Raw genomic sequence first — 55,490 nt, forward strand, 5'->3', positions numbered from 1 at the left:
GACCCGGAGCCCGGGTCCGCGCCGTCGGCGTCAGCGCTTGCCCTCGTAGCCCGCGGTGGGGTCGGGGGAGATGCCGAAGGTGTTGAAGGCCAGTGCCAGCGTGGTGTAGCAGCCGACGGTGAAGACGAAGTCCATGCGCTGCCGGTCGTCGAAGCGCTCGCCGAGCGCGTCCCAGGTCTGCGCGGAGAGCACCGACTTGTCGTCCAGCTCGTCCACGGCCTCGAGCAGCAGCCGGTCGAAGGGGTCGGGAGCGTCGGCGGTGCGCCGGGCCGCCTCCACCTCGGCGTCGGTCAACCCGACCTCCTTGCCCATGGCGACGTGGTGCAGCCACTCGTAGGTGCACTCGCGCCGGTGCGCCACCCGGAGGATGATCAACTCGCGCTCGCGCGGCTCGATCGTGGAGTTGAAGAGCAGGTGCACATTGAAGCCGAGGAAGGCGCGGGTCAGCTGCGGGTGCCGGACCAGGACCGAGAGCGCGTTGCCCGCGCCCTCGGGGTTGCGGCGCTCCCTGGGCAGCATGCGGGAGAGGGCCTTGTCGACCTCCTCGTCCCACTGGTCGCCCGGAAGGGGGGTCAGAGCCATGACGGCCTCCTGTCGGATTCGAGGATCGGCAACGGATTGTGCCGATTCCGCATATGGGTTCTCCCAAAGTGAGAATATACTTTCCACAAAAGAGAGCGACGCGCAGAACGGATCATCATGGCTGCTCACACCTCTGATTCCGCCACCGGCAGGCGGGCCCACTCGCGCAAGCACCTGCTGCGGTACCGCCTCGCAGTGGTCGCGCCCACCGCCGCCGACGTGGTGCGGCACGCGGGCGGCTGGCTGTGCGACCGCACCATGGCGGGGTGGGAGGTGACCGTCGTGCTGGCCGACACCTCCGACGCGCGGCCGCTGGAGATCCTCGGCGCCACCGTGCTCGATCTGGAGACCTCGCTGGGCAGCACCGTGCACGACACCTGGCCGCACGCGGTCGCGGTGGCGCCGGAGCTCTTCGACGCCGACCCGCGGGTGCGCCGCGGCGTGCTGGACTGCCTGGACAACGGGCTGATCGAGGTCGCGGTGTGGGGCGAGGAGCTGCCCGCGGAGCTGGACGCCCGGCTCGGTACCGTGCATCACAAGCTCAGCGTCGCCGCGCGCGCCTTCAAGGGCTGCGCGCTGGCGGCGGCGGGGCTGCGCGGCGCCGACATCGAGTACTCCGAGGTCTTCCGGAGCGGGGAGCTGCTGCTCACCGGCGCATGGGGCGGCACCGACCTGGTCCCGGTGGGCTGAGCGTCAGGCCGCGGGGGCGGCGCCGGTCACCGTGGTGCGCGGGGCGCCCCGCCAGCCGCACGGCAGCCCGCAGCTCGGGCTGACCACGACCTCGACGCGGCCGCTCGCCATCTCGCGCTCGACGGCCGAGGCCTGCGCGGGGTAGCCGCACTCCGGGCACTTCTCGAAGAAGTCGAGCACGTCGCGCACGCGCATGTGCAGCGGCCGGTCCAGCGGGGCGGGCCGCGCCGTTCGCGGGCGCAGTGCCCTGATGTCCGCGCTGCGCGGGGCGCCGCGGCGATCGGCGAGGCTCGGCAGCCTGTCGCTGCCGATCGAGGGGAGGTTCATGCTGCGAGAATATCATTCTCGCTTTCGGTAATTCAGGTTTTCGTCAGGGATGGCCGAGCTCGGCGACGAGCGGCGGCAGGTCCCGGGTGGTGCGGATGCCGGGCGGCGCGGCGCGCAGGTACGCGACGGCGTTCACCGCGCGGTTCGCGGCGTACCGCGGGGAGATCGCGGCCAGCCGCTCCGGCTCCACCGGGTAGCGCAGCGAGAGCTCGACCGGGGTCTCGCCCTCGACGGCGACGTGCCAGCCGGTCTCCCGCACCGTCCAGGCGGGCTCCAGCTCGGCGGTGCAGTACCAGGTCGAGCGGTATTCGAGCAGGTCGCGGCCGTTCGCGACGCCGGTGACGGTGATCCGCTGGGCCGCGACGGTCCCGGCAGGGAGCACCGTGCCCGCCAGCGCGACGTCCCGCGCGGCGACCGCGTGCTCGCCGCGCACCGCGACGCGGTCCAGCGGCAGCCGCAGCGACTCGGCGAGCAGCCGCAGCGAGGGCGCGTGCAGCCGCCGCGCGTGCGCCAGCCGCTCCGGCTCGAACTCGCGCGCCGCGCCGCCGAACCCCATGGCCTCCAGCATCAGCCGGTCGGCGCCGTGCGTGGCCAGCTGCACGCTCTCCTCGATGCCGATCCGCCGCACCCGGCGCTGCAGCGAGCTGAGCGCCACCGGCAGCGTCTCGGTGACGAACCCGGGCGCGACGCCGGTGCTCAGCACCGAGGCCCCGCCGAACCAGCAGGCCGCCTCGATCCGCGCGCAGACCTCGGGGTCCATGCTCTCCGGGTGCCTGAGCTCGCCGTGCGTGGTGACCACGTCGATCCCGGCCACCAGCAGCGCGCACACCTCGTCCGGGTCGAAGAGCCGCGGCATGTAGAGCACGCAGTCCGGGGCGAGCGCGAGCGCCTCCGCGACGTCGGTGGTGGCGGTGACGCCGGTGCGGCCATCGACGCCGCAGAGCTCGGCCGCGTCCAGCCCCGCCTTGGCCGGGTCGTGCACCAGCACGCCGCAGAGGACGAGGTGCGGGTGCTCGAGCACGGCGCGCAGCGCGTGCCCGCCGACATTGCCGGTGGCCCACTGCACCACCCGGTGCGTAGCGGTCGGGATCGGCAGGAGCGGTTCGGCGGTCATGCGGGGTCCGTTCGGTCGGCGGGGCGCGGGAGCGGCTACGGCCGGAAGCGGAGCAGCCCCTCCTGGGCGAAGGAGGCGACCAGCGAGCCGTCGCCGGTGAAGACGTCGCCGCGGCCGTAGCAGCGGCCGTGCGCGACCAGCGGGCTGTGGTGCCGCAGCAGCAGCCAGTCGTCGGCGCGCAGCGCGCGGTGGAACCAGAGCGAGTGCGTGATCGGCGCCGAGGTGAAGTCGGTGCCGTTGCCCGCCTGGCTCACCCCGCCGAGCGGGCGCAGCGCGGTGCCGATCGGGAAGAGGTCGGTGGCGTAGGCGGTGAGCGCCGGGTGCAGCTCGGGCGGGGCCGCCGGGGTGCGCATCCAGATGTCGAAGTCCGGCTGGGCGGCGCCGGGGTCGTCGAGGTCGGCGGTGGCCCTGGTCTCCCACGGCAGCAGCGGCATGGCGATCCGGTGGCCGGGTCCGGGCAGGGCGGGGAGCTCGGGGGCGGTCTGGTGCGCGGGGCCGTCCTCGGGCAGGTGCAGCGAGACCATGGCGGTGGCGACCACGTCCCGCTTCTGCCGCGCGGTCACGGTGAGCGCCGCGAACGAGCGCCCCTCCTGCTGGCGCTGCACGATGTAGTAGACCGGGGCGTCGCCCTTGCCCTCGTGCGCGAAGAGGGTGTGCAGCGACTTCACCGCCTTGGCCGGGCAGGCGAGCTGCGCGGCGCGCACGATCTGCGCGAGCACCTGGCCGCCGTAGAGCCAGCCGTGGTCCAGCGGGAGGCTCGGCCCCTCGTAGACGGTCAGGGTCTCGCGGCGCCTGCCGCGGTCACCGGGTGGCGTGGTCGGCCGCTGACGCAGGTCGAGGCACTCGAGCAGTTCTCCCCACAGGTCAGGCATACCTAACATTGTAAACGAACTACCAGCGCAGGAGAATGTAATTCTCGCGATCAGACCGGGTCGAAGGCGGCGATGCGCCAGGCGTCGGCGACCTTGTCAAGGGTCACCCGCACGCTGCTGGCGGCCAGCGCCGGGTCCGGCTTCTCCGCGCTGGTGGTGCTCTGGTTGATGAAGACCAGCACCACCGCCTGGTCCTGGCGCAGCTCGGCGACGGCGGCGCGGACCACGGTCGCGCTGGTGCGCACCGACTTCTCGCGGGCCGCGGGGGCGACCACCTGCTCGGTGAACTGGCTGTAGTAGTCCAGGAAGTCGCCGGTGAGGTGCTGTTCGGCGGCGGCGAAGTCACGGTCGAGGGTGTCCGGGGCGTACGAGAGCAGCGCGACGGTGCCCTCGGTCGCGGCCGCGACGGCCCGCTCCTGCGCGGCGTGGTCGGTGCCCGCGTCGGGGCGGTTCGCGGCGTACAGCGTGGCGGCGGTGGCGATCGAGGCGAGCACCAGGATCGCGAGCAGGATCGAGCCGGTGTGGGCGCGCAGGCGGGCGATCACGGGACGAACTCCACCTTGGACATGCGCACGGCGTCGCCCTCGCGCTGCACCGTGACGCTGAGCCGCCAGGCGCGCGGCTCCTGCTGCGCGCCGCCGGAGTTGGTGACCTTCGAGGTGGCGGCGACCAGGACGACGGCGGAGTCGGCGGTCATGGACTCCACCGCGACCGCGTTCACCGTGCCCTCGGTGGCGACCTGGGACTGTTCGATCACCGAGGTGAAGTCGGCGGAGCGGCCCTGGAAGTCGTCGCGGAACGGGCCGGTCGAGTTGTCCAGTACGCGCTGCACGTCCGCCGCCGCGTGCGTGAAGTCCAGGGTCGTCAGCGCGATCACCCCCTGCTTCGCCGCCGCCGCGAACTCCGCCGCCCTGCGCTCCTGCGCCGCCGCCTCGCGGTGCTGCACCCCGAGGAACCCCGACGTCGCCAGCGCCGCGGCGATGACCAGCACCGCCGCCGCCCGCAGCGCCGTCCGGCGCGGATTCGCCGCCAGCGCCGCCCGCACCCGCCCGAGGCGGGAAACCTCATCGGCCTCCGCGTCGTCTTCCGCCTCGACTCCGGCGGTGGTGCTCACATCGTCCGCGATAGCGGCCGGCTCGTCGGCCGCCGGACCGCCTGCCGCGGCGCTCGCTTCGCTGACGCTGCGCGCAGGCTCGTCGGCATCGCTTCCGGGCTCGGCGGCGCCGTCGGTATCGGGCGCCGCCCGCTTCCCCGCCTCGCGGCGCAACTGCGCGGCCCTGGCGCGCGCCCGCGCCGCCTCGGCCCGCGCCTCGGCGGCGACCGCCTCCGCCTCCGCCGCCTCGGCGGCGAGCAGCAGATCGTCCGCGACCACCGCGCCGGGTCCGGTAACCGGACTCATGGCGCACCTCCGTTCGTCTCGGAATCGGACGAGAATGACGTTATCACGAGAGTGAAGACCTATTTCCGCGATTCCGGATCGGACGAAGTGATTATGTTATTCTCGCCAATGAGAACGGCTGTATCACGAGGTGGAAAGGGTGCGGGATGAGCGTTTCGCTGCTGCTGGACATGGCGGCATCGAGCAACCCGGACCGCCCGGCCCTGGTATGCGACGAGGTGCGCTGGAGCGTCACCGATCTGCACACCGCGGTACAGGGCGGATCCGGCGTGATCGCGGGCTCCGGCGCGCGCAGCGTCGGCTACGTCGGCACCGGCGGCCACCTGCTCCCGCTGCTGATCTTCGCCGCGGCGGGCGCCGCGGTGCCCTTCACCCCGCTGAACTACCGCCTCGGCCCCGACGGCCTCGGCGCGCTCATCGCGCGCCTCGACACCCCGCTGCTGATCGCCGACGACGAGTACCACGACATCGTCACCCGGGTCGCGGGCCACGGGGTCACCGTGCTCCGCTCCGCCGAGTTCCTGGAGCGTGCGGCCACCGCGGAGCCGGTCGCCGAGTTCGCCGACCCCGAGCAGGTCGCGGTGGTGCTCTTCACCTCGGGCACCACCTCGACCCCCAAGGCGGTCGAGCTCTCGCACCACAACCTGGTCAGCTACATCACCGGCACCGTCGAGTTCGGCTCCGCCGCCCCGGACGACGCCGCCCTGGTCTGCGTCCCGCCGTACCACATCGCGGGCGTCGGCGCCGCGCTCTCCAACCTGTACGCGGGCCGGAAGGTGGTATACCTGCGCAACTTCGACGCCACCCGCTGGATCGACCTGGCCGCGAGCGAGCGCGTCACCTCGGCCACCGTGGTCCCGACCATGCTGGCCAGGATCGTCGCCGAGCTGGAGCGCACCGGCGCAGGCCTGCCCGCGCTGCGCACCCTCGCCTACGGCGGCTCCAAGGTCGCGCTGCCGCTGCTGCGCACCGCCCTCGAGCGGCTGCCCGAGGTCGGCTTCGTCAATGCCTACGGCCTCACCGAGACCAGCTCCACCATCGCCGTGCTCGGCCCGGACGAGCACCGCGCCGCGCTCGCCTCCGACGACCCGGCGGTCATCCGCAGGCTCGGCTCGGTCGGCACCCCGGTCCCGGGGATCGAACTGCAGGTCAGGGACGAGAGCGGAGCCGTGCTCCCGCCCGGCGAGACCGGCGAGCTGTACGTGCGCGGGCCGCAGGTCTCCGGGAAGTACACCGGCATCGGCTCGGTGCTCGACGCCGAGGGCTGGTTCCCGACCAGGGACGTCGCGACCCTGGACGCCGACGGCTACCTGTTCCTCGGCGGCCGCTCGGACGACACCATCATCCGCGGCGGCGAGAACATCGCGCCCGCCGAGATCGAGGACGTGCTGGTCGAGCACGCGCAGGTGCGCGAGGTCGCGGTGATCGGCGTCGAGGACGCGCAGTGGGGGCAGATCATCGTCGCCGTCGTCGTCCCCGCGGCGGGCGCCGCGCCGGACCCCGAGGAGCTGCGCGCCTTCGTCCGGGCGGGGCTGCGCGGCTCGCGCACCCCGGACCGGGTGGTCTTCCGCGATTCCCTGCCCGCCACCCCCACCGGCAAGGTGCTGCGCCGCGACCTGGTCACCGAGTACGGGCCGGAGCAGGCGGCGGACGCCGTCACCACGTAGAGAGGACGACAATGGTCAAGAACGGAACCCGACTGCGCAGCCAGGTCTGCGACACCGAGGTCATCGTGGTGCGCGCCGCGGAGAGCCTGGACGACCTGCGCGCGGGCGGCGCCCCCATGGTCCCGCTCGGCAGCGACGCCGCCCCCGGCGGCACCATCGAGCCCGCGTTCGCCGACGGCAACCTCATGGGCAAGCGCTACGTCGACGAATCCGGCGCGGAGGTCCTCGTCACCAAGGCCGGAGCGGGCACGCTCAGCGTGGGCGCCACTCCGCTGGCGCTCAAAGAGGCGAAGCCGCTCCCCGCGAGCGACTGAGGGAAGGAAGGTCCACCCGTGACCGAAGCGAAGATGCTCGTGTTCTCCAATGCCGTGGAAGGCCAGGACGACGCGTTCAACGAGTGGTACGACACCACCCACCTGGCCGACGTGGTGAAGGTGCCGGGAATCAGCGCGGGCCAGCGCTTCGACCTGCTGCCCGGCGCGCTGCCTGGCCGGGCCGCCGCCGCGCCCGCGCACCGCTACCTCGCGGTCTACGACCTCACCGCCGAGCCCGCCGAGGTGGTCGCGGAGTTCACCAGGCGGGCCGGGTCCGGGGAGATTCCGCTCAGCCCCACGCTGGACGTCGCGAGCCTCAGCGTCACGGTCTGGAAGCCGCGCGGGGACGCCGTCACCGGCTGACCCCCCGGAATGTGGAGGAGCCGCCCGCACTCCGGTGCAGGCGGCTCCTCCACTTCGTTCGGCAGGCGCCGAGGCTGGTGGCCCGCCCGCGCTGCCGTCTCGCCCCGCGTCAGGGGCGCGGGCGGAAGAGGGCCTCCTGGGCGTAGGAGGCGACCAGCTCACCGGACTCGGTGATCACGTCGCCGCGGCCGAAGATCCGCCCGCCCGCCAGAATCGGCGAGTGCTGGCGCAGCACCTGCCAGGCGTCGCTGCGCACCGGCCGGTGGAACCACAGCGTGTGCGAGGTGACCGCGGAGACGAACTGCACCCCGTTGCCGACGTGGCTGATTCCCTCCTCGGGGCGCAGCGCGGTGCCGATCAGGGTGAGGTCGGTGGCGTACGCGGTGAGCGGGGCGCCGAGCTCCGGATCGATCTCGGGGGTGCGCAGCCAGAGTTCGTAGGCGGGCGGGCCCGCCTCGGTGCCGTCCAGGTCGTCGACGGCCCTGGTCTCCCAGGGGATCAGCCCGAACTCCCTGCGGTGCTCCGGGCCGGGCAGCCCGCCGACCCCGGGCAGGCTCTGCCGCTCCGCCCCCTCCTCGGGGGCGTGCAGCGAGGCCACCGCGCTCGCCACCACCTGCTCGCCCTGCCGCGCGGTGAGCGTCGCGGTGGCGAAGGAGCGGCCCTCGTGCTGCGGCTGCACCTCGTACCGGATCGGGGTGTCCGACTTCCCCTCCCGCGGGAAGACCGTGTGCAGCGACTTCACCGTCTTCCCCGGGAAGGCCAGCCGGGCCGCCACCAGCAGCTGGCCCAGGATCTGGCCGCCGAAGACGCGGTGGTACTCCAGCGTCTGGTTCGGGCCTTCGTAGGCGGCGGTGTCGACCTGCTTCAGGTCGAGGGTGGCCAGCAGGTCGTTCCACATGTCGGGCATTCCCCGATTGTAAGGCAGATTATCTCTCTAAGAGAGTGGCATTCTCACTCCGGCGTGACGATGCCGTGCGCGCAGAAGTTCCAGACTTCCTCGGCGGTGATCGGCCGCGCCTCGCCCTCGGTGCTGCCCGGCTGCGAGATGAACATGACGGTGTGCAGCGTCATGGCCGCCATCCGGCGCGGGGGCAGGTCGGCGCGGAGCCGCGCCGACTCGCTCGCCTCGGTCATGAGCTCGGTGAACATGCCGAAGAGCACGGCGTGCGCGCTGCGCACCTCGGCCGGGTGCGAGCTGAGCAGCTGCGGCGCGAACTCGGTGAAGAGCGGGCGGCGCGCATCCGGATCGGGACGGCAGAGCTGGAAGAGCAGTTCCACCGCGATGCGCAGCTTCGCCAGCGGGTCGGCGTGCGTCGCGGTGGCGGCGCGGATCTGCTCGGCGGTCTTGGCCAGCGCGTCCTCGTAGAGCGCGAGCAGCAGCTCGTGCTTGCCGTCGAACTGCAGGTAGAAGCTGCGCAGCGACTGCCGGGAGCGGTCGACCACCTCCTGCACCGTGAAATCGGTGCTGCCCTTCTCGGTGATGATCGCCTGCGCGGCGTCGAGGAAGCGCTGCACCCGCTGGCCCGCCCGCTGCGTCGCGGTGCGCAGCGAGCGCTCGACCGCGCGCTGCTTCCAGGCGGGCTGCTCCTCGCTGCTCACGGGCACGCCGCGGGAGTGTGATGTGACGGAAGCGGCATGGTCCAGCTCCGTTCAGCTCTGGCCGATGTGGAGAATTCACACTACCGTATTTGAAGAATATTATTCTCATGTGATTTCGACGGAAGAGAGGCCGACCGCGTGTTGCTCGAGTTCGACTCCGATCAGCGGTTCTGGCAGCAGACCGTGCGCGAGGCCGTCGCGAAGCACTGCCCGCCCGCGCTGGTCCGCGAGGTGGTGGATCGCGGCGCCGACCCGGCCGCGCTGTGGAAGCGCTACGTCGAGCAGGGCTGGACCGGGCTGGCCGATCCCGCCGACGCCGTGGAGCTGACCATCCTGCTGGAGGAGCTCGGCCGCGCCACCGACCCCACCCCCTACCTGGCGACCATGTCGCAGTACGCGCCCCTGGCGGGCGCCGCCGAACCCGCGGTGCCCGGCGCCGCGCTCTTCGACGGGATCGCCGCGCACCGCGACGGCGGCGGCTGGCGGCTGGACGGCACCGCGCAGGTCCTCGACGGCGACCGCGCCGAGCGGTTCGCCGTCGCCACCGGCGCCGGGGTCTTCGTGCTGCCCGCGAGCGCCGCGACCGCGCGGCGCATCCCGGTCTTCGATCCGGTGCTGCACGTCGCGCAGGTCACGCTGGACGGCGTGCGGGTCACCGAAGCCGACCGGGTGGCAGCGGATTCCGCCCGCGCGAGGGCCGCCGCGCTGACCGGGCTCGCGGCGACCGGCGTCGGCGCCTGCGCCAGGGTGCTGGAGTCGGTGGTCGCGCACGTGCGCGAGCGCACGCAGTTCGGCGCCCCGATCGGCTCCTTCCAGGCGGTGCAGCACAAGGCCGCCGACATGCACGTCGCCGTGGTGCGGGCCCGCGCGCTGACCTACTGGGCCGCGCTCACCGCGTCGGCCGCCGACCCGCGCGCCCCGCTCGCCGCCGTCATGGCCAAGGCCGCCGCGGGCGAATGCCAGGCCGTGGTCTTCCGCCACGGCCTGCAGCTGTTCGGGGCCATGGGCTTCACCTGGGAGAACGACGTGCAGTTCGCGCTCAAGCGGGCCAAGGCCGTCGATCTGTTGCTCGGCGGGGCCGACGAGCACCGCGCCACGATCGCGAAGGAGTACCGTGCAGCTGTCGTTTGACGCCGACGTCGAGGAGTTCCGCGCCGAGTTCGTCCGGTTCCTGGACGAACACCTGCCCGCCGACGCCGCCGCGGGCGAGCGCCCCGGCTCCACCGGCGACATCCCCGAGTGGGCGCGGGGTTGGCAGCGGGTGCTCTTCGAGCACGGCTGGCTGGTGCCGGGCAACCCGCCCGGCTACGGCGGGCGCGGCGCCGGAATCCTGCAGCAGTACGTGCACCGGGAGGAGCTGGCGCGGCGCGGGATCTACGAGAACTTCAACCCGCAGGGGTCGGGGATCATCGCCGCCTCGCTGCTCACCTTCGGCACCGAGGAGCAGAAGCGGCGCTGGGCGGTCCCGATCCTGCGCGGTGACCTGACCGCCGCGCTCGGCATGAGCGAGCCCGGCGCGGGCTCCGACCTCGCCGGGCTGTGCACCCGCGCGGTCCGCGACGGCGAGGTCTACGTCGTGGACGGCCAGAAGGTCTGGACCTCCGGCGCGCACGACGCCGACGTCCTGCTCACCTTCGTCCGCACCGACCCCGCCGCGCCCAAGCACCGTGGCATCTCGGCCCTGATCATCCCGACCGACCTGCCCGGGGTCGAGCGCAGGCCGTTCGCCTCGGTCTGCGACCCCGGCGACCTGGACTTCAACGAGGTCTTCTTCGCCGGCGTTCGAGTGCCCGCCGAGAACCTGCTCGGCCCGGAGAACCAGGGGTGGCGGGTGGCGAACGGGTCGCTCGGGCACGAGCGCAACCTGCTCTGGACCAGCTTCGCCGTCCGGCTGGACGGGCTGCTCGCCGACTTCCACCCCACCGGGCCGGTCCAGGAGGACCGCTACGCCACCCTCGCCCTCGACGCTCTCGCGCTGCGCCTGCTCGGCTCCGGCGCGCTCGCGAAAGCCGCTGCCGGGCAGGACGACCCGGCCGAGATGTCGGTGCTCAAGCTGCTCGGCTCGGAGGCGGTGCAGCGCGCCTCCGAGCACGCGCTCGCCGCCGCGGGCGGTTCCGCGCTGCCGCACCCGGATGTGACGGCTCGGCACAGTCCGTTCAATGTGGACGAGAGCGCGCCGGGGTGGTTCGAGCGGTTCGTGCGCAGTTTCGCGGGGACCATCGCCGGGGGGACATCGGAGATTCAGCGGACGATCATCGCGGAGCGGATTCTGGGGTTGCCGCGGGGGTGAGGTTTGTCAGGAGTCGGCGGTGGGCCGGGGGATGCGCAGGTGCGGGTCGGGGAGTTCGAGCGGTGAGCTGTCCATCGGAAGCCCCGGCATTGCCGACGGGGGCGGCGGCGCCGCCGGGCTGGCGGGATCGAGAAGATCGGCTGCGGTGAGCCAGCCGCGCGCCTGGCGCACCACTCGATCGTGATTCAGCGGCTGGTCGGGCGCCGGCGGCGCGACGGCACTGCCGCCGAACTCCGGCGCGGCCCGTAGGGCCGAGCCGAGGTGGCGTAGGCAGCGGCCCCGGCCGCGGTCGTCGGCGAGCGCGCGGTACCCGGTGTACGCGGTGCGCCACGCGAGCAGGGCGGCGATCTGTTCACCGCGCATCCAGTGCAGGATGCCGAGAATCTCGGTGGCGTGTGCGCGGCCGCCGGGATCGCGGCCGTTCTCGGTGCGGGCGAAGGCGAGATCAAGGCGGTCACCCGCCGCGTCGAGATTGCCGCGGCGGAGCTCGACCACCGCGAGGTTGACCAGGACGCAGACCTCGGCGTGCAGATCCGCCCGCGGTAGCCTGCGCCAGACCTGCTCGAGCTTGCGAGCGGTCGCGTCCGGACCGTCCTCGGCGGTGTCGAAACGCTCTAGGGTGTGGCCGTGCCGACGGCGCGCGGCGACGGCATTGGACCAGGCCAGCGGGCGGAGCCGCACTTTCGGCGCGCCCGCCGGATTCGCACGCAGCTGCAGCAGGGCCCTGTGTAGCGGGAACTCCGACGGGGTCGAGAGCGCGGTGACCAGCGCGCGGAGGTCGGCGCTCCGGTGATCGTAGCCGTAGTACACGTCGAGCGCGTCGATGATGCGGATCAGCTCGGGGAGCACCGCTTTGGGCAATTTCTTGTGCGAAGCCACGTGGTGGCAGCCGGTGATCAGTCCGCGGAGGTCGCCCTGCACGCTGTCGAACCAGGCGCGGGCCGTCATAGCGTACTCGGGGTGTTCGAGCGCGGCGGCCCGTGCGCGTGCCCGCTCGGCGTGCTCGTGGACCAGCGTGTAAAGAGCCGTCGCCCATGCCGGTTTCGTCAATACCTCGGCGTGCGCCGATACCGGCTCCCACACCGTGGGGGAGTAGTAGGCGCCAGCCACTGCGAGGATCCTGTCCCGCAGCAGCTGTTCGACGAGGTCGGTAGGGGATCGGTAGGTCGGTGCGGACGAATCGCTCTCGCGGAGCGAGTGCGCGGCGTCGGTGAGCGCCGCGGCCACAGCGAGCAACAAAGCGCTGTCGTACCGGCGCGCCGGAAGGTGCTGCAGCACCGCCATCTCGGTGCGGTTCCGCGGTGAATCGACCGGCTGCAGTGAACTGTCTGCTTCGGATGCGATTCCGTCCACCGGAACCTGCGGCTTGTCGAGCGCGTCGAGCAGGGCGCGGGTCCGCTCGAGCCGCTCCCCGTCTCGCCGCTGCGAATACCACCGGTATCCGGCGAAGAGCACCCCGCCGACGACGAGCAGGATCCAGAACGCCCGCAGCGTGCTCGCCAGCGTCTCGACCACCTCGGACTCGCCGAAGGAGTCGACAACCAGTGTCCGGCCGAACTCCAGTGTGAGCGCCGTCGCGACCACCGGTGTGGTTCCGACCGCGACCCGCCATAGCGTCGAGCGTTGCTCCCCGCCCCGGCGTGCGGCGAGATCGGTATCCGAGGACGAGTCGGCGGGTTCCGTGCTCATCGCACCGCACCTCCGGTCAACCCGGGCACCAGCCAACGCCGCCAGGTGAGTACAAGCACCAGCACCGGCACCACCGCCGAGAGCAGCGAACCGGCGGCCAACCGGGCGGAGTTCTCCTCGAACTGCCGCGCCTCACCCCAGAGCAGCAGCGACCAGGGGCTACCGCCCGCGCCGCCGAGCAGGAAACCGATGGTGAAGTCGTTCCACACCTGCACCGACTGCAGCACCGCGACGGCGACGAGCGCGGGCCCGGCGGTCTCCAGCAGCCTGCGCACGGCGGTGCCCGGGGTGGAGAGGCCCTGCAGGGCGGCGGCGCCGTCCGGGGCGGCGAGCAGCGCGGCGCGCAGGACCAGGACGGCGATCGGTATTCCGGCGGCGGCGTGCACCAGGATCAGCGGGGTCTTGGTGCCCGCCAGCCCGCCGTGCTCGACGGCCCAGACGATCGGGCCGAGGTAGGTCTGCACCGGCAGCACCGCGAGCACGACCAGCCCCGCCACCACGCTCTTCGTCCCCGCCCGCTTCCATCCGGCACCGGGCGGCTCGGTCGCGGAGGGCTCGGCCGCGGCGAGCCGGAGCGCGGCGGGGATGGCGGCGGTCACCACCAGCAGCGTGCTGGCCAGCGCCACCCACCCCGTGCTGCCGAGCGAGCCGAGCAGGGCGCTGTCCCGGAGCAGCCCGGTCACCGCGTCGAGCTGGAAACCGTAGGGACCCCAGAATGTCGCGGCGACCAGGACCAGGATCGGCAAGGCGACGACCAGGAAGACGGCGGTGGCGACGAGCGTCCGCTTCCAGCCCGGGCGCTCCCTGGTCCGGTCGATCCGGGGTGCGATGGGCCGCCCGCCGCCGGTCTCGTTCTGGAAGAACCAGGCCGCCACGCCGACCAGCGCGGCGAGCGGTACGGCGTACACCGCCTCCGGACCGAAGCCGGTGTCCGGGTCGCTCGCCAGCCGCCACCAGAACACGGTGGCGCCCTCGTTCCACTCCTGCAGCGGCCACGGGACGCCGATGAGCACGGCGTCGAACATGCGCGCCGCGGCGACGCCGATGCCGGTGGCTAGGACGAGGATCACCGGACGCAGCTGCTCCAATCTGCGCTTATGCCGTCTCCACCCCTTGCGAGCCTTGATGTGGGCGCCCTTGGCGGGGGTGATGTCGGTAGCCCGGATGCCGTCGTGCAGCAGCGCGGTGGCGAAACCGAACCAGGTCCAGACGAAGGCGACCGGGGGCAGCAGGCAGAACCACCAGAAGACGGCGGGCTGCGAGTCGAAACCGAACAGGTCGGCCAGCCGCTGGAAGATCAGTCGGAACGCGACCCCGGAGACCAGCGCGGCCACCGCACACGGCGCCACCAGCGGCAGCCACATGTCCCAGTGATTCTGCAGCGACACGGCGAGGGCAAGCGCGACCGCGACCATCACCGTGGCGAGCAGCACCATGCACCCGGTGAAGAGGTAGGCCCGCGCGCCCGCCGGGCTCAACCCGCGCCCGACCCGGTAACAGGCCAGAGCGACCACCGCGACGGCCGCCACCGCCAGGCCGACCCGCTGCACCGGCTTCGCTCCGTGTTTCCTGCCGACGACGACCGCACCCACCACCGCCGCGACGGCCACCGCGCACCACAGCGGGACCGCGGGCGTTGTCGCCACCGCGAAACCGACGGTGACCGCCGCCGGGACGATCAATATCGCGGTGACCAGCACCGCCGCGGGCGCCGCCCAGAGCAGCGTCAGCAGGCGCCTGCGCGGCATGCCCGGCACCGGCGCCCCCCGCATGGGCCTGGTGGTCAGCGCGAGCCGGACGCCGTGCGCATCGATGTAGGCATTCGTGCGCACCGCTACCGCCGTTCGCGTTCGTCGAGCGCCGCGACCGCCCGATCGACCGCGGGCTGCACCGGGTTCGCCCCGTCCCCGACCTCGGCGAGAAAGTCGGTCAGCACCGGCCACAGCCCGTGCCGCCCGCCCATCGTGCCGATCCGCTCGGACAGCTCGACCACGGGCTCCGCGGTCAGCTCCTCGGCCACCGGGCCCAGGATCCGGGAGTAGTTCGCCTCGGTTTTCCGGTGTGGCCCGAGGAACCCGCCCGCCCCTTCGATCCACGGCTTCGCCGCTTCGGGTGCGGCGAGAGCGGCGATCACCTTGTTCGCCGCCTTGTCCGCCGCGTCGCTCCCCCCCGCCGTCAGCACCGCCACATCGCCGCCGACGATGTGCGGCCGGGTCCCGCCGGCGACGGGCGGGAACCAGGTGGTGCCGACGACCTCCTCGGCGCGTTTCGCGTGCCGCAGGCAGCGCCGCACGATCGGCTCGGCGAAGTCCGGCATCGCGACCATGAGCGCGGTGCGGTGGTCGAAGACCTCGCGGACGGCGTCCGGGAACTGCCTGGTCATGGTGTAGCCGATCCCGCGCGCCGCGCGGACGCCCCACAGCGCGCCGAGGTTCTCGAGTGCGGCCCGCACCCCGCAGCGGTCCCAGCGCCGCGGCGGCACGCTCTCCGCCAGTTCGGCGTAGTCGTCGGGGGACTCGGCGAGCAGCATGTTCTCGAAACTGTCGGTGAGCGTCCACCCGTCGGCCCCGGCGGGCGCGAGGAACCGCACCGGCCCGCCGGAGAGCTCACCGGCCGCGGCGACCCAGTCCGGCACGGTCCACCCGGCCGGGTCGCCGAGGTCGTAGTTCGCCATCGCCTCCCGGTCGAACCACACCAGCGACTTCGCCGTGAGCTTGAACGGCGCTCCGTAGGGCTTCCCGTCGTGGAAGAGCAGCCGTTCCCAGTACTTCGCGTACGGCGGCTCCCCGCCGCACCACACCGAATCGGGCACCGGCCGCAGCCTGCCGCGCGCCGCGAGCGCCTGCACCTGCCCGATCTGCGGCATCATCACGATGTCCGGGGCCTCCCGCCCCGCCGAGCCGAACGCCGTATCGATGTCGTCACCGAGCGGCACCACCTCCACGGCGGGCACGTTCTCCAGCCCGGCGAGCACCGTGCGGAAGGCTGCCAGCTCACCCCCGCTCCACGCCACCGCGATCCGCACCGCCCCCGAGCCTCCGAACGGGCCCGCCCCGCACCCCGCCACCAGCGGCAGCAACGCCGCCGCCCGCAGCAGCTCCCTGCGTGCAACCATGATCCCCCGATGTCGTTGTCCGACAGTCGGTCCCGATTATGCCGCGCGCCATCCCGGTGCGGGACGAAATCCGATTCCGGGCTCGATCAGTCGGGCTTGACGACGAGCTGAGCCAGAACCTGCTCGGGATCCTTCAGGTACACATAGTCCTCGCGGCTACCGAACATCGCCAGCAGGGCGGCGAGACGGTCGCGTTCCTCCTCGGTGACCGGTATTCGCCGCTTCACCAGGCCGGCGCAGAGATTGTCGACCAGCTCGCCCCACTCGCCGACCTCGCCGAACCGCTGATACTGGGCGACGGCCTCGGGTGGCAGCCGGTTCGCGAGTTGCTCCAGCAGTGCGCGGGAGTCCGCGTTCAGCTTGTTCAGGCGGTCGATCTGGGCTTGTGTCCGTTGCGGTCGCTCGCGCGTTCTGCGCTGCCGCCCGCTCGAATCCACCATCGTTCCCTCTCTGCTACTTGATTGGATCACCGTTCTCGTCGTTCCGGTACACACCCGGGCCGCTGACCGGATATCCGGTGCGGATACTACCGTCGGGGTTGACGATGACTTCGATGAGAACTCCGTCGCGTACACCCGATACCCTGTACCGTCCGTTGTCCTGAAGCACCGGGGTCTGGTCAGGATTCTTCGCTACATCCTGGATTCTGTCGATGATGTGGTCGTCGGTCCACGGGTCGCTGTCGGGGAATTCCGTCTTGTTCGGTGCCCCGGTTCCCGGTGCGTGACCGCCACCGGCTTCGTCACCGTCGCCGTCCAGGATATGGATTCGCCGACCTTCGGTGATCGACACGTTTCCGGGCGCGGTGCCGGGAGCGTCCTTCCAGGCATCACCCATCTCCTGGGCGGCGTCGTCTACGAGGACCTTCATCAGGATGATGGCCCCGAGTTTCCCGCCCTCGGTGACCATGTCGGTCATGTCCGGCATGGTGTTGAAATGCTTCAGGGTGACCGCGGCGCCTGCGGTAGCAGCGGTGAGTCCGATGACCTTGATGAGGTTGCTGGTTTGAAAGGCCGTGCGAATCGCGTTGACGCAATTCAGCACGATTCCGCCGATAGCTCCCGCGCCGGCCAGGAGTGAACCGCCGAAGCTGATAGCAGCGAACACCAGCGCACCGGCCACGGTTATCCCGGCCGCTGCGACGGCGACATTGATCTCCGATTCGAAGCTCGTCCGAGCATTCCTGGTGCTCGTGTGGTATTCCCCTACCAGACCGGCGAGTGTCGACGCACCGATGGCTATCTGGCCCGCACTCCCGCGTAGAGCATCCAACCGCTCGAGAATGCGGGGGAGATTTGTCTTGTCCTGGATACGGTCGAAAAGCTCCGTGATCCGCGATATTTCGGCCTCGGCCCCCCTGACGGACTCGTTCTCGGCGAACTGCTTCCACTTGTCAGCGGCGGTTTGCAGGGTGTTGACGTTGCCGTTGGGAAGCTTGCCGAACTCTTGGCCTATCTTCCCGACCAGTTGGTCGTAGAACTCCCCGAGTCCATCATCGTGCTTGTCGACTCCGCTTCCGTTGTTGCCGACCGATGAGGGGATCGTCACCCTGTAGAAGGCCACCGGCTGGACAGCGGGCCGGTAGGGTGCCGGGTTCGTTCCAGCTCGCTTGCCATAGTTGTAGCCGGTGGCGAACAGCACGAAACCGAAGTTCGTCAGCGCATCGGCCAAGTTGGTGCAGGACTGCATGGTTTCCTGTGCCACTTGGTCATATTTCTCGCCCCACTGCCGGCAGCCGTCCGAATCGCCCGCCATGCCCGCGCAGCCGCTCTTCATCTCGTGCAGCGGCTTGTCGGCTGCGCGGAGTGCATCGGCCAGAGCGTGGCACCTTCTGGCGGCGTCGTAGTAGACCTGCCAGTCCACGATCAACACCGCGATCAGCCCCCGTCGAGCATTCTTCGGTTGAGATCCACGGCATAGGTCAGGTCTTCGTGCGCTCGCCTCGCCGCGTCACTCATGGTGCGGACACCTTCCACGAATTCTCGTGCGCTTGTCGCCCATTCACGGTGCACATCGGCGTACGCCCGCCCAGCAGTGCTGTCCCAACTGGTGCCGGTCAACGCGGCGACACGAGTGTCGATTTCGTCCAGGTTCGCACCGATGAAGCCCGCGAGTGCGGACAGCCGGGCAATGATGGCGTCGATCTGCTCGAGGTCCGCCGTGAATTCCGAACTCACGCTGCGGCCCCGAAGGCCGAGCCGTCGATCCCCCCGTATCGCATAGCCCGGATCCTAGCCCATCGGCTGTGTGCGGTTCGGCGCTATTCGGTGGCGGTGAGGGCGGCGCGGGGGCACTGGGCGACCGCCTCCCGCACCCCGGCGGCGAGCGGGTCGGGCACCTCCTCGTGCAGGACGTGCAGGTTGTCCTCGTCGTCGAGGTCGAAGACCTCGGGGGCGATGCCTGCGCAGACGCCGTTGCTCTCGCAGAGGGTCCAGTTGACGGCCACCTTCACGGGGTCACCTCCGGGTTGTCGACGGTCAGGATGGCGTGCACGGGGCAGTCGAGGAGGGCGCGCAGGACGCCGTCGTGCTCGGCGGGGGGCACCGAGCCGTCGCCTTCGAGGGCGGCGTAGCCCCAGTCGTCCAGGGAGAAGTGCTTCGGGGCGTGGCGGGCGCAGATGCCGAAGCCGTCGCAGAGGGTGCGGTCGAGGCGGATCTTCACGGGATGACCTCCGGGTCCACCTCGAAGGGGCGTTCGGCGCGGTACGGGCCGTCCGAGCAGGTCGGGCAGGTGCCGGACAGGTGCGCGGCGACGTCGGGGGCGAAGCGGGCGAGCAGGGTGGCGGCGGCGTTGGTGGCGCCGTCGAGGGTGCCGCAGGCGCCGCGGCCGCGGAGCACCACCGACCAGCGCCGCAGCCGGGCCACGTCCTCCTCGCCTGCGCGGCCGTCGCGCAGCGCGCCCGCGGCGGCGGCCATGGCGGCGGTGCCGTTCCAGCAGGAGCCGCACTGGCCCGCGTTCTGCCGGTCGAAGTACTCCAGCACGGCCGCGGCGACGGCGACCGGGCACTCGGTGGTGATGAGCGCGAAGGCGCCGCAGCCCATCCCACCGCCGAGCGCGCGCAGGGCGTGGTGCTCCAGGGTGGCGTCGAGGATGCCGCGGTCCACCATGCCCGCGAAGTAGCCGCCGGTGAGCGCGCCGCGCACGGCGTCCGGCGAGACCCCGTGCAGCGCCAGCAGTTCGGTGAAAGGGAGGCCGTGCGGGAGTTCGTAGAGCGCGGCGGGCCGGCCGCCGCCGGTGACGGTGGCGAGGAAGGTGCCGGGGGAGGGCTCGGTGCCGACCGCGCGGAACGCCTCGCCGCCGTGCGCGTGCACGAACGGCAGGTGCGCAAGGGTCTCCACGTTGCTGACCACGGTGGGCAGCCCGGCGACGCCGCGTTCGAAGGGCCGCGGCGGCTTGTCGCTGGGCAGTGCGGGGCCGCCGTCGACCGCCCGCACCGCCGCGGTCTCCTCTCCGGCCACGTAGGTGGGGTCGACCAGCACCAGCTCGATCGGGGGCGCCTCGATCCCGGCGGCGTCGGTTTCGGTGAGCGCGGCGTCGACGCTGCGCGCCGCGGCCCGGTCGGAGAGGTAGACCACCGCGCGCCCGGCCCCGACGACCCCGGCGGCCAGCCGCACCCCGTCCAGCACCAGGTGCGGCCGGTGCCGCAGCAGCCACTTGTCCTTGACCGAGGCCGGCTCGCCCTCCTCGCCGTTGGCGAGCACGACGGCACCCCCGCCGCTCCGCTTCCGCACTCCGGCCAGCTTCACCGCGAGCGGGAACCCCGCCCCGCCGCGGCCGAGCAGCCCGCTGCGCCGCACCTGCTCCAGCAGCGCCTCCGGGTCACCGGCCTGCCGGTACCCGCCTGCCGCCAGGTACCCCGCCAGGTCCGCGCCGCCCGCGCGCAGCAGCCGCGGCTCCAGCCCCGGCGCCGGGCCGCCGACCCGGAACGAGGACCGTTCGAAAATGTCCTGCATGACAACCTCTTCCGGAGGAGAAACGGCCGCTAGGCTGGCCGGTATGAGAACCGCGGTGGTGCGTATCGACGTCGACCCGACCGGCGAGCTGTCGCCCGCCCGGCTCACCGACGGGCTCACCGCGCTGCGCGCGCACCTGACCGGGATCCCGGCCGACGTGCTCGGCTCGGCGGGCAGCCGGGAGCTCCAGGTGCACATCGAGACCGGTGACACCGAGGCGGCCGTGCGGGCCGCGGTGCGCGCCTGCGCGCGGGCGTTCGGCACCGAGCCGGTGCCCGGCGTTGTCACCTACGTCAGCCGCGGCACCGACGACGATGCGCACGGCGTGCTCGCCGGGTTCGGGCTGCGCGGCGAGATCCGCCGCGAGCCGGACGCCGACGGCTTCGACGTGGTGCACGTGCTGCTGGACCGCGCCGACCTGGAGCGGGTGCCGGAGAGCCGGATCCACACCGCCATGGAGGCGTCGCTCAACTGCGAGGTGTTCATCCATACCCGGTGAGCTCAGCCGTCGAGGAAGGACAGGATGGCGGGCGCGGCCAGCACCCAGGTGTCGAACAGGTTGTACCGGTCCACCCGCTTGCGGGCGCGGTCCTCGACGGCGCGCTCCCAGGCGTCCTCCGGCCACGGCGGGTCGATCAGCCGCGAGCCCGCGATCAGGCAGCTCACCTCCAGCGAGGTGCGCTTGGGGTGGTCCAGGTCGTGCGCGCCGCCCCGGATGATGAGCGTGGGCACGATGATCCGGTCGAAGAGCTCGTCGTCGACGCCGGGCACGGTCTGCCCCGGTTTCGAGACGTAGGCGTTCAGCCAGCGCAGCGAGAGCTTGACGAACTCGTCCCGGTCAAGCGCGAGCAGCCGCTGCTCGTTCCCCGGGTTGGCGGCGATCAGCTCGCGCCACTCGCGCATGCGCGGCAACCCCTCGACGCCGAGGCCACGCACCACCTGCAGGCTGGGCAGCACGTAGTGGGCGCCCAGGTTGAAGGTGCCGTAGATGCCGCCGACGATGTTCCACAGCACGAGCTTCGCGACCAGCTCGGGGTACAGGATCGCGGTGAGCATGGAGTCGCGGGCGCCGCCCGACCCGCCCGCCAGCACCACCGGGCCGGTGTCCAGCGCGGTGAGCAGCCCGTGCAGCGTCTCGGCGCGCATGTGCGATTCGCTCTGCCCGTAGAACTGGACGTCGGAGGCGCCGCAGTTGGGGCGGTCCCAGAGCAGGACCCGGTACCCGCCCGCCACCAGCGCCTCGGCCAGCGGGCGCAGCCCGGGGATGTCCATCCCGAACCGCCCACCGGGCGTCAGCACGATCAGTTCGCCGGACTCGCCCAGGATTTCGTAGACGACAGCGCCGCCGTTCACCACGACCGATGGCATCGGATGCCCCTTCTGTGCCGCCCCGCGGGCGCGCTGCCGGTCGCCCGCCGCGGCGACACAGCGATACTCACGCCGTCACGATGACGTCGGCGCCGTCCACCCGCACCGGGTAGGTGCGGATGCTCCACTCCGGCTTCACCGCGGTGGTCCCGGTCGCCAGCTCGAACCCCCACTGGTGCCAGGGGCAGTAGATGTACTCCTTGTCCCGCACCATGACCGCGTCGCCGGGCACCGATTCGTCCACCACGGTCCGGCCGCGGGCCCGGCCCGCGCAGAGCGGCCCGCCCTCGTGCGGGCAGTAGTTGGCGATGGCGTAGAAGGTGCCGCCCACGTTGTAGACGCCGACCCCGTGCCTGCCGATCGGCACCACCTTGGACTCGCCCGGCGGGATCTCGTCCACGGTGGCGACGACGTGCTCCCGCCCCTGCGCCAGCCGCGGGCGCTCGGACTCCGCCACCTCAGAACACCCGCCTCTGCCCCGCGATCGCGGGCACGAACTCCGGCAGGTGGTAGGTCTCGATGCCGTTGCGGAACATGACCCGCTCGCGCGCGTGCTCCGGCAGGTGCTTGACCAGCCAGCGCGGGTCGTCGAAGGTCCAGTGCGGGTAGTCCGAGGAGTAGAGCAGGATGCGGTCCGCCTCCATCCACTCGAACGCCCTGGTCAGCTCGGTCTTGTCCTCCGGGTAGTCCAGCGGCTGCGTGGTGAACCGGATGTGCTCCTTGACGTACTCCGACGGCTTGCGCTTGATGTCCACGAACGACTTGCGCGCCGCGTAGATGGCGTCCATCCGCCACATGAGCGGCAGGATCCAGGTGAAGGCGTGCTCCACGAAGACGATCCGCAGCGCCGGGAAGCGGTCGAAGACGCCGTCGAAGATCAGGCTCATGATCTGGTTCGCCGCAAGCAGCGAGTAGGTGACCATGAAGTCGTGGTTGTAGCTGGGGAAGCCGACCGGCGGCATGGGCATGGTCTCGTACGCCCCGCGGCCCAGGTGGCAGCTCACCACCAGGTCGTGTCGCACGGCGGCCGCCCAGATCGGGTCGTAGCGCGGGTCGCCCCAGGACGGCCGCGGCTCGGCCTTGATCAGGATCTGCGACATGAACGGGTGCCCGGCCCAGTGTTCGATCTCGCGCACCGCGCCGTCCACATTGTCGATGGCGGCGCAGATCGAGCCGCGCCAGCGCTGGTGCCGGTTGTTGACCGGGTCCAGCCAGTGGTTGGCGAGCCAGTGGTTGATGCCGGTGGCCAGCGCCTGGGTCGCCTCCGGCAGCCGGGTCGCCTTGACGGTCGGCTCCAGGATGCAGATGTCCGAGCCCGCCTCGATGATGAGCTGCTGCAGCGCGAGTTCCGGGTCGCTGCCCGGAAATTCGCCGTCCTTCGGGAAGGTGTCCACCCGCATGGCGTAGGAGTGCGCGTAGTCGGGGGCGTCGTAGATGATGGTCTCGCCGACCCGGTGGCTCAGGAAGTGCTTGCTGCGGAACGGCTCCGGGATGTACTCGACCAGCTCCCGGCGCCGCGGCACCGGGTGCACGTCGGAGTCGACCACCCGCACGGCGACCTGATCGGCCACGGCCGCCGGTTGCTGCTGATGCGCCAGTGTCATGGACTACTCCTTCTCACGCGGGGGCCATGATGTCGATGCCGTACAGCTCGGATGCGTTGCGCCAGAGCAGCTTCGCGCGCTGTTCCGAGCTCAGCCCGGTGGGCAGGGCGAGCGCGTCGCCCGCGTGCCAGTGCGGGTAGCTGGAGCCGAACATGAGCATGTCGTCCTTGCCGGTGAAGTCCAGCCACTCGGCGGCGAACTCGGTCTCGCCGGGGCCGTCCAGGCTGCCCTGCACGAAGTAGACGTGGCCGGGCAGGTAGTCGCTCGGCATCTTCGGCGCCCACGGGGTCTGCTCCAGGTGCGGCCTGCCGAAGGTGTCCATCCGCCAGGTGAACGGGGTGAGCAGGTCGGCGCCGCCGTCCGCCCAGACGAACTTCAGCTCCGGGAAGCGCTCGAAGACGCCCTCCGCGATCATGTTCATCAGGTGGTAGACGTAGTTCAGCGCCATGAAGCCGAGGTACTGCTCGTAGGTTCTGGTATGCCCGGACGGGGTCGGCGGGAAGGCGATGCTCTCGCCGGTCTCGATGTGCGCGGCCACCGGGAGCCCGGCCGCCGCTGCGGCCTCCCAGATCGGCCAGAACTGCGGCTTGCCGTAGAGCGCCATGGACTGCAGCGGGATGCCGAGCTGCACCACCCGGGGGTGCGAGCTCCAGCGCTCGATCTCGCGCAGCGCGCCGGGCACGTCGTCCGGGTTCACCCGGATGGTGCCGCGGAACCGGTCGGCGTGCGGGCCGTCCAGCCAGCGGGTCACCAGCATCTCGTTGTGCGCGGCCAGCACCGCGGTGGTGAGGTGCCGGTCCGGCAGGATGCCGCGGGTCATCGGATGGAGAACCGCCACGTCGACCCCGCGCTCGTCGAAGAGCTGCGCGGCCACCAGCTCCGGGTCCGAGCCCGGGTACTGCTTGGCCGGGCCGCGGGTGCCCTGCGCGTACTCACCTCCCGGGGCGCCGTACCAGTCCATCTCGGCATCGGGGATGCCGCGGCTGCGGTACGGCTCGCGCAGGAAGCCGCGCAGGTCGGCGTTCGAGGCGAAGAAGACGTGCACGCTCGCGTCCACGACGGGGGTGCGGGTGCCGTCGGGCAGTTCTCTCATCCGATCGCTCTCTCGCCTCAGTCGATCACCGCGACGTCCGGGCGCTCCGTCACCGGGGCGGCCAGCTGCTGCTCGTCGCAGATCCGCTGCAGTGTGTCCAGGGTCTCGTCCAGGCCGGGGCCGAGCCGCTTGCCCGGCGTGAAGGTTGCGGGCAGCTTGCGCATGCCCTGGATCACGCCGATCGTCTCGTAGTGCACCGTGCCCGCCGGGTCGCAGACGTAGTCCGGCATCCGGTCCAGCACGGCGGTGAGCATGGCCTTGAAGACCGTGCGGGCCACGTTGGAGCCGATGCAGCGGTGGATGCCGAGCCCGAAGCTGAAGTGCCGGTTGCCCTTCCGGTCCAGCACCACCTCGGTCGGGTCCGGGAAGACCGACGGGTCCCGGTTGGCCATGGCCCAGGAGAGCCAGAGCCGGTCGCCCTCGCGGAAGTCGGTGTCCTGCAGCTCGACGTCGGCGGCGATGGTGCGGCCGTCGCCCGGCGCCGGGGTGAAGTAGCGCAGGAACTCCTCGGTGGCCGGGTCCAGCAGCTCCTCGCGCTCCCGGCTGAGCAGCTCGCGCTGCTCGGGGTTCTCCGCGAGCCATTCCAGGGAGTGCGCGGTGAGCGCGGTGGTGGTGTCGAAGCCGCCGCCGATGATCAGCCCGAGCATGCCGAGCAGCTCCAGGTCGGGGGCGGGCTCGCCGTCGATCCGGAGCCTGCACAGGCCGTCCACCAGCCCGGGGCGCGGGTTCTCCTTGATCTCGACCAGGCTGGTGAGCAGGTCGATCCCCATGGCCCGGTGCATCTCGGCCACCTTCGCCGCCTCCGGCGAGTTCTCCGGGGTGTAGACGGCGGCGTGCACCGGCTCGCTGTAGAGCGACCAGCGCTTCAGCGGGATGCCGAGCATGGCCAGGGTGAGCACGGCCGGGACGATGTTCGCCAGGTCGTCCACGAAGTCGATGCGGCCGGACTCGATGTGCTCGTCGAGGGCGGCCCGCACGATCTCGTCGATCACCGGCTCCCAGCGCCGCACCGCGGCGGGGGAGAGGTAGGGGTTGAGCACCGAGCGGTAGATCCGGTGCTCGGGGTCGTCCATCTCCAGGATGCCGCCGCGCACCACCGAGGCGCGCCTGGCTTTGGGGATCGAGATGCCCTGGTACCCCTTGCGCTCCCCGTGCAGGTCGTGGTCGTTGGAGACGTGCGGGCAGCGGGCCAGCTCGAAGACCGCGTCCGCGCTCGCCGCGACCCAGTGGCCGTCGTGCGTGTCGGACCAGGCGACCGGGCACTTGCCCTGCATCTCCTCGGTGATCTCCTGGAACCGGTGCCGGTACTCGGGGGTGTGCCGGTCGAACTGGTACCTGACCCGTTTGCGGTCCTCGCCTGCGAGGCTCTCGTCGATGGTCACGATGGAATCCTCTTCAGCTCAGATGTGGTAGTCGTACCACTTCAGGTAGCCGCCGCCGTCGACCCGCAGCTGCAACCCGGTGACGTACCTGGACTCCTCGGAGGCCAGGTAGACGACGGCGTTGCTGATGTCCTCGGGCTCGACGTAGCGGATGGGCATGGCCTGCTGGACGGCGAAGACCGGCTCCGCGTCGGCGCGGGTCGGGTGCTCCAGGTCCGGCCGGAACGAGCGGTACATGGGCTCGCTCTGCAGCATCGGGGTGTTGCAGTTCGTCGGGTGCACCACATTGGCGCGGATGCCGCGCGGCGCCAGCTGCCTGCCCAGCTCGTAGACGTAGGCGGTGAGCGCGCGCTTGGAGTGCACGTAGGCCATGCCGCCCGGGTCCTTGCCCGGCTGGTCGACCTTGGAGATGTCGATCAGCGAGGCGGTGGAGCCGGTCGCGATGACGGATCCGCCCTCGCGCAGGTGCGGCAGCGAGACCTGGATGGCGTTGATGGTGCCGATCAGGTTGGTGTTGATCACGTCGGTCCAGGCCTGCAGCTGCGGCTCGCCCTTCATGCCCGCGATGCCGGCCTGCGCGACCACGATGTCCAGCTTGCCCAGCTCGCGCACGCCGTCGTCGACGGCCTTCTGCAGCTCGGACGCGATGCGCACGTCCGCCTTCGCGGTGACCACCCGGCGACCGGTCTTGGCGACCAGGTTCGCGGTCTCCTCCAGGTCCTCGGGGGTCGCCAGTGCGTACCCGACCGTCGCGATGTCCTCGCAGAGGTCGACCGCGATGATGTCGGCGCCCTCCTCGGCGAGGCGAACCGCGTGGCTGCGCCCCTGACCGCGCGCCGCGCCGGTGATGAACGCGACCTTGCCTTCGACACGTCCCACAGCTGTCCCTTTCCCGTGACCTCTCGGACGAGAATTTACCTCGCCATCGAGGAGAACGCTACTCTCCTCGCGCGAAATCTCGCAAGGTTTCCGGACTTTTCGGGCAGGTCGAGGCGCTGATCGGCGCGAATGCGTCCAGCGTGGCGAATGTGTTATTACCCTCAGAAGAGAATGACGTTTTCACCGATTTCGGAGGCGATCCCGCGATGCGAACCATTCCCGACGAGCTCAGGGCCGGGTACGAGGCGGCGGGCTGGTGGCGCCCGGAGACGCTGGGGGAGCAGCTCACCCGCGATCTGGCCGGGCTGCGCGCGCTGCCGTTCCGGGTGCACTCCGAGGTACGGCCGTTCTCGGGCAGCTTCGGCGCGGTGGAGGGGGTGGCGCGGCGGTTGGCGGCCGGGTTGCGGGCGCGCGGGGTCGGGCCCGGCGACACCGTGGTGTTCCAGCTGCCCAACTGGATGGAGGCGGCGGCGACCTTCTGGGCCGCGGCCTTCCTCGGTGCGGTGACCGTCCCGGTGGTGCACTTCTACGGCGCGCGCGAGCTCACGCACATCCTCGGGGTGACGCAGCCGAAGGTTTTCATCACGGCGGCGAGCTTCGGGCGGCTGGTCTTCGATCCGGCGGTGAGCGCAAAGGTGCCGGTCGTCGGGATCGTCGGCGGAGCTGCCGCTCCGGGCGGAGCTGCCGCGGCGGGCGGGGGTGCCGCGCCGGATGGGGCTGTCACGCCGGGTGAGAGCAGTTCGGCGGCGGTCGATTTCGACGCACTGCTCGCCGACGAGCCGCTCGAGGGCGCGCTCCCCGCCGACCCCGCGGGACCCGCGCTCATCGCCTTCACCTCGGGCACCACCAGCGCACCGAAGGGCGTGATCCACAGCCACCAGACGCTGGGCTGCGAGGCGCGGCAGCTGGCCGAGCAGAACCGGCTGGACCGCGGCGCCCAGCTCACCGCGACCCCGGTCGGCCATTTCATCGGCATGCTCGCGGCCTTCCTCATCCCGGTGCTGCACGGCAAGCCGGTGCACCTCACCGATGTCTGGGACCCGGGGCGGGCGCTGGCGCTCATGCGCTCGGACGGCCTCTCGGTCGGGGGCGGGCCGCCGTACTTCGTCACCAGCCTGATGGAGCACCCGGACTTCTCCCCGGAGCACATGGCGCACATGCGCTACGTCGGGCTCGGCGGCTCCACCGTGCCGCCCTCGGTCACCCGCGGCCTGGCCGACCTGGGGCTGATCCCCTTCCGCGCGTACGGCAGCACCGAGCACCCCTCGATCACCACCTCGCGCTACCACGCGCCGGAGTACGAGCGGCTCTACACCGACGGCAGGCCAATGCCCGGCGTGGAGATCCGGCTCGCCGACGACGGCGAGATCCTCAGCCGCGGCCCCGATCTCTGCCTCGGCTACACCGACCCCGAACTCACCGCCGCCGCCTTCGACGCCGACGGCTGGTACCGCACCGGCGATATCGGGGTGCTGCACCCGGACGGGCACCTCACCGTCACCGACCGCAAATCCGACGTCATCATCCGCGGCGGCGAGAACGTCAGCGCGGTGGAGGTCGAAGAGGTGCTGGCCGGGCTGCCCGCGGTGGCCGAGGCGGCGGTGGTCGCGGTGCCGGACACCCGCTTCGGCGAGGTGGTCGGGGCGGTGCTGCGGCTGCGGCCGGGGCATGGGCTGCCGACCGTCGACGAGGTCGCCGCGCACTTCGCGGCGGCGGGCGTGGCCAGGCAGAAGTGGCCGGAGCGGGTGTACGCGGCGGACGAGTTCCCGCGCACCGCGAGCGGCAAGGTGCAGAAACACCTCATTCGGCGGGGCATTGCCACATCACGATGAGGAGAATACTATTCTCCTCAGTTGCGAACGGAGATTTCATGACGACCCCCGCTCAGCCCGGAACCCCCGCATGGGACACCGAGGTCGACGTCGTGGTGCTCGGGAGCGGCGCGGCGGGCCTCACCGCCGCGCTCTCCGCCGCCGTGGCGGGCGCCTCGGTGGCGGTGTACGAGAAGGCCGAGACCGTCGGCGGCACCAGCGCGGTCTCCGGCGGCATCGCCTGGATCCCGGCGCACGACCGGGCGCCGGACGGGCCGCTCACGGTCGCCGACGCCATGGCGTACCTGGACGCGCAGTCGTTCGGGTCGATGGACGTCCCGCTGGTCGAGACCTTCGTGCGGACCGGCGGCGCGGCCGTCGCGTTCGTGGAGGAGCACAGCGCGGTGCGGTTCGAGATCGCCGACGGCTTCCCGGACTACAAGCCGGAGCTGCCCGGCGGGCGCCCCGGCGGCGGCCGCTCGCTCAGCCCGATCGCCTTCGACCTGAACCGCCTCGGCGCCTGGCGGGAGCGGATCACCACCTTCCCGGCGGACTGGAGCAATGTCGGCTTCGACGCCGAGACCAGGGCCCGGCTGAACGCCGGTGTCACCGACGCCAATGCCGACCTGGTGGTGGCGGGCGCCGCGCTGATCGGCGGGCTGCTCAGCGGGGTGCTCGCGGCGGGCGTCGTCCCACGGACCAGGGCGCGCGCGGTCGAGCTGGTGACGGCGGAAGGGGCCGTCACCGGGGTCAGGATCGCCACCGCAGCGGGGATCTCCACGGTGCGCGCCCGACGCGGGGTCATCCTCGCGACCGGCGGCTTCGAGTGGGACCCCGAGCTGGTCCGCGCCTACCTGCGCGGCCCCATGCGCGGCCCGGTCTCGCCGCCGAACAACACCGGCGACGGGCTGCGGCTGGCCATGGCGCTCGGCGCCGAGCTGGGCACCATGAGCGAGGCGTGGTGGGTGCCGGTGGTGCAGATTCCCGGCGACACCATCGAGGGGAAGCCGCGCAGCCGCAGCGTCCGGCTGGAGCGCACCCGGCCGCGCAGCATCATCGTCAACCGGGCCGGGCGGCGCTTCGTGAACGAGGCGGGCGAGTACAACGCCATGGTCGGCGCCTTCCACTACCTGGATCCGCGCGGCGGCTACGTCAACGACCCCGGCCACATCGTCTTCGACGCCGAGCACCTGCGGAAGTACGGCTTCCTCGGGGTGCCGCCGGGCGGCGCGGTGCCGGAGTGGTTCAACGAGTCGGCCGACCTGCCCGAGCTGGCGAAGCGGATCGGCGCCGACCCGGACGGCCTCGTCGCCACCGTCGAGCAGTGGAACGCGAACGTGGCGAACGGCTCCGACCCGGACTTCGGTCGCGGGGACAGCGCCTACGACGGGTACTGGGGTGACCCCGACGCCGAGCCCGCCTGGGCCAGGACGCTGGGGCCGCTCGACACCGCACCGTTCTACGCGGTCCCGGTGACCGCAGGGGCCATGGGCACCAAGGGCGGCCCGCGCACCGACGAGGACGGCCGGGTCAAACACGTGAGCGGCGCCGTGATCCCCGGCCTCTTCGCGGTCGGCAATGCCATGGCGGGCGCGACCGGGCGGGCCTACGGCGGGGCGGGCGGGACCATCGGCCCCGGCCTGGTCTTCGGCTACCGGGCCGGGCACGCCGCCGCCACCGGCACCTCCGTCGAATCCTGAAACCAGAAGGGAAGCACGCGTTGTCGGAGTACGAGAGCATCTGGAGCGACCTCCAGGGGGTCGCGTTCGAACAGGGCTACCTGGACGCCGGGGGCGTGCGGACCCGCTACCTGCGCGCGGGCGGCGCGGGGAAGCCGACGCTGATCCTGCTGCACGGGTCGGGCGGGCACGCCGAGGCCTACGTGCGCAACCTCGCCGCGCACGCCGAGCACTTCGACACCTGGTCGATCGACATGCTCGGGCACGGCTACACCGGCAGGCCGGGCCACCCGCTGGAGATCCCGCACTACGTGGCGCACCTCGCCGCCTTCCTGGACGCCATCGGCGTGGCGACCGCCTCGATCAGCGGCGAGTCGCTGGGCGGCTGGGTCGCGGCCCGGTTCGCCATCGACCACCCGGAGCGGGTGCACCGGCTGGTGCTCAACACCGCGGGCGGCTCGCAGGCCGACCCGGTGGTCATGCAGCGCATCATCACGCTCTCCATGGCCGCGGCCGCCGACCCCACCTGGGAGACGGTGCAGGCCAGGATCAAGTGGCTGATGGCGGACAAGTCCAAGGGCTACGACGACATCGTGGCCAGCAGGCAGCGCATCTACCGGCAGCCCGGCTTCGTCGACGCCATGCGCGACATCATGGCGCTGCAGGACCCGGAGATCCGGCAGCGCAACCTGCTCGGCCCGGACGAGTACGGCCGCATCACCGCGCCCACCCTGGTGCTCTGGACCAGCGACGACCCCACCGCCGACGTCACCGAGGGCAAGCGCATCGCCGCGATGATCCCCGGCGCGCGGTTCGAAGTCATGGGGGAGTGCGGGCACTGGCCGCAGTACGAGGACGCCGCGACCTTCGACGCGCTGCACCTCGGCTTTCTGCGGGAGCGCTGACGTGGCAACCGATTACGACGTGCTGCTGGTCGGCGCAGGCCCGGTCGGGCTCACGCTGGCCAATGTGCTGGGCGGGCACGGCGTGCGCACCCGGGTGGTGGAGGAGCGGCCGACGCTCATCGACTACCCGCGCGGGGTCGGGCTGGACGACGAGTCGCTGCGCACCTTCCAGTCCGTCGGGCTGGTGGAACAGGTGCTGCCGCACACCAATCCGAACCAGATCATGCGGTTCGTCGACGGCAGGCGCAGGCTGCTGGCCGAGATCGCGCCCACCGACACCTCGTTCGGCTGGCCCAAGCGGAACGGCTTCGTGCAGCCGCTGGTCGACGCCGAGCTGTTGGCGGGGCTTTCCCGATTCCCGTCGGTCGAGGTCTCGTGGGACACCGCCATGACCGGGTGCGTGGACATCGGGGAGCACGTGGAGGTCGCGCTCGGGGACGGCAGCGTGGTCACCGCGAGGTACGTGGTCGGCTGCGACGGCGGGCGGAGCGTCACCCGCAAGCAGATGGGGGTGAGCTTCGAGGGCACCACCTCGCCGACCCGCTGGCTCGTGGTCGACCTGGCCTCGGATCCGCTGGGACACCCCAATATCGAGGTCGGCGCCGACCCGGCCCGGCCCAATGTCTCGGTCTCCATCGCGCACGGCATCCGGCGCTTCGAGTTCATGATCCACGACGACGAGCCGGACGAGCTCGCCGAGGACCCGGCCTTCTTCCACCGGATGGTGGCGCCCTTCGTGCCCTACCCGGAGCGGCTGGAGGTGCTGCGGCGCCGGGTCTACACGCACCACTCCCGGATCGCGGGCAGCTTCCGAGCCGGGCGGCTGCTGCTGGCGGGCGATGCCGCGCACCTCATGCCGGTGTGGCAGGGCCAGGGGTACAACAGCGGCATCAGGGACGCCGCCAACCTGGGGTGGAAGCTCGCCGCGGTGGCGACCGGCAGGGCGGGCGACGCGCTGCTGGACAGCTACGACACCGAGCGGCGCAAGCACGCGCGCGCCATGATCGACCTCTCCACCCTGGTCGGGAAGGTGATCTCGCCGACCAACAAGCGGGTCACCGGTGCCCGCGACGTGCTGGTGCGGGCCGCCGCCCGCATCCCGTCGGTGAAGTCGTACGTGCTCGGCATGCGGTTCAAGCCGATGCCGCGGTACGACACCGGGGCGGTGGTGCACACCTGGTCGCGCTCGCCGAAATCCGCCGTGGGGACGCTCTTCGTGCAGCCGCGGGTCGACACCCGCGAGCGCGCCGACGTCCTGCTCGACGACGTGCTCGGGCCGTGGTTCGCGGTGCTGTGCTGGAACAACCGGCCGCGGGAGGTGCTCGGCGAGCGCGAGTTCGCGCGCTGGAAGGCGCTCGGCGCGGTCTTCGTCGCGGTTAGACCCGCCTGCCAGCTGCACTGGCCGGACCACGACGACCCGGACGTGCTGATCGTCGGCGACCGCACCGGCGGGCTCAAGCGCTGGTTCGACGGGCACCTGGACTCGGTGCTCTTCCTGCGCCCGGACCGCTGCGTCGCGGGGGCCTCGCCCGCGCAGTACGCGCCGGAGGTCGGCGCTGCGCTGGCCGATGCGCTCGATCTCGTGCCGGAGGGGGGTCGCGATGCCGCTGGGCGTGTGCTGCGTCTCGCATAGCCCGCTGCTCGAGCTGCCCGGCCCGGGGCGGGAGCTGCTCGACGACGTCGAGGGGGCGCTGGACCGGGCCGCCGGGTTCGTCCGGGAGTTCGATCCCGAACTGGTGCTGACCTTCTCGCCGGACCACTACAACGGGTTCTTCTACCGGACCATGCCCGCGTTCTGCGTCGGGACCGCGGCGAGCGGGGTCGGCGACTACGGCAGCCACGCCGGGCCGCTGGACGTACCTGCCGAGCTGGCGACGTCGCTGGCCGAGGCGGTGCTCGCCGACGGGGTCGATGTCGCGGTGTCGGTGGCCATGGAGGTGGACCACGGCACCGTGCAGCCGCTGCGCAGGCTGCTCGGCTCGGCCACCGCGCTGCCGGTCATCCCGATCTTCGTGAACGCGGTCGGGGTGCCGCTCGGGCCGCTGCACCGGGCCGCCGCGCTGGGGGCGGCGGCCGGGCGCTTCGTCGCCGGGCTCGGGAAGCGGGTGCTGATCGTCGGCTCCGGCGGGCTCTCGCACGACCCGCCGGTGCCCGCGCTCGCCACCGCCACCGGGCCGGTGCGCGAGCGGATCGTGCACGGGGCGCCGATGTCGCCCGAGGCGCGGGCCGCCCGCCAGGAGCGGGTCATCGCCGCCGCCCGCGAATTCGCCGCGGGCGAGGGGCCCTCCGCCCCGCTCGCGCCCGAGTGGGACGCGAGCTTCCTGGACGTGCTCGACCGCGGCGCGCTGGACGCCTTCGCGGGCTGGGACAACGCCGAGATCACCCGCACGGCGGGCAACTCGGCCCACGAGGTCCGCACCTGGGTGGCCGCCTTCGCCGCCCTCGCCACCCAGGGCCCCTACCGGGTGGCCGACCGCTACTACCGCGCCGCCCCCGAACTCATCGCGGGTTTCGCCGTCCGCACCGCGCTGCCCGAAGGGAGGTCGGCATGACCGAACCAGTGGAGACCGTCGATGTTCTCGTCGTGGGATCCGGCGGTGGCGGGCTCACCGCCGCACTCGCCGCCGAAGCCGCCGGGCTCACCGTCCTCGTGGTCGAGAAGGCCGCGTACTACGGCGGCTCCACCGCGCTCTCCGGCGGCGGCATCTGGGTCCCGAACGCCCCGGCCCAGCACCGCGACGGCTTCGAACTCGACCCGGACAGCGTGGTCCAGTACCTGCGCACCATCACCGAGGGGCTGGTCACCGACGAGCGGCTGCGCGCCTACGTGCACCGGGCCCCGGAGATGATGGCCTTCCTGGAGAACCGCAGCCGCTGGCTGGAGTTCGTCTGGAAACCCGGCTACGCCGACTACTACCCGGAGCTGCACGGCGGCTCCGACCAGGGCAGCACCATCAACGTGCCCCCCATCGACCTGCGCGAACTCGGCCCGGACGAGGAGTTGCTGCTCAAGCCGCTCGCGCTGGCACCGAAGGGCATCTGGCTCGGCCCCAAGGACCTGCGCCTCTTCTACCAGGTCCGGCAGAACTGGCGCGGCAAGGCGGTGCTGGTCAAACTGCTCTGGCGGAAGTTCCGCGCGCACGTCTTCGGCGACCGGATCGCTGCCATCGGGCAGTCCCTGGTGGCGCGGCTCCGGCTGGCGCTGCGCGAGCGCGACATCCCGCTCTGGCTGAACGCCCCCATGACCGAGCTGACCACCGGGCCGGACGGCGAGGTCACCGGCGCGGTGGTCGAGCGGGACGGCGTCCAGGTGCGGATCCGCGCCGCCCGCGGCGTCATCCTCGCCACCGGCGGCTTCGACCACGACATGGAGTGGCGCAGGCGCGAGGAGCCGGTCATCGAGGAGGACTGGAGCTTCGGGAACCCGCTCGCCACCGGGGACGGGATCCGCGCGGGCGAGAAGGTCGGCGCGGCCACCGAGCTCATGGACGAGTCCTGGTGGTTCCCGTCCATCCAGTGGCCGGACGGGCGGATGCAGTTCCTGCTCAACGAGCGGATGATGCCCGCGCAGTTCATCGTGAACGGCGACGGCAGGCGGTACATCAACGAGGCCGCGCCGTACATGGACTTCGGCCACGCCATGCTGGCCGGGCAGCGGACCGGCGTCGACCACATCCCGAGCTGGCTGATCACCGACCACCGCTCGTGGAACCGCTACGTCGTCGCCGGGCACCTGCCGCTGCCGAGGATCCCGTTCGCCCCGGTGCCGACCGGCCGGAAGATCCCGCAGGCGTGGCTGGACTCCGGCGTCGTGGTCGCCGCGGACTCGTTCGAGGAGTTGGCCGCGAAGATCGGCGTACCGCCGGAGCAGCTGCGCGCCACCGCGGAGCGCTTCAACGAGCTCGCGGAGTCGGGCCACGACGACGACTTCGACCGCGGCGACAGCGTCTACGACAACTACTACGGCGACCCCACGCTCCCCAACCCCAACCTGGCGCCGCTCCGCGAACCCCCGTACTACGCCTTCCGCATGGTCCTCGGCGACCTCGGCACCTCCGGCGGGCTGCGCACCGACGAGCACGCCCGCGTGCTGCGCCCCGACGGAACCGTCGTCCCCGGCCTCTACGCCACCGGCAACACCGCGGCCCCCGTCATGGGCCGCTCCTACGCGGGGGCGGGCGCCACCATCGGCCCCGCCATGACCTTCGGCTACATCGCCGCCGAACACCTCGCAGGCGGTGGCCGATGACGCTCGCCGAACTCTGGCGCTACGACGGCAGGCGCGCCGTCGTCACCGGCTGCGCCTCGGGAATCGGCGCCGAGGTCGCACGGCAGGTGCGCGAACTGGGCGGCACCGTGATCGGGCTGGACCGCGCCGACCCGGTCGGCGAGCTGCACCGGTTCCACCGGGTCGACATGGCGGACCCCGCGTCGATCGATGCGGCGGTCGCGCGGCTCGGCCCGGTGGACACCCTGTTCAACGTCGCGGGCGTCTCCTCCGGCATCGGCGACCCACTGCGGGTCGTCACCATCAACTTCCTCGGCCTGCGCCACCTCACCGAGGCCATGCTCCCGCGGCTGGCACCGGGCGCGACCATCGCGAGCGTCTCCTCCCTGGCCGCCGCGAACTGGCTCGACCACCGCGACCAGACCACCGGCCTGCTCGACACCGACGGCTTCGACGCCGGAAGAGCCTGGTGCGCCGCCAATCCGGCGGCACTGGCGGACGGCGGCTACCGCCTCTCGAAGGAGGCGATCATCCACTACACCGCCCGCGCCGCCGCCCCGCTCGGCGCGCGCGGCATCCGCGTCAACTGCACCGGGCCCGGCGTCACCGAGACCCCGATCCTGGACCAGCTGCGCACCGCCTACGGCGACCAGTACCTCGACACCATCCCCAAACCGCTCGACGGCCGCGTCTCCGACCCGGGCGAACAGGCGGCGGTGCTGGTGTTCCTCAACAGCGCGGCGGCGAGCTACGTGACCGGCCAGGTGATCTGGGTGGACGGCGGCAATGTGGCAGGGCGTCTGGCATGAAAACCTCGGAAGGACAACGACAGTGGCAAGCTTGACCGATTTCCGCAAACTCGGCGACGAGGTCCGCAACTGGGGCCGGTGGGGCGCCGCCGACGAACTCGGCACGCTCAACTTCATCACCCCGGACAAGGTGGCGCAGGCCGCGGGCCTGGTGCGGCACGGGAAGGTGTTCCCGCTCGGCGTCGACTTCGGCTCCTCCGGCCCGCAGGGCGCCTTCAAGTTCCGGCACAACCCGGTGCACGTCATGACCGTGGACGGCGGTGACGTCACCGCGCTCACCGAGTACGGCCCCAAGTGGCTGCGCAACAGCGTCGGCGCCGAGGTGGCGGGCTTCTTCGCGGACAACCCGTTCCGCTTCAACGACGACATGATCGTCATGCCGCTGCAGGCCGCCACCCAGTGGGACGCGCTCTCGCACGTCTACTACGACGACACGCTCTACAACGGCTTCCCGGCCGCCTCGGTGACCAGCTTCGGCGCCTACCACTGCGGCATCGACAAGGTGGACGGCAAGGGCATCACCAGCCGCGGCGTCCTGCTCGACCTGGTGGCACACCGCGGCGCGGAGACCTTCCTCGCCCCCGGCGAGCCGATCACCCCGGACGAGCTGGACGAGGTCGCGAAGCGGCAGGGCGTCGAGATCGGCAGCGGCGACATCGTGCTGGTGCGCACCGGCTGGTGGGCCAGGTTCGAAGAGGTCGGCGACGGCGCCGAGCCCTACTCCGGGCTGGACTGGCGCTGCGCCAAGTGGCTGCACGAGCGCGAGGTCGCCGCGGTCGCCGCGGACAACCTCATGGTCGAGGACCCGGTCTCCGGCGTCGACGGCACCTTCCTGCCCATGCACATGCTGTGCCTGCGCGACATGGGGCTGATGCTCGGCGAGTACTGGGACCTGACCGCGCTCGCCGCGGACTGCGCCGCCGACGGCGTCTACGAGTTCCAACTGGTCGCGCCGCCGCTGCGGGTGGTCGGCGCGGTCGGCTCCCCGCTGAATCCCATCGCCATCAAGTAGATGAAGGAGGTAGCGGCCATGACCGCGAGCACCACCCCGGTGACCACCGAGCCGCACCGCGCGGGCGGCCGCCCCTTCGTGGTCGGGATCGGCGGCACGCTGCGCGCCGGGTCCTCGACCGAGCGCGCGCTGCGGCACTGCCTGGCCGCGGTCGAGCGCAACGGCGGCGAGACCCGGCTCTTCGCCGGCCCCGATATCGACCTGCCCATGTACAGCCCGCACGACCAGGCGCGCACCGCCGAGGCGGCCGCGCTGGTGGCGGCGCTGCGCCGGGCCGACGCGGTGGTGATCGGCTCGCCCGGCTACCACGGCGGCGTCTCCGGACTGGTCAAGAACGCACTCGACTACATCGAGGACCTGCGCGGCGACTCCGTCGTCTACCTGGACAACAAGCCGTGGGGCTGCATCAGCTGCGCCTACGGCTGGCAGGCCGCGGTCGGCACGATCGGGCAGCTGCGGGTGATCGGGCACGCGCTGCGGGCCTGGCCGACCCCGCTCGGCGTCGCCATCAACTCGGCGGAGCCGGTGTGGGACGCGAGCGGCGAACTGGTCGACGAGACCGTGCGCGGCCAGCTCGAGCTGCTCGCCACCCAGGTGCTCGCCTTCGCGGGACACCGGGCATGATCGCCGAGCGCAGGACGCTGCTGGTGGACGGCGCCCGCACCAGCTACCTGGAGGCGGGGGCGGGCGAGCCGGTGGTGCTGCTGCACGGCGGCGAGTTCGGCGCAGGCGCCGAACTGGGGTGGGAGTTCACCGTGAACGCGCTGGCCAGGCGGTACCGGGTGCTGGCGCCGGACATGCTCGGCTTCGGCGAGTCGGCCAAGGTGGTCGACTTCACCGACGGCCGCGGGCTGCGGATCCGGCACATCGCGCGCTTCCTGGCGCTGCTCGGCATCGAGTCGGCGCACTTCGTCGGCAACTCCATGGGCGCGATCAACCTGCTGGTCGACGCCACCTCCGAGCGGCCGAAGCTGCCTGCGCGCAGCCTGGTGGCGATCTGCGGCGGCGGGGAGATCCAGCGCAACGAGCACACGGCCGCGCTCTACGACTACGACGGCTCGCTGCCCGGCATGCGCCGGATCGTCACGGCGCTCTTCCACGGCGGCTCCTGGCCCGCCGACGAGGGGTATGTGCGCCGCCGGTACGAGTCCAGCATCGCGCCGGGGGCTTGGGAGGCGCTGGCGGCGGCTCGCTTCCGGCGCCCGGGGCTGGAGCCGCCCACGGCGCCGTCGAGCGAGCGGCCCTACCACCGGATCGGCGTGCCGGTGCTGGTCGTCGAGGGCGGCGAGGACAAGCTGCTGCCGCCGGGCTGGGCCGCCGAGATCGCCGCGCTCATCCCGGACGGGCGCGCCGCGGTGGTGCCCGGCGCAGGTCACTGCCCGCAGATCGAGCGGCCGGAAATAGTGAACGCCCTGCTCCTGGACTTCCTCGCGGACTGCGCGAAGCCAGTTGCCCGAAAGGAGATATCGGCATGAGCGGAACAGCTCCGACGGAGGCGCGGAGCGCGATCCCGCGCCGGTCCGGGACGGACGCGTCATGAGCGATCTGACGGGCAAGGTCGCCGTGGTCACCGGGGGAGCGGCGGGGATCGGACGGGCCGTGGTGGCGCGGTTCGTGGCCGAGGGCGCGCGGGTGGTCGTCGGTGACCTCGACCCCGAGCGCGGGGCCGAATCCGTCGCCGGGCTCGGCGCCGCCGCGGTGTTCCAGCCCGCAGACGTCTCCGACCCGGAGCAGGTCGAGGCGCTGATACTGCGGGCGACCACCGATTTCGGCGGCCTGCACATCATGGTGAACAACGCGGGCATCTCCGGCCGGATGCACAAGAGCATCCTGCACGACGACCTCGCCGACTTCCACCGCGTCCTCGGCGTGAACCTGCTCGGCGTCATGGCCGGGACCAGGCACGCCGCGCGGCACATGGCCGAGCACGGCGGCGGCTCGATCATCAATGTCTCCTCGATCGGCGGCATCCAGGCGGGCGGCGGCGTGCAGACCTACCGCGCCTCCAAGGCCGCGGTCATCCACTACAGCCACTCCGCCGCGATCGAGCTGGCGCAGTTCGACATCCGGGTGAACTGCCTGGCGCCGGGCAATATCCCGACCTCGCTGCTCTCCTCGTCCGGCAGCGGCATGTCCGACGCGGCGCGGGAGAAGTTCACCCGGCTGGCCCGCGAGGCCATGCGCAACGACCGCCCGCTGCAGCGCGACGGCACCCCGGAGGACGTGGCGGAGGCGGCGGTCTACCTGGCAGGCGACCGGGCCCGCTACATCACCGGGACGGTGCTGCCGATCGACGGCGGCACCACCGCGGGCAAGCCACTGGCCAAGCAGTTCGACAAGGCAGCCGCGCGCTGACCCCGGAGAGAGAGAACCCATGAAAGTCACTGTCGACCAGGTCAAGTGCGTCGCGGCCGGGCACTGCGTGATGCACGCGGACGAGGTCTTCGACCAGCGCGACGACGACGGCATCGTCGAACTGCTCGATCCGAACCCGCCCGCAGAGCTCGCCGACGAGGTGCGCCAGGCGGCGGCGGTCTGCCCCGCCATGGCGATCCACGTCGAGGAATGATCCCCCCACCCTCCAGGAGTGAACCGTGACCGAAACAGCCACCAGCAGTGTGACCGCGGAGGTGCCCGAGTACCCGATGGTGCGCTCCGCGGGCTGCCCCTTCGCGCCGCCGGAGCAGGCCCTGAGCATGGGCCGGGCCCGCCCGCTGAACCGGGTGCGGATCTGGGACGGCAGCACGCCGTGGCTGGTCACCGGCCACGCCGAGTTCAAGGAGCTGATGTCGGACCCACGGGTCAGCGTCAACGACAAGGTGCCCGGCTTCCCGTACTGGAACGAGGGCATGAAGGCGATCAAGGACTCCAGGCCGAAGTCGCTCTTCACCACCGACGGTGAGGAGCACCAGTTCTACCGCAGGATGCTCACCAAGCCGTTCACCTTCAAGCGGGTCAAGCAGCTGCGCGAGGTGATCCAGCAGGTCACCGACGAGCACATCGACACCATGCTGGCCGGGCCGCAGCCCGCCGACCTGGTCGCCGCGCTCGCCCTTCCGGTGCCGACGCTGATGATCAGCGAGATGCTCGGCGTCCCCTATGCCGACCACGAGTTCTTCCAGCAGCACGCGAGCGCCAACGTCGACCGCTTCGCCACCAAGGAGCAGGCCGAGGCCGGGCGCAGCATCCTGGCCCGCTACCTGGTCGAGCTGGTGAAGCAGAAGCTGGAGGAGCCTGCCGAGGACGCGCTCTCCGACATCGCCGAGCGGGTGCGGGCCGGCGAGATCGATATGCGCGAGGCCGCCCAGCTCGGCACCGGGCTGCTCATCGCGGGCCACGAGACGAGTGCGAACATGATCTCGCTCGGCGTGCTCGCCCTGCTGCGCAACCCGGAGCAGTGGGAGCTGCTGCGCTCGACCGACGACCCGAAGCTGGTCGCGAGCGCGGTCGAGGAGCTGCTGCGCTACCTCAGCGTCATCCAGAACGGGCAGCGCCGGGTGGCGCTGGCGGACATCGAGATCGCCGGTGTCACGGTGCGCGCGGGCGAGGGGCTGATCTTCGACCTGGCCCCGGCGAACTGGGACGAGAAGGCGTGGGAGGAGCCGGAGCGGCTCGACATCACCCGGCCCGCGCTGCAGCACGTCGGCTTCGGCTTCGGGCCGCACCAGTGCGTCGGGCAGCAGCTGGCCAGGGCCGAGCTGCAGATCGTCTTCGGCACGCTGGCGCGGCGGATTCCCACGCTGCGGTTGGCGATCCCGTTCGAGGAGGTCGAGTTCAAACACGACCGGCTCGCCTTCGGCGTCTACGCACTCCCGGTTGCCTGGTAGCGGCCCGGCGCGCACGTGTTGTGTGCCACTGCGCGCCACCGTACAATGCGCCGCCGCGCCGAGTACTATGCCCTGATGCACACCAGTGAGGAGCAGCAGCCCGCCTGGAAGCAGCGCGCCGTGGAGCGGTCGCTGCGCACCGCGACGCAGCGGGCGGGCGACCGGGTGCAGAAGTTCCTGGACGCCGCGCAGGCCATCATCACCGAGAAGGGCAGCACCGACTTCACGGTGCAGGAGGTGGTCGACCGCTCCCGGCAGTCGCTGCGCAGCTTCTACCTGCAGTTCGACGGCAAGCACGAGCTGTTGCTCGCGCTCTACGAGGACGCGGTCGGCCGCACCGCCGCGCAGATCAGGGCCGCCACCGGCACCGCGGATGACCCGGTGGCGAAGCTGCGCACCGCCGTCGAGCTGCTCTTCCAGCTCTGCCGCCCGGACCCGGAGGCGCGGCGCCCGCTCTTCACCGAGTTCGCGCCGCAGCTGATCGGCTCGCACCCGAACGCGGTGCGCTCGGCGCACACCGCGCTCTTCACGCTCTTCGCCGACCTGCTCACCGAGGTGCAGGAGGCGGGCGCGCTGGTGCCCGACGGCAATCCGCGCAGGCTGGCCGCGCTGACCATGCAGACCGTCATGTTCATCGCGCAGCCGTCCGACACCGACGGCGACCCCGACCCGATCACCGCCGACGAGGTCTGGCGGTTCTGCGCGCACGGTATCGCCGCGCGCTGATCCCTCCCCGTCCCGAGGCCCCGGTTCGCCGGGGCCTTTTCGTTTCTCTCCGGATCGCGAGAGAATGCCCTTCTCATCCTTGGAGAAGGTAAGTTACACTGGCGTCCGCTGTTCTCGAGAGAGGCGAAACCCTGTGACCACCAGTGCGGCCAGCGACGTGTACTACGACCCGTACGACGTCGAGCTCAACGCGGACCCCTTCCCGATGTTCAAGCGGCTGCGCGACCAGCTGCCGCTCTACTACAACGAGAAGCACGATTTCTACGCCATCAGCCGGTGGGCGGACGTGAACGCGGCACTGATCGACCACGCCACCTACAGCTCGGCCAAGGGCGCGATCATCGAGCTGATCAAGGCCGATATCGAGATCCCGCCGGGCGTGGTGATCTTCGAGGATCCGCCGATCCACGACATCCACCGCGGGCTGCTCTCCCGCATGTTCACCCCGCGCAAGATCCAGGCGCTGGAGGCGCAGATCCGGCAGTACTGCGTGGACAGCCTGGAGCCGCACGTCGGCACCGGCAGGCTCGACTTCATCGCCGACATCGGCGCGCAGATGCCGATGCGCACCATCGGCCTGCTGCTCGGCATCCCGGAGCAGGACCAGGAGGCCATCCGGGACTTCGCCAACGAGCAGATGCGCACCGAGGAGGGCAAGCCGATGAAGGCCGCCTCCGAGGGCATGGACACCGGCGACATCTTCTCCGCCTACATCGACTGGCGGGTGGAGAACCCCTCCGACGACATCATGACCGAGCTGCTCAACGTCGAGTTCGAGGACCAGAACGGCGAGTGGCGCAAGCTCACCCGCGCCGAGCTGCTCACCTACGTGAACGTCGTCTCCGGGGCGGGCAACGAGACCACCACCCGGCTCATCGGCTGGGCGGGCCGGGTCCTCGCCGACCACCCGGACCAGCGCCGCAGGCTGGTCGAGAACCCCAAGCTCATCCCCAAGGCGGTGGAGGAGCTGCTGCGCTTCCAGCCGCCCGCCCCGCACGTCGCGCGCTACGTCACCCGCGACGTCGAGCTGCACGGGCAGACCGTGCCCGCGGGCAGCGCCATGATGATGCTGATCGGCGCCGCCAACCGGGACGAGCGGCAGTTCCCGCCGGACGGCGACGTCTTCGACATCGACCGGGACGCACGGGGGCACCTGTCGTTCAGCGTCGGCACGCACTTCTGCCTCGGCTCCGCGCTGGCCCGGTTGGAGGGGCGGATCGCGCTCGAGGAGATCCTGAAGCGCTTCCCGGAGTGGGAGGTGGACTCGGCTTCCGCTCGGCTGTCGCCCACCTCCACCGTGCGCGGCTGGGAAACCCTGCCCACCTTCACCGCGTGACGGCGGCCAGGCCAACGGCGCGGGCCGGGCTTGCGCTCACAGCGTGCAGCGCGCGCCGGGCTCCGGGGTCTCCAGCTCGATCAGGTAGCGGGCCACGGCGTCGTTCACGCAGGGGCTGGTGCCGCCGAGCGCGACCGTGTGCTGCTCGCCCTCGACGGTGAGCAGCGCGCCGCCGAGCGCGTGCGCCAGGCTCACCCCGCCGTCGTACGGGGTGGTGGGGTCGCCGGTGATCGAGATGGTGAGGGTGGGCGGGAGGCCCTCGATGCCGGTGGCGTAGGGGTAGCCGAGGGTGGGTTCGGCGGTCCAGGATTCGCAGGGGTCGCGGGCGCCTTCGGGGCCGACGCCGGGGTCGAGGAACGGGGCGATCTGTTGGATCCTGCCCTTCAGCTCGACCTCCTGCTCCGGGGTGTGCCGCTGCTCGTCCAGGCAGTTGATGGCGAGGATCGCTTCGCCGAAGTTGCCGTAGCGGCCATCGGCACCCCGGCCTGCGAAGGCGTCGCCGATGGCGGCGAGGGTAGTGCCGGTGCCGGTGCGGAGTTCGGCGAGCCCCTTCCAGATCACCGGCCAGACCCTGGCGTCGTAGAGCCCGGCGACCACGCCGCCGATGGCACCGTCGTAGGTCATCGGCCTGCCGTCGGCCAGGGTGATCGGCTGCTCGATGAGTGGCCGGGTCAGGCTCTGGAAGACCGCCGTCGCCCGCGCCGGGTCGGGGCCGAGCGGGCAGTCCGGGGTGGCGGCGCAGGCGGCGGCCATGACGTCGAAGGAGCGCTGGAAACCGGCGTACTGGGTGAGCCTGCGCTCGTCGGTGCCGAGCCGGGGGTCGACGGCGCCGTCCAGCACCAGGGCGCGCACCCGCTCGGGGAAGGTCTCGGCGTAGACCGCGCCGAGCCGGGTGCCATAGCTCTGGCCCAGGAAGCTCAGCTTCTCGTCGCCGAGCACGGCGCGCAGGACGTCCATGTCGCGCACCGCGTCCCTGGTTCCGAGGTGCGCCAGCACGTCCTCCCCGCCGGAGCCCGCGGCGCAGCGCTCGACCAGGCGGCGGGTGTCGTCGGCGGTGAGCCGCTTCGGGCCGATCAGCACCGAGGTGATCGCCTGCCCGGCGTCGATCTCGGCGTCGGTGAAGCAGTCCACCGCGGGGGTGGAGGCGCCGACCCCGCGCGGGTCGAAGCCGATCAGGTCGAAGCGCTCGGTGACGGGGCTCTGGGCGAGGGTCTGCGCGGCGACCGCGGCCATGCTCATGCCCGGCCCGCCCGGACCGCCGGGGTTGAGCAGCAGTGAACCGATGCGCTCGCCCCGCGCGGGCGCCTTGAGCAGCGCGATGCTCAGGGTGCGGCCGTCGGGGTCGGCGTAGTCCAGTGGGACCTTGAGCCGGGCGCACTGCAGCGCCGGGTCGCCGGTGATGGCCTGCTCGTCCGCGGCCGTCGTGGCGTACCCGGCGCAGGGGCCGAACGTGAGCCGCTGGTCGTAGAAGCGGGACGGATCCGCGGCGGTGCCGGTATCGGCCCCGCAGCCCGCGAGGCCGAGCGCCATCGTGAGCACCGCGGCCAGGGCCGCGATCCGGGTGCGTGCGTGCACGGTTCGTCTCCTCACTCGCTCTTCATGGCGATACCGATGCGCCGCATGACGTCGAGCTGGGCCGGGTTGTACAGGTCGCGCAGCGCGACCCCGATGGTCTGCGCGGCGCGCTGCGGGGGCAGCTCCAGGTCGCGCATGTCGGGGTGCTCGGCGAGCACCTTCCGCACCCGGGGGATCATCCGCTCGGCCAGGTCGCGCCTGGTCTCGAGATCGGCGTCGGCGGGCAGGTGGTCGAATTCGTGGTCGACCTCGGAGGGCTCGCCCGCCCGCAGCAGGTCGGCGTAGGCGTCGAGCTGGTCGCCGGTGAGCAGCCTGCTCATCACCGTCACCAGGCCGCGGTCGGCGCCGGTGAGGTTGGCGTCGGCGGCGGCCAGCGCCAGCTCCGGCGGCAGGTCGGTCGGCGAGGCGTGCCGCAGCAGCAGCCCGAGTTCGACCCTGGCCCGCTGCAACCGCTCGATGGTGGCCTCCAGCTCCTTGTCCAGCGCGCGCAGCGCCGCCTCGGGGTGATCGTCGGCATCGCCCATCTCGGCGATCTGCGGCAGCGAGAAGCCGAGGTCGGTGAGGCGCTTGATCTGCAGCAGCCGCACCAGGTGGGCGACGCCGTAGTGCTTGTAGTTGTTGCTGCCGCGCTCGGGTTCGGGCAGCAGCCCGACGTCGTGGTAGTGCCGCACCGTGCGCAGGCTGGTCCCGGCGAGCTCGGCGAGCTGCCTGGTGCTCCACCCCATGCTGTCCTCCTCGGGTCGGTCGGTGCGGCCAGTCTCGGGTGTGCCGTAGCGGCACAGTCAAGGGTGACCCGGGTCATGCCCGGAATGTCTTGAGTATGCCGTTACGGCCGGGTGTGTCATGGGGTCGTCCCCGCTCGACGGAAAGGAACGCCATGATCGGCGTCGAGGAATTCTTCGGCTCGCCCGCTTTCACCGCCCCCGTCATCTCCCCGGACGGCGCCCGCATCGCCTACCTGGCCCCGCGCAAGAACCGGATGAACATCTGGGTCCTGGATGTCGCGGGCGGCGAGCCGCGCTGCGTCACCGCCGACGAGACCCGCAATGTGCAGAACGTGTTCTGGTCCCTGGATTCCCGCTGGTTGCTCTACGCCCAGGACGAAGGCGGAAACGAGCAGTGGCACATCTTCCGTGCCGACCCGGACGATCCGGCGGCGCCCGCGGTCGACCTCACCCCGTTCCCCGGCGTCGTCGCGCTGGAGCCGGAGCTGCCGATGCACCGGCCCGGCACCATCCAGGTACAGATGAACAAGCGCGACCCCGCCGCCTTCGACCTCTACGACGTGGACATCGAAACGGGCGAGCTCACCGAGGTGGCGCAGAACCCGGGCGGGGTCGGCTTCTTTCTGCGCAGCCCCGACGGCGCCCTCTACGCCCGCGGCCTGAACGACGACGGCGACCTGGAGCTGAACCGGATCACCCCGGAGGGGCCGGTGCGCATCGCCCGCTTCGCCGGCGGCGACTACCCGATGGGCGTGCAGCCGTTCCAGCTCACCCCGGACGGCACCGGCGTCTGGATGGGCTCCAACCGCGGCACCGACCGCATGCGGCTGGTCCGGCTCGACCTGGCCACCGGCGTTCAGACCGCCGTCGACAGCCACCCCACCTTCGATCTCGACCCGCGCTCCACCGTCGACCCCGCCGCCCCGTACCCGCTCATCCTCGCCCGCGCGACCGGCGAGCTCCTCGGCGTGCGCTACCTGGACGAACGGCTGGAGATCCGGGCGCTGGACCCCGGCTTCGCCGAGATCCTGGAGCGGCTCACCGCGCTCTCCGACGGCGATATCGAGACGCTCTCCAGCGACGACTCCGGGCAGCGCTGGGTGGTGACCTTCGAGCACGACCGCGACCCCGGCGTCGCCTGGTTCTACGACCACGCCACCGGCGCGAGCAGGCTGCTCGGCCGCGCGCACCCGCACCTCGACCCCGCCGCGCTCGCGCCTATGCGCCCGGTCTCGATCACCTCCAGGGACGGGCTGCGGCTGCCCTCGCACCTGACGCTGCCGGTCGGGGTGGAGCCCGCCGGGCTGCCGCTGGTGGTGCTGCTGCACGGCGGCCCGTGGTTCCGGGACCACTGGGGCTACTCCGGCGCCGTGCAGTTCCTGGCCAACCGCGGGTACGCGGTGCTGCAGGTGAACTTCCGCGGCTCCACCGGCTACGGCAAGGCGTTCACCAGCGCCGCCATCGGCGAGTTCGCCGGGGCCATGCACGACGACGTCATCGACGCCGTGGAGTGGGCCGTCGCCGAGGGGTACGCCGACCGGGAGCGGATCGGGATCTTCGGCGGCTCCTACGGCGGCTACGCCACCCTGGTCGGCGTCACCGTCACCCCCGACGTCTTCGCCGCCGCCATCGACTACGTCGGCATCTCCAGCCTGCCCAATTTCCTGCGCAGCCTCCCGTCCTTCACCCGCCCGCACGTCGCCAACAACTGGCACCTGTTCGTCGGCGACCCGGACGACCCGGAGCAGGAGGCGGAGATGCTCGCCCGCTCGCCCATCACGTATGTCGACCGCATCCGCACCCCGCTGCTGGTGCTGCAGGGCGCCAACGACCCGCGCGTCGTCCGCGCCGAATCGGACAATTTGGTTGCCGCGCTGCGGGATCGGGGAGTGGACGTGGAGTACATCGTCAAGGACGACGAGGGGCACGGGTTCGTGAACCCGGAGAACCAGATCGACCTGTTCCGGGCGGTGGAGCGGTTCCTGGCCCGGCATCTCGGCGGAAACGCCCCCGCGGGCGGGTAGCCACCGGTATAAAACATGAAGTGAATCCAGTTCAAGGGAGAACTTCATGGTGAAACGGGTGCTGGCCGGGTTGCTGGTCCTGGCGCTGGCCGGATGCGGCAGCGCGGCCGAGACCGCGCGGCCGGTGGACGGGGCGTGGGCGGACGTGGTCGCGGCGGCGAACCGGGAGGGCGCCGTGACCCTCTACTCCACCCAGTCCCAGCCGATCCTGGCCGAGCTGGAGCGCGCGTTCGAGAGCGCGTACCCCGCCATCGATCTCAGCGTGGTGCGCGGGGTCGACGCCGACCTGCTCTCCCGGATCGACGCCGAGGGGCGCACCGGGCGCGGCTCCGGCGACGTCGCGGTGATCACCGACGTCTCCTGGATGCGCGCGGCCGAGGGCACCGACCGGGCCGTCCCGGTGATCGGCCCTAACTTCGACGCCGCCGAGTACCGGGCCGCGGAGAGTGTCGTGGACGGGAAGTTCTTCCTGGAGGGCGCGGTGGTGCTCGGCTTCGGCTGGAACACCGCCGCCCATCCCCGTGGCATCGCGACCGCCACCGACCTGCTCGACCCGGCGCTGCGCGGCAAGGTCGGCATCGTCACCCCCGCCACCTCGCCGACCTACATCGACTACTACGACCACCTCGAGGAGCACTACGGCGGCCGCGACTTCCTTCGGCAGCTGGCCGCGAACGAGCCGCGCATCTACCCGAGCACGCAGCCGCTCGGCCAGGCGCTGACCTCCGGCGAGATCACGGCGGCGCTCATGTCCAATCCCATGCTCCCCGAGCGCGCGGCCGGTGCGCCGGTGGCCTGGACCGAGGGCCCGCACGTCTGGGGCGCGCGCTGGTACGGGCTGGCGCTCGGCTCCGCGCCGCACCCCAATGCCGCCCAGGTGCTCGCCGACTTCATGGTGAGCCGCGCGGGTCAGGAGGTGACCTCGCCCGGGTTCGGGGCCGCGCTGCCCGATATCGCCGGGGCGATCGCGGTCGCGCAGGATGTTCCCGATCAGAACCTCGAGGTCACCACGGGCGACGGCGCCGAGCGCTACCGCACCGGCTGGGACCGGATCTTCTACAACCGGTGAGCGACATGGACTTCGACGGGAAGATCGCGTTGGTCACCGGCGCCGGATCGGGGATCGGCGCGGCCACGGTGCGTGCCCTGGTATTCCGCGGCGCGAAGGCGGTGTACGCCTGCGATATCGACGAGGCCGCGGCCCGGCGGGTGGTCGCCGAACTCGGCTCCGCCACCCCGCTCGGCATGGACGTGGCCTGTGCGGACCAGGTCTCCGCCGCCTTCGACACCGTGCTCGCGGCACACGGGCGGATCGATGTCGTCGTGCACGCCGCCGGTGTGGACGACCCGGGCAGCAAACAGCGCATGTACGAAGCGGCGGAGCAGAACCGGCCGCCCGAGGTGCTGGCCCACCTCGACGACACCGCCTGGCGCCGCATCATGTCCGTCAACCTCGACGGCACCTTCTACGTGCTCCGCGCGGCAGTCCGCGCCATGCGCGAAACCGGCGGAGCCATCGTCACCGTCGGCTCGTCGTCCGCCTTCGACACGTTGACCGGCTACCCCCACTACGCCGCCTCGAAGGCCGGGGTACACGCCCTCAGCCAGGCCGTCGCCAAGGAGGTCGCCCCCTTCGGCATCCGCGTCAACACCGTCGCCCCCGGCCCCGTCGACACCGCCATGGCCGCCCGCACCCCGCCGCATCTCCGTGCGGCCATGATCGCGAACGGGTTTCGCGGCTACGCGATGCCCGAGGAACTCGCCGACAACATCCTCTACCTCGCCTCACCGGGTGCCGCCAATGTCGTCGGCGCGGTGCTGCTCAGCAACGGCGGTCGCTTCACCGTCTGAGCCTTCGATCCGGCTGGTGCCCGGCGCCCTGAATCCGGGTCGGTGCTTCACCGCGAGGTGTACTCGGTATGCGGCAATTGCACCCGTCGTTCGCGGACCGCCGAGATCAGGTCCGCATAACCCTCGAGAGTCTGAGCCATGCGGTGGGCCGCGTCGTGGAGTTGCCGGGCGCTTCCTGGGCGCCGCAGCGTGCGGTGGACTTCCGCATGGACCTGTGCGACGTGACTGATCACCTCGCCGAGGGAGTGGGTGTGGCGCGGCATGTTGGCCGAGCGTGGTAGGTGCAGGACCGCCCATTCATCGATGTCGGCGATCAGCTCGCGAACTCGCGTACGGGCGGCGAGCTCGTCGAAATCTCGCGGACGATGCGCGGGTGAGACCGCGACCGCTGCCAGCGTGGCATGCAGATCGCCGAGTTCTCTCGCCCATTCGATGAAAGGTGAGTGGCCGGAGAGGTGCCCGGTGATCGCCAGGGACAACTGCCGGTGCTCCAGCAGCCCCGGTGACACGTCCGTGAGGGTGTCGGACGGCGGGTCGGAGGAAGTGCGTCCGCGCGGCATCGGTAGTCGCCCCTTTGTGTAGATTCGCCGGAAGTCGTACAAAGAACTGTGCCGAACAGCGGCCGGTCGACATAGCCACCGTCACTACACCGTCGTGACACCTCCGTGCTCTTGGCGGAGTACTCGACCGGCAGCCGCGCGAAGGGGGATCGCGATGGAATGGACTGGCCTCGAGGCAATCGCGCTGAAGAACGCCACTCGGCGCTCGATCCGTGAATTCGCCGCAGACCTCGGCGTCGGACAGAACACCGTCACCAAGTGGGGTCGGCTCGGAGAAGACATCACTCTGCGCCCGATCACGCAGCGCGTGCTCGATGAGGCGCTGGCGCGGGCGGACGAAGCGGCCAAGGCTCGGTTCGCTGCGACGATCGGCCGCCCGAACGACTCGACCCACTGGGCCGCCGGGCAGGTGGTGAACCTCGGCCTGCACATCGATCTGCGGATAGACGCCGATGCCGCTGCCGAGGTCACCTACCGTTACGAGACGCTCAACATGTCCGACCGTCCACTGACTCGAATGGTGCGGGAACTGTGGTTCAAGCACACAGACGGCGGGCTCCGCGTCGAACCCCTCGAGAGCAGTGCGCACAGAGTGGCGGTGCAGCGCATTCACGACACCGCGAACCTCGTGAAGTTCGCCTGCCAGATCTCACCGCCGCTGCAGCCCGGCGAGACCGCCGCGGTGGGGTATCGGTGTTCGGGCGGTCGGTTCCTCGAGTCGCTGTACTGGCGACAGTCGATCTATCGGCACACCCGGCATCTCCGACTCGACCTGCGTCATGAGGGAGCAGGGAAGATGGTGTCCTGCGCAGCCACGGAGGAGCATCCGGACGGCTCCGAGAACTCGGCGGCGGACCAGCTGATCTGGGACCACGAGGACGGCGATGTCGTCGCCACGCTCCGCCGTGAGCACCTTCGCCCGAACCAGTCGATGACCCTGCGCTGGGAGGTCACACGTGCGCATTCGTGACGCTGCGGAACAAGCTGTCCGGGCATGGAATCAGCACGAGCTGGCTCGCGGTGCCCCGCCGATCATCGATTACGACTTCTATCCGCCGACCTCGGCCAACGAGATCGAGCCGGTGGATCGGCTCTCGACCCTCTTCCGGCTGCGGGCTCTGCGTGCGGACTGCACCGAAACGGTTGTCGCGCAGCGGATCGACGCTGATTCGGCGTACCTGCGAGCGCTGATAGGGGAGCGAATCCCGCTGGACGACTATGTCCGGGCGACCCAGGGGTGCCCGGCGACGGGCTGGGACGCGGAGTACGTCACCGAGTGCGGCCGGGTCGCGCAGGGGTGCCTCGATGACGCCGGGATCGGGTGGGGTCCGGAGGCAATGACAGAACTCGCCGCGGCCGAAGGTCCGATCGACCCGGCAAACGCGCCGGAGGCGATTCGCGCGGCTGCCGCGGACTACGAATCCGCAGTGCGGACCGTGACGGGTTCGGATGCCCCCTACCGGCTGACTATCGAGACGGCCGAGGTGGACGCGTACTGGGCGTACTGGCTGGACGGGGCCGGGAATCGAGTGCGGCTCCGACTCAACACGCGGAATGCGCAGTACACCGAGGTCCGCGCCCGCCAGTTCGCGCTGCACGAAATTCTCGGACACGGGTTGCAGAGTGCAAGTATGGCGGCCCGCTGCGCCGAGGAAGACGTGCCGTGGGTGCGGCTGCTGTCCGTACACGGGCCGCAGCAGGTGCTGCTCGAGGGGTGGGCCCAGGCCATGCCGCTGTTCGTCGCGCCCGACGATCGGGAACTCGCCATGCGGGTGCGGCTCGATCACTACACGCAGCTCGTACGGGCCGAGCTGCACCTGAGCCTCGAGCGCGGGGCGCCGATCGAGGAGTGCGCGGATCTCGCGCGGCGGCGGGTGCCCTGGTGGAGTGATCGCTACATCGCCGACGCCCTCGCCGACCGGGGCACGAACCCGCAGCTGCGCAGCTATCTGTGGGCCTATGCCGCAGGCATCGACTGGTTCGTGCACCTGGCGGCAGCGCCACCGTCCACTGTCGACACGGTGCTGCGCGCGGCCTATCGAGCGCCGCTCACCCCGGCTGAACTGTGCGATCTCTGGCCGGAGGGGCCGAGCATCGGCGGTTGAGAGTTACGGCGTTCCGCCGACGATTCCGTCGGCGAAGAGCTCCGCGATCTCCGCCTCCGCCAACCCCAACTCGCGCAGAATCTCCTCGGTGTGCTCACCGAGGAGCGGCGCGGGCCGGGTGTGGAGCTGGGTCGGCCCGTCGGAGAGGGAGAACGGGAGGGTGCTGTGCCTGGCGGTGCCGAAGACCGGGTGCTCCACCGGCTCGAAGAAGCCGCGGGCGGTGAGGGGTGGGAGGTCGGCCTGGTGGTGCGGTTGCTGCACCTCGGCGACCGGAACCTCCGCCGCCCAGAGGATTCCGACGATCTCGTCGGGGGTGCGCTCGGCGCACCAGTCGGCGAGGTGCCGGTCCAGGAGGTCGTGGTGGCGGCGGCGTCCGGCGGCGGTGCACAGCTCCTTGTCCAGGGACCAGACGGGGGTGCCTAGCGCCTCGCGCAACCGCCGCCACTGGGCGTCGTCGGTGACGGCGATGGCGACCCAGAGGTCCTCGCGGCCGAATTCGTCGGTCCCGGCGGCCCGGTACAGGTTCTGGGGGGCGGCGGTGGGGCCGCGGTTGCCGTCGCGGGCGAGTAGCGCGCCGTAGGCGGAGTACTCGATGACCTGCTCGGCGGCGACGTTCATGGCCGCCTCGACCATGGCAGCCTCGATCACCACGCCTTCGCCGGTGCGGCGGCGGTGCTCGAGCGCGAGGAGCAGGGCGTTGAGGGCGTGGATCCCGGCGTTGGGGTCGCCGATGCAGTACGGCTCGATGGGGTTGGTGTCCGGGTAGCCGGTCAGGGCGGTGATGCCGGAGGTGTCCTCGATGACGTAGGCGAAGGCGGGGTTGTCGCGCCACGGGCCGTCCAGGCCGAAGCCGGGCATGCGGAGCATGATGACGTCGGAGCGCAGGGCGCGCACGCTCGCCGCGTCGAGCCCGATCTGCTCGAGCACCCGGGGGGTGTAGTTCTCGACCACCACATCGCAGGTGGCGACGAGCTTCCGCAGCAGCTCCCGTCCGCGCGGGGTGCGGAAGTCGACCGCGAGCCCGCGCTTTCCGGTGTTCAGCCCGGAGAAGATGGGGGAGCGCTCCCACCACTGCTCCTCGGTGGCGGGGACGCCGGCGATGAGCCGGGTGCCGTCGGGCCGTCCGGCCGATTCGACGTGGATGACGTCGGCGCCGAGCAGCGCGAGGTAGTGGGTGCAGGACGGGCCCGCCCAGAAGGTGGTGAGGTCCAGCACGCGCAGCCCGCGGAAGGCGAGCGGGTCGCTTGCGTCTCGGTCGGCCGGCGGAGCACCGGTTCTCGGCACCGGTTCCGCTGACCGGTAGTAGTCGGTGTGCTCACCGAGCCGCGGCGCGGCGGTGGGCTCGCGGAGCAGATCCGGTGAGGTGCGGTAGGGCGGGCCGGGCTGGGTGAAGCCGTCGCGCGGGTTGGTGGTGAAAAACTTCCGTGCCACGTGGTGGTCCAGCCCGGCGACCGTGGCCCCGTCCGCGACCGGACCGTTCGGGATCCTGAAAGCGGTGGCGAGGTCGCGCACGACATCGACGGGCTGCTCCGCCATCCACGCCTGGATCTCGGCCGCCTTGGCCCCGGCCCGCTGGGTGATCGACAGCTCGGTGTCCTCGTCGATCCACTCCGCGTGCCCGACCATGGCGCACAGGTCGTACCACTGCTGCGCGGTCCCGCAGCCCACCGCGACCAGCCCGTCCGCGGCGGTCGCCACGCCGGGCACGCTCACCCTGCGCTCGGTGCGGAACGGGCGGCCCAGCCCGTCGTGGAAGGACACCGGGAAGTAGGTGAGGCCGAGTATCTGGGTCTCCAGCATGGAGAGGTCGACCAGCGCGCCGCCGCCGCGGAACCGGGCGACCTGGGTCGCGACCGCCGCGTGCGCGCCCGCGAACCACTCGCCGATCCGCCCCCCGACGTGCACCGGCGCCCGGTCCGGCGCCCCGCGCCCCAGCCCGACGATCCCGCCGGACCACGCCTGCAGCGTGAACTCGGTCGCCGCCCGCGAACTCCACGGCCCGGTCAGCCCGAACGGCGTGATCGCGGTGACGACGAGCTGCGGGTATCTGCGCCGCAGCGCCTCCGGGGTGAACCGGGGGTGCTCGGCCAGCCGCGACCCGCCGGACCACACCGCCACGTCGGCGGCGGCCAGCAGCGAGTCCACCAGGTCGAGGTCGACGTCGGCGGCCGGGTCGGCGGCGACGCTCTCCGTGGAGCAGGCGAGGAAGGAGAAGAGCGCCCCGTCCGATCCGGGCGGGATCTCCGCCCCGGACGCGGACCACGCGCGCAGCGGATCCCCCTCGGGCGGCTCGACCCGCACCACCCTGGCACCCCCGTCGGCGAGCAGTTTGGCGCAGTACCCGCCGGGAATGCCGGTGGCCAGATCGACCACCAGCCAATCCGCAAGCGGCGGCGAAGCATTCGTCACAGCCAACCCCTACGGCTTGTTCCGACCCGACCTGCTGAGCCGGAAATCGGGCGGGAAACGGTCGTCGTTGTCCTTGACCGAGTTGTTCAGCCCGCCCTCGAAGGCGTTGTCCAGCATGAGGTCGTCGGAGTCCGCGGCGATGTGCCCGCCCATGGACTCGAAGAAGCCGCTGAGCAGGCTGCCCATGTACTCGCCCTGCTGCTGCTTCATGATCTCGAAGAAGACCTTCTGCATGAACACCGTGTCGGTGGGGCGGTTGCGCGAGCAGGCCAGCGCGTACTTGGCGGTCTCGGCCTCCAGCTCGGCGCGCGGCACCACCTTGTTGAGGAAGTTGCACTCGTACATCTCGGCGGCGGAGAAGGCGCGGCCGGTGAAGACCATCTCCTGGAAGCGGCGCAGCCCCATGGTCTGCGCCCAGGTCCACATGCGCGGGCCCCAGCCGTAGTAGCGGAAGGAGGGGTGGCCGAAGAGCGCGTCGTCCGAGGAGATCACCAAATCGGCGTCGGCGGCCTGGTAGAAGTGCCAGCCGTAGCAGTAGCCCTTGACCTCCAGGATGGAGATCTTCTTGAACTCCTGCAGGCTGCGGCAGCCCGCCGAGGCATTGGCGTACCACTGGCTCACCGAGGCGCCGTGCCGGAACGAGCCGCGCGGGGGGTAGCGCACCTCGTCCGGGCCGATCCGGAACTCCGCGAGCCGCGGGCCCTGGTCCTCGGATTCCTGCATCGCCATGAACTCGGGCAGGTCGGCGCCGGTGCCGAGGTCCCGGCCCTCGCCGCGGACCACGAGCACCTTGACCTCGTCGTCCACGCTGGCCCGGTGGATCAGGTCGGCGTAGCGGAGGCGGGCCGCCGCGGTGGGCGCGTTCAGCGCGTCCGGACGGTCGAAGGTGATGGTGGCGATCCGGGTCTTCGGATCCTTCTCGTAGCGGATGATCTCTTCAGCGGGAGGCTGATCGGACATGGACGGCTCCTTCGCCGGAAGAGGGAATCAGGGCGCACCCGTGAGAAGTTCGGCCCCGTCGTCGGTGATCAGCACCGCATCGCGGGTGAACACCGCCCCGACGCCCGACTCCCACACGTACCCGGTGAGCGCGAGCACCATGCCCGGCTCCAGCCGCTCCGCCGCCGCGGTGGCGGGCAGCTGCGGCGAGACGACCGGCGGGTCGAACCCCATCCCGAGCCCGCGCGCCACCGGCATCGGCGGCAGCGGCTCACCGGCGCCCTCGTACGCCGCGAGCAACCCGCTCGACGGCGCACCCGCCCGGCTCGCCGCGAGCAGCCGCTCACGCACCACGGAGCTGCGCCGATACAGCGCGGCGACCGCCGCCTCGTCCCCGCCCGGCACCGCGACGGTCCGCCCGACCTCACCGATGTACCCGTCCCCGAGCACCCCGGCGGAGATCGCCACGAGATCCCCCGCCCGCACGGTCCGCTCGGCGTCGGCCCGCCGCCACGGATGCTCCCGCGAGGTCACCCACACCGAATCCTGTTGCGCCGGAGTGCTGATCCCCCCGGCCGCCATCGCCTCCAGCAGCACGCCGGTGAGCGCCTGCTCGGTCCGCCCCGGCGCCAGCTCGGCGGTGGCCGCCGCCAACCCGGCCTCGGCCAC

Annotated in this window: 56 protein-coding genes (1 of these 56 running past the window's edge); 27 read left to right on the plus strand and 29 right to left on the minus strand. The window is 71.7% G+C overall.

What is annotated here, in order from left to right; translation table 11 throughout:
- Positions 1–30 precede the first annotated feature (30 nt).
- Positions 31–582, minus strand: a complete 552-nt coding sequence (locus ACFUUZ_RS21375) for a carboxymuconolactone decarboxylase family protein (protein WP_378698803.1) — start codon at positions 580–582, stop codon at positions 31–33.
- Between the two features lie 177 nt (positions 583–759).
- Between ACFUUZ_RS21375 and ACFUUZ_RS21380 the strand changes: the two genes are divergently transcribed.
- The gene (locus tag ACFUUZ_RS21380; protein WP_378698918.1) at positions 760–1,272 is read left to right on the plus strand and encodes a hypothetical protein; all 513 of its coding nucleotides are present in this window, start codon (positions 760–762) and stop codon (positions 1,270–1,272) included.
- A gap of 3 nt (positions 1,273–1,275) precedes the next feature.
- Here the strand turns inward: ACFUUZ_RS21380 and ACFUUZ_RS21385 are convergent, their stop codons facing one another.
- Genes ACFUUZ_RS21385 through ACFUUZ_RS21405 form a run of 5 tightly spaced genes read right to left on the minus strand, consistent with a single transcriptional unit; the run spans position 1,276 to position 4,984 of the window.
- On the minus strand, positions 1,276–1,599 hold the full coding sequence (locus ACFUUZ_RS21385; protein ID WP_378698805.1) for a hypothetical protein: 324 nt from the start codon (positions 1,597–1,599) through the stop codon (positions 1,276–1,278).
- A gap of 43 nt (positions 1,600–1,642) precedes the next feature.
- Complete coding sequence (locus ACFUUZ_RS21390) at positions 1,643–2,713, minus strand: dihydrodipicolinate reductase (RefSeq protein ID WP_378698807.1); 1,071 nt, start codon at positions 2,711–2,713, stop codon at positions 1,643–1,645.
- A gap of 35 nt (positions 2,714–2,748) precedes the next feature.
- On the minus strand, positions 2,749–3,585 hold the full coding sequence (locus tag ACFUUZ_RS21395) for an acyl-CoA thioesterase (protein WP_378698809.1): 837 nt from the start codon (positions 3,583–3,585) through the stop codon (positions 2,749–2,751).
- Between the two features lie 50 nt (positions 3,586–3,635).
- Positions 3,636–4,130: a twin-arginine translocation pathway signal gene (locus tag ACFUUZ_RS21400; RefSeq protein WP_378698811.1), complete on the minus strand. Its 495-nt coding sequence runs from the start codon at positions 4,128–4,130 to the stop codon at positions 3,636–3,638.
- A complete protein-coding gene (locus ACFUUZ_RS21405) occupies positions 4,127–4,984 on the minus strand; it encodes a hypothetical protein (RefSeq protein WP_378698813.1) in 858 nt (285 codons plus the stop codon). Before ACFUUZ_RS21405 ends, ACFUUZ_RS21400 begins: the two co-directional genes overlap by 4 nt.
- Before the next feature lie 146 nt (positions 4,985–5,130).
- On the opposite strand from ACFUUZ_RS21405, the gene ACFUUZ_RS21410 reads away from it, so the two are divergent.
- The 3 genes from ACFUUZ_RS21410 to ACFUUZ_RS21420 are packed head-to-tail and all read left to right on the plus strand — an operon-like array spanning position 5,131 to position 7,328.
- On the plus strand, positions 5,131–6,651 hold the full coding sequence (locus tag ACFUUZ_RS21410; protein WP_378698815.1) for a class I adenylate-forming enzyme family protein: 1,521 nt from the start codon (positions 5,131–5,133) through the stop codon (positions 6,649–6,651).
- Positions 6,652–6,662: 11 nt separating this feature from the next.
- The gene (locus tag ACFUUZ_RS21415) at positions 6,663–6,965 is read left to right on the plus strand and encodes a hypothetical protein (protein ID WP_378698817.1); all 303 of its coding nucleotides are present in this window, start codon (positions 6,663–6,665) and stop codon (positions 6,963–6,965) included.
- Positions 6,966–6,983: 18 nt separating this feature from the next.
- Positions 6,984–7,328 (plus strand): hypothetical protein, encoded by a 345-nt coding sequence (locus ACFUUZ_RS21420; protein WP_378698819.1) that lies wholly within the window; start codon positions 6,984–6,986, stop codon positions 7,326–7,328.
- 109 nt (positions 7,329–7,437) lie between these two features.
- Here the strand turns inward: ACFUUZ_RS21420 and ACFUUZ_RS21425 are convergent, their stop codons facing one another.
- Together ACFUUZ_RS21425 and ACFUUZ_RS21430 are read right to left on the minus strand one after the other, a co-directional pair.
- Positions 7,438–8,235, minus strand: a complete 798-nt coding sequence (locus tag ACFUUZ_RS21425; protein WP_378698821.1) for an acyl-CoA thioesterase — start codon at positions 8,233–8,235, stop codon at positions 7,438–7,440.
- Between the two features lie 44 nt (positions 8,236–8,279).
- The gene (locus ACFUUZ_RS21430; protein WP_378698823.1) at positions 8,280–8,933 is read right to left on the minus strand and encodes a TetR/AcrR family transcriptional regulator; all 654 of its coding nucleotides are present in this window, start codon (positions 8,931–8,933) and stop codon (positions 8,280–8,282) included.
- A gap of 132 nt (positions 8,934–9,065) precedes the next feature.
- On the opposite strand from ACFUUZ_RS21430, the gene ACFUUZ_RS21435 reads away from it, so the two are divergent.
- Both ACFUUZ_RS21435 and ACFUUZ_RS21440 read left to right on the plus strand, forming a co-directional pair.
- Positions 9,066–10,058 (plus strand): acyl-CoA dehydrogenase family protein, encoded by a 993-nt coding sequence (locus tag ACFUUZ_RS21435; RefSeq protein ID WP_378698826.1) that lies wholly within the window; start codon positions 9,066–9,068, stop codon positions 10,056–10,058.
- A complete protein-coding gene (locus ACFUUZ_RS21440; protein WP_378698828.1) occupies positions 10,042–11,217 on the plus strand; it encodes an acyl-CoA dehydrogenase family protein in 1,176 nt (391 codons plus the stop codon). The genes ACFUUZ_RS21435 and ACFUUZ_RS21440 overlap by 17 nt, the downstream gene beginning before the upstream one ends.
- Before the next feature lie 6 nt (positions 11,218–11,223).
- Here the strand turns inward: ACFUUZ_RS21440 and ACFUUZ_RS21445 are convergent, their stop codons facing one another.
- The 9 genes from ACFUUZ_RS21445 to ACFUUZ_RS21485 all read right to left on the minus strand — a co-directional run bounded on the left by ACFUUZ_RS21445 (position 11,224) and on the right by ACFUUZ_RS21485 (position 19,974).
- On the minus strand, positions 11,224–12,906 hold the full coding sequence (locus ACFUUZ_RS21445; protein ID WP_378698830.1) for a tetratricopeptide repeat protein: 1,683 nt from the start codon (positions 12,904–12,906) through the stop codon (positions 11,224–11,226).
- On the minus strand, positions 12,903–14,738 hold the full coding sequence (locus tag ACFUUZ_RS21450) for a hypothetical protein (protein WP_378698832.1): 1,836 nt from the start codon (positions 14,736–14,738) through the stop codon (positions 12,903–12,905). The genes ACFUUZ_RS21445 and ACFUUZ_RS21450 overlap by 4 nt, the downstream gene beginning before the upstream one ends.
- A gap of 2 nt (positions 14,739–14,740) precedes the next feature.
- Positions 14,741–16,021, minus strand: a complete 1,281-nt coding sequence (locus ACFUUZ_RS21455; protein ID WP_378698834.1) for an ABC transporter substrate-binding protein — start codon at positions 16,019–16,021, stop codon at positions 14,741–14,743.
- A gap of 86 nt (positions 16,022–16,107) precedes the next feature.
- The gene (locus ACFUUZ_RS21460; RefSeq protein WP_378698836.1) at positions 16,108–16,461 is read right to left on the minus strand and encodes a hypothetical protein; all 354 of its coding nucleotides are present in this window, start codon (positions 16,459–16,461) and stop codon (positions 16,108–16,110) included.
- 13 nt (positions 16,462–16,474) lie between these two features.
- Positions 16,475–17,884: an EndoU domain-containing protein gene (locus tag ACFUUZ_RS21465; protein ID WP_378698838.1), complete on the minus strand. Its 1,410-nt coding sequence runs from the start codon at positions 17,882–17,884 to the stop codon at positions 16,475–16,477.
- A 14-nt stretch (positions 17,885–17,898) separates the two neighbouring features.
- The gene (locus tag ACFUUZ_RS21470; RefSeq protein ID WP_378698840.1) at positions 17,899–18,198 is read right to left on the minus strand and encodes a WXG100 family type VII secretion target; all 300 of its coding nucleotides are present in this window, start codon (positions 18,196–18,198) and stop codon (positions 17,899–17,901) included.
- A gap of 83 nt (positions 18,199–18,281) precedes the next feature.
- On the minus strand, positions 18,282–18,473 hold the full coding sequence (locus tag ACFUUZ_RS21475) for a ferredoxin (protein ID WP_378698843.1): 192 nt from the start codon (positions 18,471–18,473) through the stop codon (positions 18,282–18,284).
- Complete coding sequence (locus ACFUUZ_RS21480) at positions 18,470–18,682, minus strand: ferredoxin (RefSeq protein WP_357022507.1); 213 nt, start codon at positions 18,680–18,682, stop codon at positions 18,470–18,472. Before ACFUUZ_RS21480 ends, ACFUUZ_RS21475 begins: the two co-directional genes overlap by 4 nt.
- A complete protein-coding gene (locus ACFUUZ_RS21485) occupies positions 18,679–19,974 on the minus strand; it encodes an NADH-ubiquinone oxidoreductase-F iron-sulfur binding region domain-containing protein (protein WP_378698845.1) in 1,296 nt (431 codons plus the stop codon). The genes ACFUUZ_RS21480 and ACFUUZ_RS21485 overlap by 4 nt, the downstream gene beginning before the upstream one ends.
- Positions 19,975–20,017: 43 nt before the next feature.
- Between ACFUUZ_RS21485 and ACFUUZ_RS21490 the strand changes: the two genes are divergently transcribed.
- Positions 20,018–20,473 carry a hypothetical protein gene (locus ACFUUZ_RS21490; protein ID WP_378698847.1) on the plus strand — a complete coding sequence of 152 codons (456 nt, stop codon included), beginning with the start codon at positions 20,018–20,020 and terminating at the stop codon, positions 20,471–20,473.
- Between the two features lie 2 nt (positions 20,474–20,475).
- Here the strand turns inward: ACFUUZ_RS21490 and ACFUUZ_RS21495 are convergent, their stop codons facing one another.
- The 6 genes from ACFUUZ_RS21495 to ACFUUZ_RS21520 form a co-directional block, all read right to left on the minus strand.
- Positions 20,476–21,342, minus strand: coding sequence for an alpha/beta hydrolase (locus tag ACFUUZ_RS21495; RefSeq protein ID WP_378698849.1), 867 nt, complete (start codon positions 21,340–21,342; stop codon positions 20,476–20,478).
- 67 nt (positions 21,343–21,409) lie between these two features.
- Positions 21,410–21,799 carry a Rieske (2Fe-2S) protein gene (locus ACFUUZ_RS21500; RefSeq protein ID WP_378698851.1) on the minus strand — a complete coding sequence of 130 codons (390 nt, stop codon included), beginning with the start codon at positions 21,797–21,799 and terminating at the stop codon, positions 21,410–21,412.
- A 1-nt stretch (position 21,800) separates the two neighbouring features.
- Positions 21,801–22,946, minus strand: coding sequence for an amidohydrolase family protein (locus tag ACFUUZ_RS21505; protein ID WP_378698853.1), 1,146 nt, complete (start codon positions 22,944–22,946; stop codon positions 21,801–21,803).
- A gap of 13 nt (positions 22,947–22,959) precedes the next feature.
- The gene (locus ACFUUZ_RS21510) at positions 22,960–24,039 is read right to left on the minus strand and encodes an amidohydrolase family protein (protein WP_378698855.1); all 1,080 of its coding nucleotides are present in this window, start codon (positions 24,037–24,039) and stop codon (positions 22,960–22,962) included.
- A gap of 17 nt (positions 24,040–24,056) precedes the next feature.
- Positions 24,057–25,421, minus strand: coding sequence for a cytochrome P450 (locus ACFUUZ_RS21515; protein WP_378698857.1), 1,365 nt, complete (start codon positions 25,419–25,421; stop codon positions 24,057–24,059).
- 18 nt (positions 25,422–25,439) lie between these two features.
- A complete protein-coding gene (locus tag ACFUUZ_RS21520; protein ID WP_378698859.1) occupies positions 25,440–26,300 on the minus strand; it encodes a mycofactocin-coupled SDR family oxidoreductase in 861 nt (286 codons plus the stop codon).
- A gap of 206 nt (positions 26,301–26,506) precedes the next feature.
- Here ACFUUZ_RS21520 and ACFUUZ_RS21525 point away from each other — a divergent pair, with 206 nt between their 5' ends.
- The 15 genes from ACFUUZ_RS21525 (at position 26,507) to ACFUUZ_RS21595 (ending at position 42,633) form a co-directional block, all read left to right on the plus strand.
- Positions 26,507–28,132 carry an AMP-binding protein gene (locus tag ACFUUZ_RS21525; RefSeq protein WP_378698861.1) on the plus strand — a complete coding sequence of 542 codons (1,626 nt, stop codon included), beginning with the start codon at positions 26,507–26,509 and terminating at the stop codon, positions 28,130–28,132.
- Positions 28,133–28,170: 38 nt separating this feature from the next.
- Positions 28,171–29,811 (plus strand): FAD-dependent oxidoreductase, encoded by a 1,641-nt coding sequence (locus ACFUUZ_RS21530; protein ID WP_378698863.1) that lies wholly within the window; start codon positions 28,171–28,173, stop codon positions 29,809–29,811.
- A 20-nt stretch (positions 29,812–29,831) separates the two neighbouring features.
- Complete coding sequence (locus tag ACFUUZ_RS21535; protein WP_378698865.1) at positions 29,832–30,695, plus strand: alpha/beta fold hydrolase; 864 nt, start codon at positions 29,832–29,834, stop codon at positions 30,693–30,695.
- A gap of 1 nt (position 30,696) precedes the next feature.
- The gene (locus ACFUUZ_RS21540) at positions 30,697–32,328 is read left to right on the plus strand and encodes a bifunctional 3-(3-hydroxy-phenyl)propionate/3-hydroxycinnamic acid hydroxylase (RefSeq protein ID WP_378698867.1); all 1,632 of its coding nucleotides are present in this window, start codon (positions 30,697–30,699) and stop codon (positions 32,326–32,328) included.
- Positions 32,297–33,247, plus strand: coding sequence for a 3-carboxyethylcatechol 2,3-dioxygenase (locus ACFUUZ_RS21545; protein ID WP_378698869.1), 951 nt, complete (start codon positions 32,297–32,299; stop codon positions 33,245–33,247). Before ACFUUZ_RS21540 ends, ACFUUZ_RS21545 begins: the two co-directional genes overlap by 32 nt.
- Positions 33,244–34,944, plus strand: coding sequence for an FAD-binding protein (locus ACFUUZ_RS21550; protein WP_378698871.1), 1,701 nt, complete (start codon positions 33,244–33,246; stop codon positions 34,942–34,944). Before ACFUUZ_RS21545 ends, ACFUUZ_RS21550 begins: the two co-directional genes overlap by 4 nt.
- Positions 34,941–35,732 carry a coniferyl-alcohol dehydrogenase gene (locus ACFUUZ_RS21555; protein WP_378698873.1) on the plus strand — a complete coding sequence of 264 codons (792 nt, stop codon included), beginning with the start codon at positions 34,941–34,943 and terminating at the stop codon, positions 35,730–35,732. Before ACFUUZ_RS21550 ends, ACFUUZ_RS21555 begins: the two co-directional genes overlap by 4 nt.
- A 22-nt stretch (positions 35,733–35,754) precedes the next feature.
- Positions 35,755–36,744 carry a cyclase family protein gene (locus ACFUUZ_RS21560; RefSeq protein ID WP_378698875.1) on the plus strand — a complete coding sequence of 330 codons (990 nt, stop codon included), beginning with the start codon at positions 35,755–35,757 and terminating at the stop codon, positions 36,742–36,744.
- 18 nt (positions 36,745–36,762) lie between these two features.
- The gene (locus ACFUUZ_RS21565; protein WP_378698877.1) at positions 36,763–37,368 is read left to right on the plus strand and encodes an NADPH-dependent FMN reductase; all 606 of its coding nucleotides are present in this window, start codon (positions 36,763–36,765) and stop codon (positions 37,366–37,368) included.
- A complete protein-coding gene (locus tag ACFUUZ_RS21570) occupies positions 37,365–38,219 on the plus strand; it encodes an alpha/beta fold hydrolase (RefSeq protein ID WP_378698879.1) in 855 nt (284 codons plus the stop codon). Before ACFUUZ_RS21565 ends, ACFUUZ_RS21570 begins: the two co-directional genes overlap by 4 nt.
- Before the next feature lie 61 nt (positions 38,220–38,280).
- Positions 38,281–39,099, plus strand: a complete 819-nt coding sequence (locus tag ACFUUZ_RS21575; RefSeq protein ID WP_378698881.1) for an SDR family NAD(P)-dependent oxidoreductase — start codon at positions 38,281–38,283, stop codon at positions 39,097–39,099.
- Positions 39,100–39,118: 19 nt separating this feature from the next.
- Positions 39,119–39,313 (plus strand): ferredoxin, encoded by a 195-nt coding sequence (locus ACFUUZ_RS21580; RefSeq protein ID WP_378698883.1) that lies wholly within the window; start codon positions 39,119–39,121, stop codon positions 39,311–39,313.
- Positions 39,314–39,338: 25 nt separating this feature from the next.
- Complete coding sequence (locus ACFUUZ_RS21585) at positions 39,339–40,571, plus strand: cytochrome P450 (RefSeq protein ID WP_378698885.1); 1,233 nt, start codon at positions 39,339–39,341, stop codon at positions 40,569–40,571.
- Positions 40,572–40,646: 75 nt separating this feature from the next.
- A complete protein-coding gene (locus ACFUUZ_RS21590) occupies positions 40,647–41,297 on the plus strand; it encodes a TetR/AcrR family transcriptional regulator (RefSeq protein WP_378698888.1) in 651 nt (216 codons plus the stop codon).
- A gap of 133 nt (positions 41,298–41,430) precedes the next feature.
- On the plus strand, positions 41,431–42,633 hold the full coding sequence (locus tag ACFUUZ_RS21595; protein ID WP_378698890.1) for a cytochrome P450: 1,203 nt from the start codon (positions 41,431–41,433) through the stop codon (positions 42,631–42,633).
- Positions 42,634–42,669: 36 nt separating this feature from the next.
- Here ACFUUZ_RS21595 and ACFUUZ_RS21600 read toward each other — a convergent pair whose 3' ends face one another.
- Positions 42,670–44,208: an alpha/beta hydrolase gene (locus tag ACFUUZ_RS21600; protein WP_378698892.1), complete on the minus strand. Its 1,539-nt coding sequence runs from the start codon at positions 44,206–44,208 to the stop codon at positions 42,670–42,672.
- A gap of 11 nt (positions 44,209–44,219) precedes the next feature.
- On the minus strand, positions 44,220–44,933 hold the full coding sequence (locus tag ACFUUZ_RS21605) for a MerR family transcriptional regulator (RefSeq protein ID WP_378698894.1): 714 nt from the start codon (positions 44,931–44,933) through the stop codon (positions 44,220–44,222).
- 152 nt (positions 44,934–45,085) lie between these two features.
- On the opposite strand from ACFUUZ_RS21605, the gene ACFUUZ_RS21610 reads away from it, so the two are divergent.
- Genes ACFUUZ_RS21610 through ACFUUZ_RS21620 form a run of 3 tightly spaced genes read left to right on the plus strand, consistent with a single transcriptional unit; the run spans position 45,086 to position 48,808 of the window.
- Complete coding sequence (locus ACFUUZ_RS21610; protein ID WP_378698896.1) at positions 45,086–46,957, plus strand: alpha/beta fold hydrolase; 1,872 nt, start codon at positions 45,086–45,088, stop codon at positions 46,955–46,957.
- 46 nt (positions 46,958–47,003) lie between these two features.
- Positions 47,004–48,026 (plus strand): ABC transporter substrate-binding protein, encoded by a 1,023-nt coding sequence (locus tag ACFUUZ_RS21615; RefSeq protein ID WP_378698898.1) that lies wholly within the window; start codon positions 47,004–47,006, stop codon positions 48,024–48,026.
- 5 nt (positions 48,027–48,031) lie between these two features.
- Entirely contained in the window at positions 48,032–48,808 is a 777-nt protein-coding gene (locus ACFUUZ_RS21620; RefSeq protein ID WP_378698920.1) for an SDR family NAD(P)-dependent oxidoreductase, read from the plus strand.
- A gap of 47 nt (positions 48,809–48,855) precedes the next feature.
- On the opposite strand, the gene ACFUUZ_RS21625 is transcribed toward ACFUUZ_RS21620, so the two are convergent.
- The gene (locus ACFUUZ_RS21625; RefSeq protein WP_378698900.1) at positions 48,856–49,317 is read right to left on the minus strand and encodes a hypothetical protein; all 462 of its coding nucleotides are present in this window, start codon (positions 49,315–49,317) and stop codon (positions 48,856–48,858) included.
- 205 nt (positions 49,318–49,522) lie between these two features.
- Here ACFUUZ_RS21625 and ACFUUZ_RS21630 point away from each other — a divergent pair, with 205 nt between their 5' ends.
- Both ACFUUZ_RS21630 and ACFUUZ_RS21635 read left to right on the plus strand, forming a co-directional pair.
- Positions 49,523–50,338, plus strand: a complete 816-nt coding sequence (locus tag ACFUUZ_RS21630; RefSeq protein WP_378698902.1) for a hypothetical protein — start codon at positions 49,523–49,525, stop codon at positions 50,336–50,338.
- Positions 50,325–51,473, plus strand: coding sequence for a hypothetical protein (locus ACFUUZ_RS21635; protein WP_378698904.1), 1,149 nt, complete (start codon positions 50,325–50,327; stop codon positions 51,471–51,473). The genes ACFUUZ_RS21630 and ACFUUZ_RS21635 overlap by 14 nt, the downstream gene beginning before the upstream one ends.
- Before the next feature lie 3 nt (positions 51,474–51,476).
- Here ACFUUZ_RS21635 and ACFUUZ_RS21640 read toward each other — a convergent pair whose 3' ends face one another.
- The 3 genes in view from ACFUUZ_RS21640 to ACFUUZ_RS21650 are tightly spaced (at most 27 nt apart) and all read right to left on the minus strand, a layout consistent with a single transcriptional unit that may run on beyond the window.
- Positions 51,477–53,882 (minus strand): CoA transferase, encoded by a 2,406-nt coding sequence (locus tag ACFUUZ_RS21640; RefSeq protein ID WP_378698906.1) that lies wholly within the window; start codon positions 53,880–53,882, stop codon positions 51,477–51,479.
- Positions 53,883–53,891: 9 nt separating this feature from the next.
- Entirely contained in the window at positions 53,892–54,842 is a 951-nt protein-coding gene (locus ACFUUZ_RS21645; RefSeq protein WP_378698908.1) for an enoyl-CoA hydratase/isomerase family protein, read from the minus strand.
- A 27-nt stretch (positions 54,843–54,869) separates the two neighbouring features.
- On the minus strand, positions 54,870–55,490 hold the 3' portion of the coding sequence (locus ACFUUZ_RS21650) for a M24 family metallopeptidase (protein ID WP_378698910.1). The gene runs 492 nt beyond the window's last position; 621 of the gene's 1,113 nt are visible here — the last part of the coding sequence; the start codon falls outside the window, past its right edge; it ends in the stop codon at positions 54,870–54,872.

This window comes from Nocardia sp. NPDC057353 (genome assembly GCF_042667085.1).
Classification (GTDB): domain Bacteria; phylum Actinomycetota; class Actinomycetes; order Mycobacteriales; family Mycobacteriaceae; genus Nocardia.

What these genes read in the sequence shown, in the direction of transcription:
- ACFUUZ_RS21375 (WP_378698803.1), bottom strand. Translation starts at nt 582, where the DNA reads ATGGCTCTGACCCCCCTTCCGGGCGACCAGTGGGACGAGGAGGTCGAC.
- ACFUUZ_RS21385 (WP_378698805.1), bottom strand. Translation starts at nt 1,599, where the DNA reads ATGAACCTCCCCTCGATCGGCAGCGACAGGCTGCCGAGCCTCGCCGAT.
- ACFUUZ_RS21390 (WP_378698807.1), bottom strand. Translation starts at nt 2,713, where the DNA reads ATGACCGCCGAACCGCTCCTGCCGATCCCGACCGCTACGCACCGGGTG.
- ACFUUZ_RS21395 (WP_378698809.1), bottom strand. Translation starts at nt 3,585, where the DNA reads ATGCCTGACCTGTGGGGAGAACTGCTCGAGTGCCTCGACCTGCGTCAG.
- ACFUUZ_RS21405 (WP_378698813.1), bottom strand. Translation starts at nt 4,984, where the DNA reads ATGAGTCCGGTTACCGGACCCGGCGCGGTGGTCGCGGACGATCTGCTG.
- ACFUUZ_RS21410 (WP_378698815.1), top strand. Translation starts at nt 5,131, where the DNA reads ATGAGCGTTTCGCTGCTGCTGGACATGGCGGCATCGAGCAACCCGGAC.
- ACFUUZ_RS21415 (WP_378698817.1), top strand. Translation starts at nt 6,663, where the DNA reads ATGGTCAAGAACGGAACCCGACTGCGCAGCCAGGTCTGCGACACCGAG.
- ACFUUZ_RS21425 (WP_378698821.1), bottom strand. Translation starts at nt 8,235, where the DNA reads ATGCCCGACATGTGGAACGACCTGCTGGCCACCCTCGACCTGAAGCAG.
- ACFUUZ_RS21445 (WP_378698830.1), bottom strand. Translation starts at nt 12,906, where the DNA reads ATGAGCACGGAACCCGCCGACTCGTCCTCGGATACCGATCTCGCCGCA.
- ACFUUZ_RS21455 (WP_378698834.1), bottom strand. Translation starts at nt 16,021, where the DNA reads ATGGTTGCACGCAGGGAGCTGCTGCGGGCGGCGGCGTTGCTGCCGCTG.
- ACFUUZ_RS21460 (WP_378698836.1), bottom strand. Translation starts at nt 16,461, where the DNA reads ATGGTGGATTCGAGCGGGCGGCAGCGCAGAACGCGCGAGCGACCGCAA.
- ACFUUZ_RS21485 (WP_378698845.1), bottom strand. Translation starts at nt 19,974, where the DNA reads ATGCAGGACATTTTCGAACGGTCCTCGTTCCGGGTCGGCGGCCCGGCG.
- ACFUUZ_RS21490 (WP_378698847.1), top strand. Translation starts at nt 20,018, where the DNA reads ATGAGAACCGCGGTGGTGCGTATCGACGTCGACCCGACCGGCGAGCTG.
- ACFUUZ_RS21495 (WP_378698849.1), bottom strand. Translation starts at nt 21,342, where the DNA reads ATGCCATCGGTCGTGGTGAACGGCGGCGCTGTCGTCTACGAAATCCTG.
- ACFUUZ_RS21505 (WP_378698853.1), bottom strand. Translation starts at nt 22,946, where the DNA reads ATGACACTGGCGCATCAGCAGCAACCGGCGGCCGTGGCCGATCAGGTC.
- ACFUUZ_RS21510 (WP_378698855.1), bottom strand. Translation starts at nt 24,039, where the DNA reads ATGAGAGAACTGCCCGACGGCACCCGCACCCCCGTCGTGGACGCGAGC.
- ACFUUZ_RS21525 (WP_378698861.1), top strand. Translation starts at nt 26,507, where the DNA reads ATGCGAACCATTCCCGACGAGCTCAGGGCCGGGTACGAGGCGGCGGGC.
- ACFUUZ_RS21530 (WP_378698863.1), top strand. Translation starts at nt 28,171, where the DNA reads ATGACGACCCCCGCTCAGCCCGGAACCCCCGCATGGGACACCGAGGTC.
- ACFUUZ_RS21545 (WP_378698869.1), top strand. Translation starts at nt 32,297, where the DNA reads ATGCCGCTGGGCGTGTGCTGCGTCTCGCATAGCCCGCTGCTCGAGCTG.
- ACFUUZ_RS21550 (WP_378698871.1), top strand. Translation starts at nt 33,244, where the DNA reads ATGACCGAACCAGTGGAGACCGTCGATGTTCTCGTCGTGGGATCCGGC.
- ACFUUZ_RS21555 (WP_378698873.1), top strand. Translation starts at nt 34,941, where the DNA reads ATGACGCTCGCCGAACTCTGGCGCTACGACGGCAGGCGCGCCGTCGTC.
- ACFUUZ_RS21565 (WP_378698877.1), top strand. Translation starts at nt 36,763, where the DNA reads ATGACCGCGAGCACCACCCCGGTGACCACCGAGCCGCACCGCGCGGGC.
- ACFUUZ_RS21570 (WP_378698879.1), top strand. Translation starts at nt 37,365, where the DNA reads ATGATCGCCGAGCGCAGGACGCTGCTGGTGGACGGCGCCCGCACCAGC.
- ACFUUZ_RS21575 (WP_378698881.1), top strand. Translation starts at nt 38,281, where the DNA reads ATGAGCGATCTGACGGGCAAGGTCGCCGTGGTCACCGGGGGAGCGGCG.
- ACFUUZ_RS21580 (WP_378698883.1), top strand. Translation starts at nt 39,119, where the DNA reads ATGAAAGTCACTGTCGACCAGGTCAAGTGCGTCGCGGCCGGGCACTGC.
- ACFUUZ_RS21590 (WP_378698888.1), top strand. Translation starts at nt 40,647, where the DNA reads ATGCACACCAGTGAGGAGCAGCAGCCCGCCTGGAAGCAGCGCGCCGTG.
- ACFUUZ_RS21605 (WP_378698894.1), bottom strand. Translation starts at nt 44,933, where the DNA reads ATGGGGTGGAGCACCAGGCAGCTCGCCGAGCTCGCCGGGACCAGCCTG.
- ACFUUZ_RS21610 (WP_378698896.1), top strand. Translation starts at nt 45,086, where the DNA reads ATGATCGGCGTCGAGGAATTCTTCGGCTCGCCCGCTTTCACCGCCCCC.
- ACFUUZ_RS21615 (WP_378698898.1), top strand. Translation starts at nt 47,004, where the DNA reads ATGGTGAAACGGGTGCTGGCCGGGTTGCTGGTCCTGGCGCTGGCCGGA.
- ACFUUZ_RS21620 (WP_378698920.1), top strand. Translation starts at nt 48,032, where the DNA reads ATGGACTTCGACGGGAAGATCGCGTTGGTCACCGGCGCCGGATCGGGG.
- ACFUUZ_RS21630 (WP_378698902.1), top strand. Translation starts at nt 49,523, where the DNA reads ATGGAATGGACTGGCCTCGAGGCAATCGCGCTGAAGAACGCCACTCGG.
- ACFUUZ_RS21645 (WP_378698908.1), bottom strand. Translation starts at nt 54,842, where the DNA reads ATGTCCGATCAGCCTCCCGCTGAAGAGATCATCCGCTACGAGAAGGAT.